The 50,978-nt window shown below is 62.3% G+C and carries 47 protein-coding genes and 1 pseudogene; 34 read left to right on the forward strand and 14 right to left on the reverse strand.

The genetic code is table 11. The features are described from left to right. The 10 genes from H7225_RS02900 to H7225_RS02945 all read left to right on the forward strand — a co-directional run. On the forward strand, positions 1 to 753 hold a 753-nt coding region (locus H7225_RS02900), incomplete at its 5' end, for a (2Fe-2S)-binding protein (protein WP_290659287.1). A 58-nt stretch (positions 754 to 811) separates the two neighbouring features. Then, positions 812 to 1,630 (forward strand): type IV pili methyl-accepting chemotaxis transducer N-terminal domain-containing protein, encoded by an 819-nt coding sequence (locus H7225_RS02905; protein ID WP_290659288.1) that lies wholly within the window; start codon positions 812 to 814, stop codon positions 1,628 to 1,630. A gap of 73 nt (positions 1,631 to 1,703) precedes the next feature. Continuing rightward, positions 1,704 to 1,937: a hypothetical protein gene (locus H7225_RS02910; RefSeq protein ID WP_290659289.1), complete on the forward strand. Its 234-nt coding sequence runs from the start codon at positions 1,704 to 1,706 to the stop codon at positions 1,935 to 1,937. Beyond that, on the forward strand, positions 1,934 to 4,771 hold the full coding sequence (locus H7225_RS02915; protein ID WP_290659290.1) for a nitrate reductase: 2,838 nt from the start codon (positions 1,934 to 1,936) through the stop codon (positions 4,769 to 4,771). Before H7225_RS02910 ends, H7225_RS02915 begins: the two co-directional genes overlap by 4 nt. Continuing rightward, the gene (gene ybiB / locus H7225_RS02920) at positions 4,768 to 5,703 is read left to right on the forward strand and encodes a DNA-binding protein YbiB (RefSeq protein ID WP_290659291.1); all 936 of its coding nucleotides are present in this window, start codon (positions 4,768 to 4,770) and stop codon (positions 5,701 to 5,703) included. Before H7225_RS02915 ends, ybiB begins: the two co-directional genes overlap by 4 nt. Before the next feature lie 171 nt (positions 5,704 to 5,874). Next, the gene (locus H7225_RS02925; protein WP_290659292.1) at positions 5,875 to 7,926 is read left to right on the forward strand and encodes a TonB-dependent receptor; all 2,052 of its coding nucleotides are present in this window, start codon (positions 5,875 to 5,877) and stop codon (positions 7,924 to 7,926) included. Between the two features lie 2 nt (positions 7,927 to 7,928). Continuing rightward, complete coding sequence (locus tag H7225_RS02930; RefSeq protein WP_290659293.1) at positions 7,929 to 8,546, forward strand: YfiR family protein; 618 nt, start codon at positions 7,929 to 7,931, stop codon at positions 8,544 to 8,546. Further along, positions 8,543 to 10,963: an ATP-binding protein gene (locus H7225_RS02935; RefSeq protein ID WP_290659294.1), complete on the forward strand. Its 2,421-nt coding sequence runs from the start codon at positions 8,543 to 8,545 to the stop codon at positions 10,961 to 10,963. The genes H7225_RS02930 and H7225_RS02935 overlap by 4 nt, the downstream gene beginning before the upstream one ends. A 121-nt stretch (positions 10,964 to 11,084) precedes the next feature. Next, positions 11,085 to 11,240, forward strand: coding sequence for a hypothetical protein (locus H7225_RS02940; RefSeq protein ID WP_290659295.1), 156 nt, complete (start codon positions 11,085 to 11,087; stop codon positions 11,238 to 11,240). A 10-nt stretch (positions 11,241 to 11,250) separates the two neighbouring features. Beyond that, a complete protein-coding gene (locus tag H7225_RS02945) occupies positions 11,251 to 11,379 on the forward strand; it encodes a hypothetical protein (RefSeq protein ID WP_290659296.1) in 129 nt (42 codons plus the stop codon). On the opposite strand, the gene ybaL is transcribed toward H7225_RS02945, so the two are convergent. From ybaL to H7225_RS02965, 4 genes are all read right to left on the reverse strand, one after another. Further along, entirely contained in the window at positions 11,348 to 13,057 is a 1,710-nt protein-coding gene (ybaL, locus tag H7225_RS02950) for a YbaL family putative K(+) efflux transporter (RefSeq protein ID WP_290659297.1), read from the reverse strand. The two genes, H7225_RS02945 and ybaL, sit on opposite strands and share 32 nt — an antisense overlap. An 81-nt stretch (positions 13,058 to 13,138) precedes the next feature. Beyond that, positions 13,139 to 14,203 (reverse strand): catalase family protein, encoded by a 1,065-nt coding sequence (locus H7225_RS02955; protein ID WP_290659298.1) that lies wholly within the window; start codon positions 14,201 to 14,203, stop codon positions 13,139 to 13,141. Between the two features lie 72 nt (positions 14,204 to 14,275). Continuing rightward, positions 14,276 to 15,163, reverse strand: coding sequence for an MBL fold metallo-hydrolase (locus H7225_RS02960; RefSeq protein ID WP_290659299.1), 888 nt, complete (start codon positions 15,161 to 15,163; stop codon positions 14,276 to 14,278). Then, positions 15,163 to 15,735, reverse strand: coding sequence for a TetR/AcrR family transcriptional regulator (locus H7225_RS02965; protein ID WP_290659300.1), 573 nt, complete (start codon positions 15,733 to 15,735; stop codon positions 15,163 to 15,165). Before H7225_RS02965 ends, H7225_RS02960 begins: the two co-directional genes overlap by 1 nt. A 110-nt stretch (positions 15,736 to 15,845) precedes the next feature. On the opposite strand from H7225_RS02965, the gene H7225_RS02970 reads away from it, so the two are divergent. Together H7225_RS02970 and H7225_RS02975 are read left to right on the forward strand one after the other, a co-directional pair. Continuing rightward, positions 15,846 to 16,895, forward strand: a complete 1,050-nt coding sequence (locus H7225_RS02970; RefSeq protein ID WP_290659301.1) for an NADP(H)-dependent aldo-keto reductase — start codon at positions 15,846 to 15,848, stop codon at positions 16,893 to 16,895. Between the two features lie 118 nt (positions 16,896 to 17,013). Then, positions 17,014 to 17,376 carry an HU family DNA-binding protein gene (locus H7225_RS02975; protein ID WP_290659302.1) on the forward strand — a complete coding sequence of 121 codons (363 nt, stop codon included), beginning with the start codon at positions 17,014 to 17,016 and terminating at the stop codon, positions 17,374 to 17,376. 77 nt (positions 17,377 to 17,453) lie between these two features. Here H7225_RS02975 and H7225_RS02980 read toward each other — a convergent pair whose 3' ends face one another. After that, on the reverse strand, positions 17,454 to 17,723 hold the full coding sequence (locus H7225_RS02980; protein WP_290659303.1) for a cysteine-rich CWC family protein: 270 nt from the start codon (positions 17,721 to 17,723) through the stop codon (positions 17,454 to 17,456). A gap of 159 nt (positions 17,724 to 17,882) precedes the next feature. On the opposite strand from H7225_RS02980, the gene H7225_RS02985 reads away from it, so the two are divergent. Then, positions 17,883 to 18,140, forward strand: coding sequence for a DUF1488 family protein (locus H7225_RS02985; protein ID WP_290659304.1), 258 nt, complete (start codon positions 17,883 to 17,885; stop codon positions 18,138 to 18,140). A 29-nt stretch (positions 18,141 to 18,169) separates the two neighbouring features. Here the strand turns inward: H7225_RS02985 and H7225_RS02990 are convergent, their stop codons facing one another. Then, the gene (locus H7225_RS02990) at positions 18,170 to 19,435 is read right to left on the reverse strand and encodes a glycerophosphodiester phosphodiesterase family protein (RefSeq protein WP_290659305.1); all 1,266 of its coding nucleotides are present in this window, start codon (positions 19,433 to 19,435) and stop codon (positions 18,170 to 18,172) included. A 162-nt stretch (positions 19,436 to 19,597) separates the two neighbouring features. On the opposite strand from H7225_RS02990, the gene H7225_RS02995 reads away from it, so the two are divergent. The 3 genes from H7225_RS02995 (at position 19,598) to H7225_RS03005 (ending at position 21,947) form a co-directional block, all read left to right on the forward strand. Next, the gene (locus H7225_RS02995) at positions 19,598 to 20,050 is read left to right on the forward strand and encodes a hypothetical protein (RefSeq protein WP_290659306.1); all 453 of its coding nucleotides are present in this window, start codon (positions 19,598 to 19,600) and stop codon (positions 20,048 to 20,050) included. Between the two features lie 113 nt (positions 20,051 to 20,163). Then, complete coding sequence (locus H7225_RS03000; protein ID WP_290659329.1) at positions 20,164 to 21,174, forward strand: M14 family zinc carboxypeptidase; 1,011 nt, start codon at positions 20,164 to 20,166, stop codon at positions 21,172 to 21,174. After that, positions 21,171 to 21,947, forward strand: a complete 777-nt coding sequence (locus H7225_RS03005; protein WP_290659307.1) for an alpha/beta hydrolase — start codon at positions 21,171 to 21,173, stop codon at positions 21,945 to 21,947. Before H7225_RS03000 ends, H7225_RS03005 begins: the two co-directional genes overlap by 4 nt. Here the strand turns inward: H7225_RS03005 and H7225_RS03010 are convergent. Then, on the reverse strand, positions 21,933 to 22,217 hold the full coding sequence (locus tag H7225_RS03010) for a 2Fe-2S iron-sulfur cluster-binding protein (RefSeq protein ID WP_290659330.1): 285 nt from the start codon (positions 22,215 to 22,217) through the stop codon (positions 21,933 to 21,935). The two genes, H7225_RS03005 and H7225_RS03010, sit on opposite strands and share 15 nt — an antisense overlap. Before the next feature lie 115 nt (positions 22,218 to 22,332). On the opposite strand from H7225_RS03010, the gene H7225_RS03015 reads away from it, so the two are divergent. The 3 genes from H7225_RS03015 (at position 22,333) to H7225_RS03025 (ending at position 26,663) form a co-directional block, all read left to right on the forward strand. Next, on the forward strand, positions 22,333 to 23,496 hold the full coding sequence (locus H7225_RS03015; RefSeq protein WP_290659308.1) for a putative zinc-binding metallopeptidase: 1,164 nt from the start codon (positions 22,333 to 22,335) through the stop codon (positions 23,494 to 23,496). A gap of 310 nt (positions 23,497 to 23,806) precedes the next feature. Beyond that, the gene (locus tag H7225_RS03020) at positions 23,807 to 25,846 is read left to right on the forward strand and encodes an ATP-binding protein (RefSeq protein WP_290659331.1); all 2,040 of its coding nucleotides are present in this window, start codon (positions 23,807 to 23,809) and stop codon (positions 25,844 to 25,846) included. A gap of 490 nt (positions 25,847 to 26,336) precedes the next feature. Continuing rightward, positions 26,337 to 26,663 carry a hypothetical protein gene (locus tag H7225_RS03025; RefSeq protein ID WP_290659309.1) on the forward strand — a complete coding sequence of 109 codons (327 nt, stop codon included), beginning with the start codon at positions 26,337 to 26,339 and terminating at the stop codon, positions 26,661 to 26,663. 21 nt (positions 26,664 to 26,684) lie between these two features. On the opposite strand, the gene H7225_RS03030 is transcribed toward H7225_RS03025, so the two are convergent. The 5 genes from H7225_RS03030 to mnmH form a co-directional block, all read right to left on the reverse strand. Next, on the reverse strand, positions 26,685 to 27,887 hold the full coding sequence (locus H7225_RS03030) for a DUF3322 domain-containing protein (protein WP_290659310.1): 1,203 nt from the start codon (positions 27,885 to 27,887) through the stop codon (positions 26,685 to 26,687). Further along, positions 27,884 to 31,258 carry an SbcC/MukB-like Walker B domain-containing protein gene (locus H7225_RS03035; protein ID WP_290659311.1) on the reverse strand — a complete coding sequence of 1,125 codons (3,375 nt, stop codon included), beginning with the start codon at positions 31,256 to 31,258 and terminating at the stop codon, positions 27,884 to 27,886. Before H7225_RS03035 ends, H7225_RS03030 begins: the two co-directional genes overlap by 4 nt. Next, complete coding sequence (locus H7225_RS03040) at positions 31,248 to 31,871, reverse strand: DUF4194 domain-containing protein (RefSeq protein ID WP_290659312.1); 624 nt, start codon at positions 31,869 to 31,871, stop codon at positions 31,248 to 31,250. The genes H7225_RS03035 and H7225_RS03040 overlap by 11 nt, the downstream gene beginning before the upstream one ends. Next, a complete protein-coding gene (locus H7225_RS03045; protein ID WP_290659332.1) occupies positions 31,868 to 33,310 on the reverse strand; it encodes a DUF3375 domain-containing protein in 1,443 nt (480 codons plus the stop codon). Before H7225_RS03045 ends, H7225_RS03040 begins: the two co-directional genes overlap by 4 nt. Before the next feature lie 160 nt (positions 33,311 to 33,470). After that, the gene (mnmH, locus tag H7225_RS03050) at positions 33,471 to 34,514 is read right to left on the reverse strand and encodes a tRNA 2-selenouridine(34) synthase MnmH (RefSeq protein WP_290659313.1); all 1,044 of its coding nucleotides are present in this window, start codon (positions 34,512 to 34,514) and stop codon (positions 33,471 to 33,473) included. A 45-nt stretch (positions 34,515 to 34,559) separates the two neighbouring features. Here mnmH and selD point away from each other — a divergent pair, with 45 nt between their 5' ends. Genes selD through H7225_RS03070 form a run of 4 tightly spaced genes read left to right on the forward strand, consistent with a single transcriptional unit; the run spans position 34,560 to position 38,935 of the window. Further along, positions 34,560 to 35,612, forward strand: coding sequence for a selenide, water dikinase SelD (gene selD, locus H7225_RS03055; protein WP_290659314.1), 1,053 nt, complete (start codon positions 34,560 to 34,562; stop codon positions 35,610 to 35,612). A 38-nt stretch (positions 35,613 to 35,650) separates the two neighbouring features. Continuing rightward, positions 35,651 to 36,406: an ATP-binding cassette domain-containing protein gene (locus H7225_RS03060; protein WP_290659315.1), complete on the forward strand. Its 756-nt coding sequence runs from the start codon at positions 35,651 to 35,653 to the stop codon at positions 36,404 to 36,406. Beyond that, entirely contained in the window at positions 36,381 to 38,030 is a 1,650-nt protein-coding gene (locus H7225_RS03065) for an ABC transporter permease subunit (protein ID WP_290659316.1), read from the forward strand. Before H7225_RS03060 ends, H7225_RS03065 begins: the two co-directional genes overlap by 26 nt. Positions 38,031 to 38,077: 47 nt before the next feature. Beyond that, entirely contained in the window at positions 38,078 to 38,935 is an 858-nt protein-coding gene (locus H7225_RS03070) for a putative selenate ABC transporter substrate-binding protein (RefSeq protein WP_290659317.1), read from the forward strand. A 232-nt stretch (positions 38,936 to 39,167) separates the two neighbouring features. On the opposite strand, the gene icd is transcribed toward H7225_RS03070, so the two are convergent. Further along, positions 39,168 to 40,421: an NADP-dependent isocitrate dehydrogenase gene (gene icd, locus H7225_RS03075; RefSeq protein ID WP_290659318.1), complete on the reverse strand. Its 1,254-nt coding sequence runs from the start codon at positions 40,419 to 40,421 to the stop codon at positions 39,168 to 39,170. Between the two features lie 167 nt (positions 40,422 to 40,588). Between icd and H7225_RS03080 the strand changes: the two genes are divergently transcribed. Then, a complete protein-coding gene (locus tag H7225_RS03080; protein WP_290659319.1) occupies positions 40,589 to 41,062 on the forward strand; it encodes a DUF192 domain-containing protein in 474 nt (157 codons plus the stop codon). 3 nt (positions 41,063 to 41,065) lie between these two features. On the opposite strand, the gene H7225_RS03085 is transcribed toward H7225_RS03080, so the two are convergent. After that, entirely contained in the window at positions 41,066 to 42,007 is a 942-nt protein-coding gene (locus H7225_RS03085; RefSeq protein WP_290659320.1) for a patatin-like phospholipase family protein, read from the reverse strand. A gap of 32 nt (positions 42,008 to 42,039) precedes the next feature. Between H7225_RS03085 and H7225_RS03090 the strand changes: the two genes are divergently transcribed. From H7225_RS03090 to H7225_RS03135, 10 genes and pseudogenes are all read left to right on the forward strand, one after another. Continuing rightward, complete coding sequence (locus H7225_RS03090; RefSeq protein ID WP_290659321.1) at positions 42,040 to 43,083, forward strand: sulfite exporter TauE/SafE family protein; 1,044 nt, start codon at positions 42,040 to 42,042, stop codon at positions 43,081 to 43,083. 48 nt (positions 43,084 to 43,131) lie between these two features. After that, positions 43,132 to 44,832, forward strand: a complete 1,701-nt coding sequence (locus H7225_RS03095) for a nitrite/sulfite reductase (protein WP_290659322.1) — start codon at positions 43,132 to 43,134, stop codon at positions 44,830 to 44,832. 2 nt (positions 44,833 to 44,834) lie between these two features. After that, positions 44,835 to 45,320: a DUF934 domain-containing protein gene (locus H7225_RS03100; RefSeq protein ID WP_290659323.1), complete on the forward strand. Its 486-nt coding sequence runs from the start codon at positions 44,835 to 44,837 to the stop codon at positions 45,318 to 45,320. Beyond that, positions 45,317 to 46,087 carry a phosphoadenylyl-sulfate reductase gene (locus H7225_RS03105; RefSeq protein WP_290659324.1) on the forward strand — a complete coding sequence of 257 codons (771 nt, stop codon included), beginning with the start codon at positions 45,317 to 45,319 and terminating at the stop codon, positions 46,085 to 46,087. Before H7225_RS03100 ends, H7225_RS03105 begins: the two co-directional genes overlap by 4 nt. Before the next feature lie 29 nt (positions 46,088 to 46,116). Beyond that, the gene (cysD, locus tag H7225_RS03110) at positions 46,117 to 47,088 is read left to right on the forward strand and encodes a sulfate adenylyltransferase subunit CysD (RefSeq protein WP_290659325.1); all 972 of its coding nucleotides are present in this window, start codon (positions 46,117 to 46,119) and stop codon (positions 47,086 to 47,088) included. Then, positions 47,088 to 48,374 carry a GTP-binding protein gene (locus H7225_RS03115; RefSeq protein ID WP_290659326.1) on the forward strand — a complete coding sequence of 429 codons (1,287 nt, stop codon included), beginning with the start codon at positions 47,088 to 47,090 and terminating at the stop codon, positions 48,372 to 48,374. The genes cysD and H7225_RS03115 overlap by 1 nt, the downstream gene beginning before the upstream one ends. Positions 48,375 to 48,381: 7 nt before the next feature. Continuing rightward, positions 48,382 to 49,203 carry a uroporphyrinogen-III C-methyltransferase gene (gene cobA / locus H7225_RS03120; protein ID WP_290659327.1) on the forward strand — a complete coding sequence of 274 codons (822 nt, stop codon included), beginning with the start codon at positions 48,382 to 48,384 and terminating at the stop codon, positions 49,201 to 49,203. 43 nt (positions 49,204 to 49,246) lie between these two features. Then, complete coding sequence (gene fdxA / locus H7225_RS03125) at positions 49,247 to 49,570, forward strand: ferredoxin FdxA (protein WP_290659328.1); 324 nt, start codon at positions 49,247 to 49,249, stop codon at positions 49,568 to 49,570. 2 nt (positions 49,571 to 49,572) lie between these two features. Continuing rightward, positions 49,573 to 50,643 (forward strand): NAD(P)/FAD-dependent oxidoreductase, encoded by a 1,071-nt coding sequence (locus tag H7225_RS03130; RefSeq protein ID WP_366481281.1) that lies wholly within the window; start codon positions 49,573 to 49,575, stop codon positions 50,641 to 50,643. Between the two features lie 21 nt (positions 50,644 to 50,664). Next, positions 50,665 to 50,978: pseudogene (locus H7225_RS03135) on the forward strand (hypothetical protein); the annotation flags it as partial.

Consider the following 50,978-nt stretch of genomic DNA (forward strand, 5'->3'; position numbering starts at 1 on the left):
AAGTTGGTGATGGTGGGCAACGGCATGGCCGGGGTTCGCACACTGGAAGAGCTGCCGAAAGTGGTCCCCGATCTGTACGAGATCACGGTGTTCGGCGCAGAACCACATCCCCACTACAACCGCATTTTGTTGTCGCCCGTGCTGGCGCTGCGCGACAACAAGCTGATGTTCGGCGAATCCAGCATTGGCGACACCGGCCACCAGGGCAACAGCAAGGCCTCTGCCATGCTGGACACCGACGAGGGCTGCGGCGGCACTGACCAAAGCCATCAGGATCTGCGCGCAGCCATCGTCGAGCAAAAGCTGCTGACCATCAACGGCGTGTACCAAGCCCTGGCCTGGCGCACGCCCAATGGCTGTGCTACCTGTCGCCCGGCCGTCAACTACTGCCTGATCAGCCGTTGGCCCAAGCAGGCCCAAGCCGACCCGCAAAGCCGGTTCATCAACGAGCGCAGCCACGCCTACAGCAAGGCGCTGCGCACGGTCAAGATCGCCGTGTCAGGCTGCCCGCGCCATTGCGCCGAATCGGGCATCGAAGACGTGGGGATCATCGGGGTCGATTCGGGTGGGGAAATTCATTGGATCCACCGCGTGGGCCTGAACTACGTCAAGAAAAAGATCCTGGATGACCACGAAGGGCGCCAGGCGCTTTGGGCCAGGTTGCAGTTCTCATTGGAAGGCGAGCCCGACCCCTGGTTCGACTTCAAGGAGGCCAAGGTTGATACCCGCCAGTTCGAGCCGCTGGTCATTTAAGTTTGAGTTTGATCGCAGATTTTGTTGTTGTTAACGTTGTTATCAGAAAGTTCGAAGTATGTTGTGGCAGTCCCCGGTGTCTCGTCGTGTCTGGATGAAGAGTGGCCTGAAAGGCGGCTTGGCATTGGCCGTGTTGGCCAATGTGCCCGCACGGGCCGAGATCAACACCCTGAATGAGGCCATCAACAAGGCCGGTCGCCAGCGCATGTTGTCTCAGCGCATGGCCAAGGCCTGGTTGGCGATGGGGCAAGGGATCGATGCCGAGCATGCCGAGAGAATCATGCTGGAGTCGATGTCTTTGTTCGACCGGCAGTTTGTGGAACTCAAGGCCTATGCACCTTCGCCCGAGATACGACGCACCTACCTTGCCATGGAGCCTTTGTGGAGCGACTACAAAAGTGCCTTGATCGGCAGCACGCCCGAACGCGGCTTGGCGCTCAATTTATTGACGCTGGATGCCCAAGTCTTGAAGCTGGCCCACCAAGGCACCGAACAGCTGGAGCAGTACTCGGGCCGCGCTGTGGGAAAATTGGTCAACCTGGCGGGGCGGCAACGCATGTTGTCTCAACGCACGGCCAAGTTTTACCTGAGCCAGAACTGGGGCGCCCCTGTGCCCAATGCCCTGAGGGAACTGAACAAGGCACGCACCGAATTCGTCACCGCATTGCAAACCCTGATGAACGCACCGCAAGCCACCGAAGCCATCCTGCAGCAGTTGGGCTTGGCCGAACAGCAATGGGTGTTCTTCGACCAGGCCTTGTCGCGCTTGGGCGAAGGCAGTGGTGGCGCACGCCGCGCTCGCGATGTGTTTTCAACCAGTGAGCAGATTTTGCAGATCATGGACAAGGTCACCGGGCTCTACAGCCGCCTGGCCTGATCCCCTAAAAAAAGCCGCCCTTGCACGCAAGAGGTGGCCTCCCGCTGAGAATTTTTTTGAGAGCTGAACGACCATGAGCCAATGGAAACCCATTTGCAGCGTTGACGACATCCCCGTGCTGGGCGCACGCCGGGTAACGCGTGCCCAAGTCACCGACTGGACCGTTGGCCTGGAAGGCGGTTGCGCCCAGGCGCCCGATGAAGGCTGCACGCCCCGGTTCAACGTCAAGGTCGATGCCGGTCAGATCTACCTGGACCTGGACGAGCTGAGCACGCTGGCCCTGGACAATTCCAAGGCGCTTGCATGATCCCTATCAGCGCCACCCAGACGCGCGCCACCTGCCCCTACTGCGGAACGGGCTGTGGCGTCTTGATCGAATCGGTCAAAGGCAAGATCACCAATGTGCAGGGCGACCCCGATCATCCGGCCAACTTCGGGCGGCTGTGCACCAAGGGCAGCACCCTGCACCTGACCGCCGCCACGTCAGTGCAGCAGCAAACGCGCTTGCTGAAACCGATGCGCCGCAACGCCCGTGGCACCGCGCCCACCGCCGTGGCCTGGGATGATGCGATGAACGACGCGGCCGACCGCTTCGCGGCCATCATCCGCGAACATGGCCCGGAGGCCGTCGGCTTCTACGGCTCAGGCCAGTTGCTCACCGAAGACTATTACGTCATGAACAAGCTGGTCAAAGGCTTGATCGGGACCAACAACGTCGACACCAACTCACGCCTGTGCATGAGCAGCGCGGTGGCCGGCTACAAGGCCACTTTGGGCTCAGACGCGCCCCCATCCTGCTACGACGATTTCCAGCACGCGCAGACGATCTTCATCGTGGGCGCCAACACGGCCTACGCTCACCCAATCCTGTTCCGACGCATTGAAGATGCCAAGCGCGCCAACCCCGCGATGCGGATGATCGTGGCCGACCCGCGCAAGACCGAGACGGCCGAGATGGCCGACCTGTTCCTGCCCATCCTGCCCGGCACCGACGTGGCCTTGTTCCACGGCATGCTGCACATCATGCTGAACGAAGGCCTGGTGGACATGGGCTATGTGGCGCGCCACACCCAGGGCTTTGAAGCGCTGCAAGCCATCGTGCGCGACTTCACGCCCGAAGCCGTGGCCAGCGCCTGTGGCATCAGCCAGGACGACTTGCTCAAAGCCGCACGCTGGTTTGGCGATTCCACCGCCACCTTGTCGCTGTACTGCCAGGGCTTGAACCAAAGCAGCAGCGGCACCGACAAGAACGCCGCCCTCATCAACCTGCACCTGGCCACCGGCCAGATCGGCAAGGCGGGTGCCGGGCCGTTCTCACTGACGGGCCAGCCCAATGCCATGGGCGGCCGCGAAGTCGGCGGCATGGCCAACCTGCTCAGCGCCCACCGTGATCTGGGCAATGCGGACCACCGCGCCGAAGTGGCCCATCTTTGGGGCGTGGGTGACGTGCCATCCAAACCCGGCAAAACCGCGGTCGAGATGTTTGAAGCCGCGGCCAGGGGCGAGATCAAGGCCTTGTGGATCGCCTGCACCAACCCCGCCCAATCGATGCCCGACCAGGCCACGGTGCGCAAAGCTTTGGAGAAAGCCGAGTTCGTGGTCGTGCAGGAGGCTTTTGCCACCACGGCCACCTGCGCCTATGCCGACCTGCTTTTGCCCGCCACCACCTGGGGCGAAAAAGACGGCACGGTCACCAACAGCGAACGCCGCATCAGCCGCATCCGTGCGGCCATTCCAGCGGCTGGCGAATCTCGTCACGACTGGGCCATCTTCGCGGACTTCGGGCGTCGCCTGGAAGAGCGGCTGCCCGAACTCACTGGGGGCTATCGCCGCGATGTGACCACCCTCTTCCCCTACGACACGCCCGAATCGATCTGGAACGAGCACCGCGAATCAACGCGCGGACGAGACCTGGACATCACCGGCTTGAGTTACCAGATCCTGGAGACCACCGGCCCGCAACAATGGCCCATGCCCGATGGACAGACCACCGGCAAGGCGCGCCTGTACGAAGACGGCCTGTACCCCACGCCCAGTGGACGGGCCAGCTTCTCGGCCATCCGCTACGAGCCCGTCGCCGAAGCCCGCGACGCGCGCTTCCAATACTCGCTGAACACCGGCCGCCTGCGCGACCAGTGGCACGGCATGAGCCGCACCGGCACGCTGGGGCGCCTGTTCGGCCACGTCAGCGAACCGCTCATCGACATGAACCCGCAGGACATGACACGCCTGAGCCTGACCGATGGCGACCTGGTGCAAGTGACCTCTCGCCGAGGCACCGTCATCATCCCTGCGCAAGGCAGCGAAGCCATTGCCCCCATGCAAGCCTTCATCGCCATGCACTGGGGCGAGGAATACCTCAGTGGCATCGATGCCGAAGGCCGCCCCATGACGGGCGTCAACGCGCTGACCGTGTCCACCTTCTGCCCCAAGTCCAAGCAGCCCGAGCTCAAGCACGCGGCGGTCAAGATCAGCAAGGCCCAGTACCCCTGGCGCTTGTTGGCCGTGGCCTGGATGCCGCAAGACCAGGCCCTGGCAGTGCGAGAAGCGCTCAAACCTTTGATGTCGGCATTCGCCTTCACCAGCTGCGTGCCTTTTGGCCGCGAAGGGCCAGCAGACGGCGGCCCAGGCAAGGTGGGCGTGCTGTTCCGCGCTGCCGCGCTAGAGCCGGCCAGCGATGCCTTGGTGGAACGCATCGAGTTGCTGCTGAACATCGGGGGCGACGACGTGCTGCGTTACCAGGACCGCCAACGCGGTCAACGCCGCGCCATGCGCATGGCACGCACGGATGGTGGCCTGAAGCTGGACGCCTTTGTGCTGGCCGGTGACATCAGCGCCGAGGCCTGGATACGCCCCCTGCTGCAAGATGAGTTGGCGGCCGATGCCTATGGCCGTGCCTTGCTGTCACCGGGCAGCACACCCCCGGTCGCCGTGCAAAGCAAGGGCCGCCAGGTCTGCACCTGCTTCAACGTGACCGAACCCGCCATCGTGGAGGCCCTGGGCAGTTGCCCGGGCAACACGGATGAACGCCTGGCCAGTCTGCAAGGGCAGCTCAAATGCGGCACCAACTGCGGCTCCTGCATCCCCGAGCTGCGCAAGCTGATCAAGCTGCATCCCCTGCCAGTGACCACAACATCATGAGCATCAGCGCATACATCAAAGTCATCGGTCGGGGCAAAGACGGCGCCCGCCCCTTGACGGCCGAGCAGGCTCATGACTTGATGAGTCAAGTGCTGGCTGACCAGGTGACGGACCTGGAGGTGGGCGCCTTTTGCCTGGCCATGCGCATCAAAGGCGAAGAAGTCAACGAGCTTGACGGCTTTGTGCGCGCCACGCTGGCCCATTGCCTGCCCATCCCCTCAGCGCCGTCCGGCGTGGTGGTGCTGCCTTCCTACAACGGCGCCCGAAAACTGCCCAACCTGACCCCCCTGCTGGCCTTGCAACTGGCACAGCATGGGGTGGCGGTGCTGGTGCATGGCCCCCGGCACGACCCCACGCGCGTGACCACCGCCCAGGTGTTTGACGCGCTTGGCCTGCCCACCGCCACCAGCGCGCAAGACGTGCAAGATGCCTGGCAGGCTGGCCGCCCGGCCTTCATGGACATTGCCACGCTTTGCCCGCCATTGGCCAAGTTACTGGATGTGCGCTGGACCATCGGCCTGCGCAATCCCGGCCACACCGTGGCCAAACTGTTGGACCCCATCCTGGCGACCGAGGGATCGCGCACCATGCGCGTGGTCAACCACACCCACCCCGAATACGCCATTTCCCTGAATGCCTACCTCAAGCACGCACAAGCCAACGCTCTGCTGATGCGTGGCACCGAAGGCGAACCCGTGGCCGACCCACGCCGCCAGCCTCGATTTGAGGTCTTCATCAACGGCTTGCGAGACGAAGGCTTGTCGCGCGCGCCGGTTGATGGCGTGCTGACCGAATTACCGGAGCTGCCGAACGGCTTTGATGCCGACACCACCGCCCGCTACATCGAGTCCCTGATGTCGGGCCAACAACCCTTGCCGGCGGCCATCGCCGCCCAGGTCAGCTGCCTGCGCCAGGCCTTGATACAAGCCTGAGCGTGCCCCCCAAGGCAGGGGGCCAAAAGCAATCTTATGTATACCGGACAGCCGAAGGGGTGCTGCCGTCATCAATAATGCTCACTCCTTGAGTTTGCGCGTTAAATCCCTCATGGGCGCCGTGCGCAAACTCGATTCAATCAAAAGCTTCCCAAGTTGTAGCCGCCCCGGATGACGCCCGACACCCCAAAATCCTGGTATCTGAGGCTCATCGCCACCGCCGCACTCCTGGTGGTCTACCCGTCATTGACCGTGGCGCACGCGCAAATCAAAGGCGAAGCCGACGCATTGGCCAACTTGTCTCTGGAAGAGTTGATGCGGGTCGAAGTCGTCTCTGCCAGCCGCCGCACCCAGACCTTGGCGGATGTGCCCGACGCCGTGCACGTCATCACCCGCGACGACATCCTGCGCTCAGGCGTGCGCTCCCTGCCGGAAGCCTTGCGCATGGCCCCAGGTGTGGACGTGGCGCAAATGTCGCCATCCGGCTGGGCGGTGGGCGTTCGGGGTGAAGCCGGTCGCTTCTCCAACAAGTTGCAGGTGCTGATCGATGGCCGCAGCGTGTTCTCCCCCCTGTACAGCGGCGTCCTCTGGGAGGCCGAGCGCGTACCCTTGGAAGACATCGAACGCATCGAGGTCATCCGCGGCCCGGCTGGCGCCATCTGGGGCACCAATGCCGTCAATGGCGTGATCAACATCATCACCCGGGATGCCCAGCACACCCAGGGCAGCCTGGCCGTGGCCAGCGTGGGCAGCGATGGATCCGACCGATTACTGCTGCGCCATGGCACCGCCCTGGGCCAGGATGCCTGGCTGAAGCTCTACGGACAGGCCGATCGCCAGGCCGATTCCGTTGACTCATCGGGTGTCCGCGACAACAACCGGGCGCATGCCGAGACCATCGGGCTGCGCTTTGACCAGGCCCAGAAGAACGGGGCACGGCTATCGGTTCAAGGCCAGGTGCTGCACTCCACCAAAAATGGCAAACTGCCCCTGCCCGACTTCACGACGCTGGCCATGGTGGTACCCACGGTCCAGAGCACTGACAAGGCCACCCTCACCACCTCACTTGACACCCCGCTGAGCGCCGCTTCCGAGCTGCATGTTCAGGCCACCTTGCAAAGCCAACGCAACGAGCAACGTGGCTATGCCATCCACCGGTCGGAATCAGCCGATGTGGATGTTCAACATCGGTGGCACCCTCAGGATTCACGCCATGACGTGCTCTGGGGCATGGGCGTGACCTGGTACCAGGACAAGATCGACAGTGTTCCACTGATCACGGTCGATCCCGCTGCGCAGACCTTGGTCCATGGCCGGGTGTTCGCCCAAGATGAATACGCGCTGGTGCCCGACCAGCTCCTGTTGACCTACGGCGCCCGCGTCGACCACGACCCCTACTCCGGCGCGCAAGCATCCCCCAATGCACGGCTGCTCTGGAAAATGAACCAGCGTTCGTCCAGCTGGATCGCGGCATCGCGTGCTGTGCGTGCGCCAGCGCGTGGCGAGGCAGACGGTGGCATCAACTTCAACATCGAACCTTCAGACGGGGGCACCCCCTTCACGGCCCGCCTCGGGTTCAACCCAGGTGCCCGCATCGTCGAGAAAGTAAGCGCACTGGAGGCCGGCTGGCGCAGCCAGGTGCGCCAGAACCTGTCGGTGGACGTGGCCGCCTTTGTTCAACGCTACGACCCATTGCTGGGGGTATCGCCCAATATTTATAACGACCTGCTGACCAACCCCAACATCGTCAGCGACACCACGGTCAATGGCCGCCGGGTCGTCACCGCTGCACTCACTTCCGGCACACGGGCCACCACGCGCGGCATCGAGTTGGCCGCCGACTGGCGCATCGCCAAGTATTGGCGCCAGCAGCTGGCCTACAGCTACATGGAGACGCGTTTCTCGACACCCGCGATCATCACCACCCTGGGCGGCACCCCGCGCTCCCTCATCTCCTTGCGCGAATCGTTTGACTTGAGCAGCCGCTGGATGCTGGACGTCTGGCTGCGCTACACCTCGGCGCGCAAGGATCCCATGGTGCCCTTCCTGGACGCGCCATCCCGCACGGCGCTGGACATCAACTTGCGCTGGGCGATGAGCCCCGAAGTGACCTTGTCAATGGGCGGGCACAACCTGGGCCGCCAGTACACGCAAGAGATCAACCCTCGCATTTCCTCGTCGGTTGAGCGCGCCGCCTACGCCAAAGTAGAGGCCGCATTCTGACCATGCAGCGCCAGGCCACGACCACCACGCAAGCACTGCTGAAAGCAGCGCTTGGCCGTTGGCGTGAATCGCTGCTGGTCCTGGCTTGCCTGGGCAGCGCCACCTACCCTGACGCCAGCCACGCCGCCGAATCGGAAGCCAGCGAAGCCGCGATCCAGGCCGCCTACCTGTTCAACTTTGCCAGGTTCACCGAATGGCCCGCCAGCGCCTTCGTGGCCAAAACCGCGCCGCTCAACGCCTGTTTGCTGGGCCGCCGAGAAGCCTTGGCCAATGCCATGATCAGCCTCAACGACCGGCCAGTACAAGGCCACCCATTGCGCTTTTTCCAGCCTGAACGAACCGAAGAACTCAAACTGTGCCACCTGGTCTTCATCGCCGAGGCCGATGGCCGGCGCCGCACCCAATACCTGCAAATGCTGGCCACGCAACCCACGCTGACCGTGAGTGACATCGAGGGCTTTGCGCAAGAGGGCGGCATGATCCGGATCATGCGCGTGGGCACGCGGCTGCGGTTTGAAATCAACCGAGCGCAGACGCAAAAGACCGGTTTGAAACTGGCCGCTGACTTGCTCAATCTGGCCACGACCATCGTGGAACCCGACAGCGGGGCCAGCCGATGACGGCCTGGATCCTCCATCCCAGTCAATGGAGTTTCAGACTCAAGCTGGGGCTGGTGCTGGCCGCCTCGACCATGCTGGCGGCGATCGTGTTGTTCGCGGCCACCACCGTGCTGGACCTGCGCTCTGAACGCAACCGGCTGTACACCAACACCTCCAGCGTCACGCAGATTGTGGCGCTGAATGCCCGCGCCGCTTTGGCCTTTGGTGACTCTGACGCAGCCCGAGCCGTGCTCAACAGCCTGAACGCCCTGCCCGAGATCAGCCAGGCCATTCTGCTGGACCCGGCCGGCCGAAAATTTGCGGTGTTCGCCCGCGCCGAGATGTACGTGGAGAGCAACCCCGGCCCGAGCGACGACTTGATCAAACAGGCCATCAGCGTTCAGCAAGAGCAATCCTTGCGCTACGATTGGACCGCCTTGAGCCTGGCCCAACCCGTGGTGCTGGACGGCGCGCGCGTGGGCACCTTGCTGGTCGAGGTCGATCCGCGCCACATGCTGAACGCCATCTACTGGCGGGCGGGCCTCTTGCTGGGCCTGAGCCTGCTGGCTTCTCTGGCGGCCATGACCGTCTTGCTGCCTCTGCAAAAAAGCGTGATCCAGCCCATCGTCAAGCTGGCCGACACCATGCAAAAGGTCTCGCAAGACCACCAGTATGACTTGCGGGTCAAGACCCACCACCACGACGAAATTGGTTCTTTGTACCAAGGCTTCAACGGCATGCTGGAAGAGATCCAGGCGCGCGACTCGGCCTTGGCCGCCTACAACGCCTCGCTCGAAGACACGGTGACCATGCGCACGGTTCAATTGCGCCAGGCCAAAGACGCGGCCGAAGAAGCCAACCGGTCCAAATCGCAGTTCCTGGCCCACATGAGCCACGAAATCCGCACCCCCATGAACGGCGTCTTGGGCGTGCTCGACCTGCTCAACGACAGCCTGCTGAACGAACGCCAGCGCCACTTTGTCGGCCTGGCGCGTTCGTCCGCCGAATCGTTGCTGGCCATCCTCAATGACATCCTCGATCTGTCCAAAATCGAGGCCCAGAGCATGCGCCTGGAGGCCATCCCCTTCAACCTAGGCGAGTTGGCCGAAGATGTGGCCGCCCTGTTCGCCCAGGAAGCGCAGTCCAAGGGGCTGGAGTTGATCTGCGAGGTGGCCCCCGAAGTGCCCTCTTTGTTGATTGGCGACCCGGTCCGCGTTCGCCAGATTCTGGCCAATCTGATGTCCAACGCCATCAAATTCACCACAGTGGGCGAAGTCAGCACGCTGCTCAAGCTGAACCCGGCGGGCGAGGTCGAGCTCACCATTCGCGACACCGGCATCGGCATCCCCGTCCCGGTTCAGCAGAAGATATTTGAAGCCTTCGCGCAAGCGGACGAGTCCACCACGCGCCGTTTTGGCGGGACCGGCCTGGGCCTGAGCATCACGCGTTACTTGTGTGAACTCATGGGCGGCCGCATCAGCCTGAGTAGTATTCCTACGTTGGGTTCCACCTTCGTGGTCAGGCTGCCGCTGCCAACGGTGGAACGCCCCGCCTTGCCCGCCCCCGAGCCCACCGAGCCCTCACCCATGACCGGCCTGCGCGTGCTGGTCGTTGAACCGCACCCCGCCACGGCGGCGCTGCTCGTTCGCTACCTGAGGGCCATGGGCCTGTTGACCACATCGTGCCCTAGCGACCATGAAGCGGCCAGGCTCATTGCCGAAGCGACCGCCGCCTTTGACCTGGCGGTGCGCTGCAACAGCGCCGGGTCTGCCGCGCCCCAGGTGCTGCGGCAAGTGCCCACCGTGCTGTTGACCTCTCTGGAAGGCGACTTCTCATCCGACCCGGAGGCCAACCGCCCCGCCCCCCTGGTCTGGTTGAGCAAGCCCATCCGCCGTCGCAGCTTGCAAGAAGCCTTGCACAACGTGTTACAGCGGCAACTGGCCAAAGACCCGCTGTGGAGCCGCGCACCCTCGCCCGTCAAGCCACCGTCCAGCGTGCGCGTTCTGCTGGCCGAGGACCACCCCGTCAACATCATCGTGGCCGAAGAGCAACTGCGGCAATTGGGTTGCGAAGTGGTCATTGCCAACGATGGTGCCGAAGCCACGCAGTTGTGGTCCGCCGCTCAGCAGTCGCAAACCCCCTTTGACCTGGTGCTGATGGATTGGCACATGCCCGTGTTGGATGGTTTGGGCGCCACCGAGGCCATCCGCCAGTTCGAAGCGCAACGTGACCTCAAGCCCACACCGATCATCGCCCTGACGGCCAATGCCATGAGTGAAGATCGCGAACGTTGCCTGCAGGTCGGCATGGACGACCACTTGGCCAAGCCCTTTGGGCGCGCTCAATTGGCAGCTCTGCTGGCACGCTGGGCCCCAGGCTGGCGCGAACCTCGCCGAGCACGCCGTGGACCCAATGCCCCCTCGGTCGCACTGCCCTGATCGGATCGCGCTACAGTGCAAAGCCGCTTGGACTCTCAACAAGGCTTTGACCACGGCACCTTCGTGCCATTGTTCTCCATCTATCTATCCCGATGCCCAGGTGCCAGTGCTTCAGCTGTCCATGAAAAGCAGCCACGACCCAGCAGAGCACCTGGCCCTGGGCCGTGCGTTGGCCCCGTCGGCAAAGCGCCATGGTCAACTCAAGCCCAGCCGAACGGTCCAGTCGATTGCTGGATTGGGCTTCGGCATCGGCCGCGCGGATGGCGCACCCGCGTGAGGATCACCTCATGCCCCTGATGGTGGCCGTGGGCGCCGCCGAAAGCGAAAGCGCCCAATGCGTTTATCACGAAGATGATTTCTTCGGCAGCATCACCGTGTCCAGCTTCATGTTCGGCGAAGATCATGCCCCATCCTGAACAGGACGTGGCCCAGCATGGCTTGGGCCAGTTCGTGTTCGCCGATGAAAACCTTGCCCACTTCATCTTGCTCCAGCAAGCGGCCTTCCTCCTCGTTGTGGGTTCGGACCACCACCTCGATGGCCGGGTTCAGCGTGCGGGCAATCTCCACCATCTTGCGCACATTGAACGAGTCGGGCGTGGCAATGACCAACATGCCAGCGCGCGCCACGTGGGCCTGGATCAACACCGACGGGTCAGAGGCGTTACCCCAGACCGCCAGGATGTTCTTTGCACGCAGTTGCTCGACCACTTCGCGGTTTTCTTCAGCGACCACGAAAGGCAGATTGCGGTCCATCAAGGCATGGGCGATGCGGCTGCCCACGCGGCCATGCCCCACCAACACCACCTGACCCGTGAGCACCGATTGCGGCACGGACATCGGCAGCTCGGCCAGCGGGTCATCGCGCAACTCAAGGCTGCGCGCCAAGGCCGAGCGTGAACGTATCCAGTTCTGGGCCGGCTCGATGGCCGTGAACAGCAGCGAGTTCAGCGCGATGGAAATCAAGGCGCCTGCCAGAATCAGGCTGTGCGCTTCGGGCGTCAGCAGCTTGAGCGACACGCCCAAGCCCGCCAGGATGAACGAGAACTCGCCGATCTGCGCCAGGCTGGCCCCCACGGTCAAGGCGCTGTTGAGCGGATAGCGAAAAGCCAGCACCAGGCCCATGGCCGCGATGGTTTTGCCGACCATGATGATGGCCACCACGATCAGCACCTTGAGTGGCTCTTGCACCAACACGCTGGGATTGAACAGCATGCCCACCGACACGAAGAACAGCACCGAGAACGCATCGCGCAAAGGCAGGGACTCTTCGGCCGCGCGGTGGCAGAACTCGGACTCGCGCATCATCATGCCGGCGAAAAACGCGCCAAGCGCGAAGGACACGTCGAACAGCTTGGCCGAGCCATAAGCCACGCCCACCGCCGTGGCCACGACGCACAGCGTGAACAACTCCCGCGACCCGGTCTTGGCCACCAGCCACAGCACCTTGGGGAACACGCGCCGCCCCACCACCAGCATCAGCACGATGAAGGTGGCCACCTTGCCCAAGGTCAGGCCCAGGGTCAGCCAGACGTTCTGCCCCGGCGCAACATGCGGATCGGCCGTGCCGCCCAACATGGGCGCCAGCGCGGGCAGCAACACCAGCACCAGCACCATGACCAGGTCTTCCACCACCAGCCAGCCCACCGCGATGCGGCCGTTGACCGACTCGAGCACGTTGCGCGCCTCCAGCGCCTTGAGCAGCACCACCGTGCTGGCCACCGACAAGGCCAGGCCAAACACCAATGCCCCGCCCAGGCTCCAGCCCCACAGCGTGGCCGTGCCCATGCCCAAAGCGGTCGCCACCGTGATCTGAAGAATTGCCCCGGGGATGGCGATGCGCTTGACCGCCAACAGATCGGCCAATGAGAAATGCAGGCCCACACCCAGCATCAGCAACATCACGCCGATTTCGGCCAACTGGCCCGCCAAGTCCATGTCTGCCACGAAGCCAGGGGTGGCTGGGCCGATGGCGATGCCGGCCAGCAAGTACCCCACGAGGGGTGGCACCTTCATGCGCGAGGCGATGAAGCCAAAAATGAGTGCCAGACCAAAGCCGGTAGCGATGGTCGAGATCAAACTGACGTTGTGGGGCATGCACACAGTCTATCGGCAGTGACTGGTTCGCCCCATAAAAAAGCCCGCCAAGCGGGCTTCCAGGTCAGCAAAAGCGGGTGATCAAGGCTCGATGCGCGGCTGGCCATTGAGTTGATGGCGCAGCTTGGAGATCTCAAGGTAGACATCCTTGCGCACCCGCGAGATACCACCCAGAGGGCGGTGCTCAGCCACAGAGTGCCATGGCGTGAAGGAACGGATTTCGCAAGCTTCGCCTTGCTCGGGCACCTGGGCGCCGATCTGGATCTTGGCCACCGGAATGAAGGGCGATTCCTTTTCCTGCCACTCGATGGTGGGGTCCTCGATCGGCATGGTGCTGGGCTTGACCCGCGTCTGAACCATGAAATCAAAGCACGCGCCACCTGTGGCCAGTTGTGCCGTCAAGTTGTCGCCCAGGCGGTCCTTGGTGTCGGAGGTGGTGTTGAACGTGCTGCCCGCGCAGGGCTTGGCCGAGAACTTCATCTGCTGGGTGCCCAGCTTGGAAGGCGTCGTGCTCCAGTACTGCGAGGCCAAAGGGTTGAGCACCTTGCGCCCCTGAATGGCCAACAGGATCGAGGTTTCATGGAAGAGGTGACTCGCCAGCCAACCCGCCGCGGTGAAGGCGTTGGTCGAAATGGCTTTCTGAAACACCACGTAATCGGCCGCATCGCGGATGAAGAACACAGGGCTGTTCATCATCAGGAAGTCCTGCGTGCCGGCGGACTGCTCATCGCTCAGCAATTTTTGGCCGCCCACCCCCATCACCTTGACGGCCATGCCCCGGGCGTCACCGGTGTGGTCGTCCTGGCTTTGGCCGGAGCCGTTGGAGTAGCGAATCACGGCGTTGTACGAACGCGGTGTGGCAAACAAACCCTGCGCCAGGGCTGGCGGCAGTTTGTCGAGCACCGTGAAGGTGGACTGCACACAGCCGTGCGCCTTGCGGTGTGCATCGCGGAAGGCATGGCCGTTGGCATCAAAGCCGCTCTGGACCATGGCACGGATGCCGGTGACCATGGCGGCGGTGGACTCGGCCTCGCCTGCAGGGATCAACTCGCCATCGGATGACGGGGTTGCTGCGGCCCAGACTTGGGGTGCGGTGGCCAGCAAGCAGGCGTACAGCACGGATGACAGAACACGGTGGGTGAACATGGATGAGCCTCCAGTTTGTTTTAGACCGTTAAATGAAAAACGATCAGACCGCCGCAGGATACGCGGTGTCGCTCATTTAACCCATAGGGGAAAGTATGACAATTTGGATTGAACCGCATCGTCATGGGCGGGCACAACCACCAGCCCCGGGTCTTGCTTGATCAGCTCGCGCATCTGCTCGATGGTGTGTTGAGTCTGTTCGCGGTCCTTGTCCACGATCAGGCTGGCTGGCCAGAATTTGGGGCGGCCATCCTTCAAGGCATCGGCCCGCCACACCGCATCGCCGCAAAAGAAGAAGCGCTTGCCCGAGCCCACCGTGACGAACATGCCGATGGAACCGGGGGTGTGGCCAAACAGGGGCACCAGCACCACCGAGCCATCCGCGAACACGTCGATGCTGCGGTCAAAGCCCTTGTAAGGTTGTGGCTTGAAGTCGAGCGCTTGCCAGCGGAGGCTTTTCAAGGACACCTGCGAGGGCCAGCTTCCGCCCAGGCCTGGGGCCGCGTGCTGCACGACGGTCAGCTCTTCGGGTGCGGCCCAAACCACGGCTTGCGGGAAGTCGGCCAGCCCGCTTGCATGGTCCCAATGCGCATGGCTGAGGAAGATGCGCTCGATGGGTGGGATGCCGGCCTGGTCCAACTGCGTGCGGGCGGGCACCACCGGCTCGTCATACTTGAAGAAGGCGCGGGCCCACCAGGGCATGTCTTGCCGATACTGCTGCGCGACCTGCGTGCCCAGGCCGGAATCGAACAAAAAGTGCGTCTGGCCATGCTTGACCAGAATGGCCGAGAAATTGCCATCAACCTTGGTGGTGAAGCCTCCGCTCGACACCATCATGCCCTTGAGCGTGGTGGTCTTGCCGGTTTTGACGATGGCGAACTCCACACTGGCTTTGGCTTGCGCCTGGGCAGACCAACTGGCCAGCGCCAGGACCAGAGGCAAGCAATGCTTGAACATCATCAGAACACTCCCTTGGAGGATTGGATCAGGGTAGGAAGGTGGGTTTTGAGGCGGCGCAAGGGATCGCAGCTGTGCTGGGCGCGGGCCAACAGCAAGGCGCCCTCGATCAGCATCAAGAGGTGCTCGGCCAGAAAGGTGGCCTGATTGGCGCCCATCCCGTGGCCGCTGAAATAAGCCTCCAGGCCGCCTTGCCACAGGCGGTAGGCCCGCGCGCAGGCGTCGCGGATCTCGGGTGTGAGGGCCGCTTGCTCCAGCGTGGTGGTGGCCACCGGGCAGCCCTTGGTGTAATTGGATGATTCGAGCTCCTGGATGAAGAAGTCGATCACCGCTGAGACGGCGGACTCGGCATCCGCGTGCGGCATGCACAACTGCGCCAAGCCCTGCGCCAGTTGGCTGGCGGATTGCTCCAGGGCAGCCACCGCCAGCGCCACCTTGCCACCCGGAAAGTAGTGGTACAGCGAACCCTTGGGCGCGCCACTTTCCGCCACGATTTGGTTCAGGCCGGTGTGGTGGTATCCGGCGGTTTGCAGCAGGCGCGCCGTGGTGTCGATCAACTTTTGTCTTGCATTCATGTCTTAATTATAACGACTGGTCTACATATTAAGCAAGACCAGTTGGCGGCAAGGTTGATGGCGGCATGACACCATGCCCCCTCGCAAAACTGGGCCAGCTTGGAGAATCCATGAAATACCGTGAACTGGGCCGAACTGGCCTGAAAGTCAGCCTGATCGCGCTGGGCACCATGACCTGGGGCGAGCAAAACACCGAGGCGCAGGCCCATGAGCAGTTGGACGTGGCGCTGGACGCGGGCATCAACCTGATCGACACCGCCGAGATGTACCCGGTACCGCCCAAGCCCCAAACCCAAGGCCTGACCGAGCAGTACATCGGCACCTGGCTGAAAAAAACCGGCCGCCGCCAGGACATCGTGCTGGCCAGCAAAGCCGCAGGCCCGTCGCACCAGGCCGCACGGCCATCACACATCCGTGGCGGGCGCCTGAACTTCAACCGCGAGAACCTGTTCGAAGCGGTGAACGACAGCCTCCAGCGCCTGCAAACCGACCACATCGACCTGTACCAACTGCACTGGCCCGCCCGCCCCACCAACATCTTTGGCCAGCGCAACTACGAGCACATCAAAGATGCGGTGACCGTGCCGATTCTGGAGACGCTGTCCGCGCTGCAAGACCTGGTCAAGGCCGGCAAGATCCGCCACTTTGGCGTGTCCAATGAATCGCCGTGGGGCCTGGGCAAATTTGTGCATCACGCCGAAACCCTTGACCTGCCTCGCGTGGCCAGCATCCAGAACGCCTACAACCTGGTCAACCGCAGCTTCGAGACCGGCCTGTCGGAGATGTCATTGCGCGAAGACGTGGGCCTGCTGGCCTACTCGCCACTGGCCTTTGGCGTGCTGAGCGGCAAGTACCTGAATGGCCAGCGCCCGGCCGGTGCACGCCTGACCTTGTTTGACCGCTTCACGCGCTATCACGGTGAGAGCACCGGGCTGGCCACGCAGGCCTATGTAGACCTGTTCAAGCAGCACGGCATCGATCCCGCGCAAGGCGCCCTCGCCTTCGTGAACAGCCGCGACTTCGTCACCAGCAACATCATTGGCGCGACCACCTTGGCGCAATTGCGCAGCAACATTGCCAGCGTTGAATTGGACTTGCCGGCATCGGTGCTGGATGGCATCAACGCCATTCATGAGCGTTATCCCAGCCCGGCGCCTTGACTCAAGATCGATGTTTGCACGCCATGGGCGACCTCTTCGCCACCTATACGTAGAAATGGCCCAGAGCTTTGGCACAATCACGCTGCCCGCTTTCGGGTGTAACGGATAGAAGCGTCACATGAACAAAACCGAACTGATCCAGCATTTGGCCACCAAACATGAGTTGACCAAGGCCGAGGCTGGTCGCGTCCTGGAAACCTTGCTGGACGTGATTGTGTCCACCGTCAAGAAAGGCGACTCCTTGACGATCCCTGGATTCGGCTCCTTCAAGCAACACGCCCGCGCTGCACGCAGCGGGGTCAACCCCAGCACCGGCGCCAAGATCAAGATCGCCGCGGCCAAGCTGCCCAAGTTCACGGCTGGCGCCACCTTCAAGGCCGCAGTTGACCCCAAGGCCGCCGCCCGCAAGGCCGCCAAGGCACCCGCGCCCAAGGCCGCTGCCAAAAAAGTCGCTCCGGCCAAGAAAGCCAAGAAGGCTTGATTGACCTGAGGTGCGGGGCTCATCGCGAGCCCTGCACCCATGCACGCTTCTAAAACATGCACATGCCTGGTGACCCCTTAGTTATCCACCGAAGTTGTGGACAACCCTGTGGGGAAACCCTGAGCATCTTTGGATCCCCCAGGCAAAGCGACTTGTGTGCCCGCAAATGAGGCACATCGCCCGCAGATGCACACTTGGCCGCGCTGAGCTTCAGGCAGCTGCGCCAAAACGTCTGCGCTGAACACCGCCGAGCGGCACCAACATGGCGAGTCAGCAGCCCCACCAGCGGCCATCGCGCAGGCGTTGGGGCCGCCGCACAGGGGGCAATCGGTTTGGGGCGCACTCATGACTGCACTTTAGCCGATGCCGACCCCGCGTATCTTTGAGCAACAGGTGTGTGCGGGCGGGCGCGCTTGTCTGGGCAAGGCCGTCGATTCGACGCATCGACTTACAGCTTGGCCGCCAGCCAAGCTAAGGTCGCCACCTTGCTTTAATGGAGTTTGGACATGGCACCGATGATGCAAGCTTATGCAGGCCGCGATGCGGTGATCGTGCGGGTACCGGTGGGCGGCCGTGGCGTGCGCGTGCTGGTATCCAGAGAAGCCCTGGAAGAACGCTTTGCCGCTGGCCCCACACCGCAAGACTGGGTGTATGCCTACCAGTCGCACGCCGAGGTGATCGACGCGGTGGTGCGCGCCAAGGTGGCCAGGGCCAGCCCCGAACCGGTGGTCATCTCCAAGCACGACTTCCCGCGGGTGCAGTGACGATCCATCAAGCGACGCGAGAGGGCCTTTCAAAGACCCATGCAATTGGCGTAGTAAGTGACCGTGCCAGGCCAGTCGGAAAACACACCTTCAACACCCACTTTGCGGGCCAGCACATCCAGCGCCTTGAGCATGTCGCTGTCTTTCTTGATGGCCTTGCCTTCGGGGTCGAACTGGTAGTAACTGCCTCGCCCGGCGGCCCCCTGGGTCAGGTTCACACGCTCAAACGACCAGGTAATGATTCTGAAACCTGCGGCCTTGATGTCAAGCGCATAGCTTGAGGGCACGACCTCGTTGGCATCGTTCACGGCCAGCAGGGCCCACATGGGTGGCGCGATGATCTGGACGCCCGCTTTTTTCAGCTCGCGCAAACGCTCCTTGCTCATGCGCTCGATCTTGAGCGAGGGCTCGATCGGGTCCAGGTAAACCGCTTGCTTGCCAAACGCAGGCTCCTGTTTGATCCAGTACAGCACGTCGTTGATGTTGAAGGACTGCGCATACACCTTGCGGGGATCCACGCCCGCCTCCTTGTAGGTGTCGATCAGCTTTTGCGCGTACTGCGCCTGGCCGCCAAAGGTCAACTGGATGCGCGCGGCATCGCCCTCCTTCAACTCAGGCGTTTGTGACACCCCCCATTGCTTGATCAAGGCGATGTGCTCTTTCAAAGTCACGACGTTGCCAGCGGGGCGGCCGGTGTACAAATCAGTGCGCCAATTGGCTGTGCCGCCCAAGTAGCCAGCGGCCGTGGTGGCGGCCGGATTGCTGGCATCCATCTTGGCCCTCAGCGACTTGAACTCGCTCAAGCTGAGGTCGCTGGTGCAGCACTTGGGTGCCTGACCACCGGGCGCCCAAGGCACCGTGCATGCGGCATTCAAGGGCGTGTTGACAATGTTGGTGGTGGTGTGCAGATCACATTCCGAATGGCGGCAAACCAGTTCGCCATCCTTGGTGAAACTCACATCGCATTCGATGATGCCCGCGCCCATCCGGTTCGCGGCCTCATAAGACTCGCGCGAATGCTCGGGGAACTCCAGCGGCGCCCCACGGTGGCTGATCGAGAACTGGCTGCGGTAGAACGGCCCCGCCTCGCATTGCTGCAATCGGCTCTTGAGCTTGCCATCGTCCAGGCCATCCACCAGGTAGAAAGGCCGCACGCCCACTTGCACATTGGTTTTTTCAACATGGCGATGCGCTTTGTCATCGTCGGACAGGTCGCCCGCCCAGGCTGCGCCGCTGGCCAATGCCGAGGCGGCCAGGATGGTTGAGCAGATCAAACGGTGGAGCTTGGCGTTCATGTGGGCGGGTCCTGATTTGATGGTTTCTGATGCCTGTGCATTCTTGACGTGGCTGCCCGACAGCGATGTGACAGTGCCTGATCATTTCGGCGTCAAATTCACGGTTGACACGGTCTTGATTTATTGTATAAATCGTTTATATCAATTCATCAAATCGTCATCATGAGCAATACCGATACCGAGATCGTCAAAACCAAGCCTGAAGCCAAGGCCGTCTCCAAAGCCGCCAAGCCTGAAGCAGCGCCCGCCAAAAAAGTGGCTGTCAAAAAGTCACCAAAGGCCAAGGCCGCAGCCCCGGCACCCTCCGCCAAGAAAGCTTCGCCGAGCACCACAGCCGCCAAGCCCACCGCGGTGGCCACCAGCCCCACCAAGATCACCAGCCCCGCCAAGCCCAAGCAAAAGCTGGTGCGCGACAGCTTCACCATGCCGCGCGCCGATTTCAGCTTGATCAACTCGCTCAAGGAACGTGCCCTGACCTTCCGCCGCCCCACCAAGAAAAGCGAGTTGTTGCGCGCCGGGCTCCATGCCCTGTCGGCCCTGCCCGATGCCAAGCTGAAGCTGGTGCTGGAAGGCCTGGTCCCTTTGAAAACCGGCCGCCCCAAGAAAGGCGAATGAGCCGTTCGGCTCATGCCTGAGCTAAATCGCACAACACCATGGCCAAGCTCTTTCGCCTTGATCGCCGCAGCTTCGTTCCCTCTCAAACGCCGCATCGTTTGACGGGCGATGAGGTGCCCGAGGCCCTCATCGAGCTGGCCGATCTTCAGCGCATCCTCGACGAAGCCGGCTCGCAGGTTGAGGTCAGTCAGGTCTGCGAAGTGCAAGCAGGCCCGCACCGTTTCCCGGTGCAGGCCATCACCTTGGGCAACCCCAGCAAAGATGTCCCGGCCGTGGGCTTCTTCGGCGGCGTGCATGGTCTGGAACGCATTGGCTCTCGCGTGGTCATGGCCTACCTGCGCAGCCTCGTCATGCGCTTGAAATGGGACGGGCAACTGCACCGTCAACTGGAATCCATTCGCCTGGTGTTCATGCCCATCGTCAACCCCGGCGGCTTGTGGGCGGGCACGCGCGCCAACCCCCAGGGCGTGGACCTGATGCGCAACGCCCCGGTGAACGCGAGCGAGCCCGTGCCTTTCATGCTGGGCGGACAACGCCTCAGCCCCTCACTGCCCTGGTACCGAGGCGCGGCAGGCGCCGCGATGGAGATGGAAAGCCAGGCCCTGTGCCAGGTTGTCGAGCAAGAACTCCTCAGCCGCCAGTTCAGCATCGCCATTGACTGCCATTCGGGCTTTGGCATGGCCGACCGAATCTGGTTTCCGCATGCCCACACCACCAAGCCCATCAAGCACCTGCCCGAGATGCTGGCGCTCAATCAGATCTTCGACCAGGCCTACCCCCACCACCGCTACGTCATCGAGCCGCAAAGTCGGCAGTACCTGACCCATGGCGACCTGTGGGACCACCTTTACCTGCGCGCCTGCACCCAGGAAGACCGAACCCTGCTGCCACTGACCCTGGAGATGGGTTCCTGGCTGTGGATCAAGAAAAACCCAAGGCAAATTTTCTCCAAGCAAGGCATCTTCAACCCCCTGGCCGAGCACCGGCAACAACGCGTGCTGCGCCGGCACATGGCCTGGCTGGACTTCATCACCCACGCCGCCAGCAGCCACGCCAGTTGGGTGCCCCAAGGCACGGCGCGTGATGAGCATCGCCAAGCCGCCCACGACCGCTGGTACGGATGACTAGCCATACCCAAACGCCAGACACCTGGGTCTTGCTGCGTGGGCTCACGCGTGAACAAAGGCACTGGGGCGGCTTCCCCAAGCGGTTGGGCGAGCACTTGCCAGGCGCACGCATCGTGCCGCTGGACTTGCCTGGCAATGGCCGCCTGTGCACCCAAACCAGCCCCGCCACCGTGGCCGAGATGGCAGAGCAATGCCGGGCTGAACTCTTGCGCCAGGGCATCACGCCGCCCTACCACGTGCTGGCCATGTCCCTGGGCGCCATGGTGGCCACCGCCTGGGCGCTCAACCATCCGGATGAGATCCAGGGCTGCGTGCTGATCAACACCAGCATGCGCCCCTTCAGCCCGTTCTACCGGCGCCTGCGGCCACGCAACTACCCCTTGATGCTCAAGCTGGCCTTGCTGGGCGGCACCGCCCGGCAATGGGAAGAAGCCATCCTCAAGATCACCACCCGGCACCCACCCCAACCCGAACAGCAAGTGCAGGACTGGATCGCTTACCGCGACGAGTGCCCCGTCTCGCGCGACAACGCCCTGCGCCAATTGCTGGCCGCCGCCCGCTACACCGCCCCGAGGGAAGGCCCCTCAACCCGCACCTTGATTTTGACCAGTGCACGAGATGGCTTGGTCGACCCAAGATGCTCAATGCAACTGGCCGCCAGCTGGAACACCGATTTCGCGGAGCACCCCAGCGCCGGCCACGACCTGCCACTGGATGACGGCCCCTGGGTGGCCAGGCAAATCCAGAAGTGGCGCTCAGCCAGCCGCTGAAGGCGCTGAAGCGTTCAGACGTTTGGCCTCAGGCGCATCCATCACCAGGTCAGACGCGGGATAGGCCACGCACGGCAGAATGAATCCATTGCGCTTTTCTTCAAAGCTCAAACCAGGCCATTCAATGCGGTAACTCACCTGCCCCTGGATCAGGCGGCACAGGCAGGTTCGGCAGGTGCCATTGCGGCAAGAACTGGGCAATTCAATGCCTGCCGCGCGGGCGCTGGCCAGCAAGGGTTGTTCGGTCGACACGCGCAGTCGCACGCCCATCGGCTGAATGACCAACTCAAGCCCCCCTGCTTCACCGACCTCGTCCATCCATCGCTCCAAAACACGGGCACGCCATTTGCCGGGCGAAGCAATGTAACGCGCCTGGAAACACAACGTGAACGATAACCTCCAAGCCCACCCAAGCCAAAGTCCCAATGCCCATGAGCCCGTGTCGTCCCGGGCCTACCGGTGCCGCTGTGGACGCCCCGTGTTCTTCCGCAACTCGGTGTGCCTGGCCTGCCAGACGCCATTGGGCTATGAGCCCACCCAGGCACGCGTCATCCCGCTGGATCCCGGCCAGGAACCCAAACTATTCGTGCCGGCGAACGCACCACAAGGGCAGGCCGAACGGTACGTGCGTTGCGCCAATTTCGCCAGCGCGGCCGAGTGCAACTGGCTGATCCCCCAATCCCAGGCCGCCAAAGGCGTCACGCTGTGCCAGGCCTGCCGCCTCAACCGCACCATCCCTGACTTGTCCAACCTCGAGAACCAGGAGCTCTGGCGCCGCATCGAAACCGCCAAAAGGCGGCTGGTGTCTCAGTTGATCGCTTTGAAACTGCCCGTGGCCTCCAAGGTGGGCGAAGACCCCGAGCGCGGGCTGGCCTACGACTTCCTGCGCTCACAACCCAGCGAACCCCGGGTGTTGACTGGCCACGACTGCGGCCTGATCACCATCAATCTGGAGGAAGCCGACGACCCCACGCGCGAGCGAACGCGCAAAAGCATGGGCGAACCTTACCGCACGCTGCTCGGTCATTTCCGCCACGAGGTCGGTCACTATTACTGGGACCGCCTGGTGGACCACACCAGCTGGCTCGAACCCTACCGAGCCCTTTTTGGCGACGAGCGCCAGGACTACGACGCCGCCGTGAAAGCGCACTACCAAAACGGCGCACCGCTGGACTGGGGCGTGCATTTCGTCAGCGCCTATGCGTCCACCCACCCATGGGAAGATTGGGCCGAAACCTGGGCCCACTACCTGCACATGGTCGACACCGCCGACACGGCGGCCAGCTTTGGCATCGACCTCACGCAGATCGGTCTGGAAACCGAACCGTTTGACGCTGATGTCCTCTGGAAAGCTGACATCGGAGAAGAAGGGCCGCCTTTCCTGGCCCTGGTGAACGACTGGGTTGGCCTGACGGCCGTGATGAACGAGATGTCGCGCAGCATGGGTCAGCCAGACTTCTACCCCTTCGTGCTGTCACGCGAGGTGGTCACCAAGCTGCACTTCATCCACTGCGTGATTCACGGCGCAACCCGAAATACAAGCCCATGACGCCGGTTCATTTTTTCAGGACGAGCTTGAGTTCTTTGGACTAACATTCATTTGGCCATCCAATCTCGGGCAGTGCGTCCGACCAACGGCCCATGTCCAAATGACTCTATTGAACCGGCCCAGGCTGTCGCATTGGCGCATGCGCAGCATCTTCAGCAGTGATGTACCCAACCTCATCCCAACATTGACCGTGCTGGTACTGGTCTTGATTTGGGTCGGCGCCCTCAACTGGACATAACGCGAACGCGCCACTGCCGAGCGCCATGCTCAGGTCGCGGCCCAGAATCTGTCAGGCGTCTACCGTGTGCAGATGCTGCGGGCCTTGCGCGAGCTTGACCTTACCCTCAACGTCGTCAGGTATGCCAGTGAGCAAAAAGGCCTGGCGCGGGCTTTGGTCAACCTTGAAAGCGATTTGCTGGTCCCCACGGCGCTGCTGTTCGCCATCGACGTGGCCAACCACCAAGGCGACATCGTGGCCACCAACAGCGACAACCCTGACAAAGCATTGCGCGCGGTGGATCAACCTTACTTTCGGCACTTCAGTGAGCACACACGACTTGGGGACACGCTTTACGTGGGCCCCGCGGTGCGAGACCCCAAAACCGGCAAGAGCCGGATGATGTTTGCACGTCGGCTCACCGACGCCAACAACGCCTTCGCCGGCGTGGTGAGTGTGTCGATCGACCCCGAATATTTCACCAGCGCCTATGAGCCCTCGCGCATGGGACTGAATGGCACCATGGGAGTCGTGGGATCAAGCGGTGACCTGATCGTGGCGCGCAGTGGCGATCAGGTCATCAGGGGCAATGACGCCCCGACCTTGAAGCATGTGATCCCCACGCCTGAAGACGAAGGGAAGGTCAAGCTCCTGCTCAACCCTTGGGACGGGGTCATGCGTTATACCGTCTCAGAACGCTTGAACATGTTCAACATCACCACCGTGGTCGGGCTCTCCGAAGAAGAACAACTCGCCTCCTTTCGGCAACGCGAGCAGGCCTACCGATGGCTGGGCATGTTCGTCAGCGTGCTGGTGATTGTTCTGGGCCTGCTGTGGCGGCAACTGGCCCGCAGCCGGTCACGCGTGCTCAAGGCACAAGCCACCTACCTGGCAGCCTCAGAGGCCAGCAGGGATGCCACCTTCGTCATGCACAGCCTGTGTGATGCAAAAGGCGTGATCAGTGACTTCGTTCTGACCGACGCCAACAGCCGCGGCGTGGCCCTGTTGAACCTGAACAAGTCGGCCATGCTGGGAAAACCCATCGGCACCTTGCTGCCAAATATCCGCGGCACCCGTACATTCACGGTGCTGTGCCAAGTCGTCAACACCGGCGTGGCGCATGACCAGGAATGGCAGAACCATGAACCCGCCATACGCGCCCAGTGGCTGCATGCCCAGGTGGTGCGCGCTGGCAGCGGCGTGGTCGCCATCGTCCGAGACATCAGCGAGCGCAAACGCATTGAAGCCGAGCTGGTGCGCCGCAACAATGAGTTGACCACGGTGAACCACAAGCTCACGGCCACCCATCAACAGTTGGTGCAGTCGGAAAAACTCGCCTCGATCGGGCTGCTGGCCGCTGGCGTCGCCCACGAAATCAACAACCCCATCGGCTTCGTGCTGTCCAACATTGGCGCGCTGGACGGGTACTTCAACAGCCTGCTGCAGATGCTGGACACTTACCAGGAAACCGAGAGCCAACTGTCCGACCCGGCCTTGCGAGCTCGGATCCTCGAATTGAAGGATCGGGTTGAGTTTGACTACCTCAAGGACGACATCCCGGCCTTAATGCGCGAAACCAAGGATGGCATTGAACGTGTTCGCAAGATCGTGCAAGACCTCAAGAACTTCTCACACGTTGACAACGCCCAGGACTGGCAGATGGCCAACCTGAACGACGGGATCAATTCGACGCTGAACTTGGTGAACAGCGAGATCAAGTACAAAGCCGAAATCATCAAAGAGTACGGCGACATCCCCCTGGTGGAATGCCTCCCCTCCGAGATCAACCAGGTCGTGATGAACCTGCTGGTGAACGCGGCACATGCCATCGGCGAAACAAGGGGCAAGATCACCGTGCGCACAAGCTCGGCTGACAACGCCGTGTCGATCGAAGTGGAAGACACCGGTTGCGGCATCGTCCCCGAGAACCTGGTCAAGATTTTTGACCCCTTCTTCACGACCAAAGCGGTGGGCAAAGGCGCCGGGCTGGGCCTGTCGCTGTCGTATGGGATTGTTCAGAAACACGCGGGGCAAATGTCCGTGCACAGCGTGCAAGGCACGGGCACCATTTTTCGAGTCACCCTGCCCCAGAAGCAAAGCACCCAGAAAATCGACATCATGCCGTCGCTGTAGCGATGTGCCTGATGGCCACCAAGATGCCCAACTACCCCCAAAACGAGGCCGTGACCATTGCGGCCAGTTTGAACGAGAAGTGAGCTGGGTTATCGAACCCACATCACGATCAACGTCCCCGCCAAGGCCACAGCCGCACTGAGGTCGACCAACCAGTCGCCCAGCAGACGCACAAAAAATGACTTAGGGGGCTCGGGCTTCATGCTGGGCTCCTTTGTGGTGGTCGGTCAATACCAAGGGGTTCCAGAGTGGCCTTGTCGTGTGACACAGGGAAGACAGTGTGCCTACCAGGGGTACACCAGGGTTCCCAGCATGGCCATGGTCAATGCAAGGTCCAGGCCCCACTCAATCCAGTTGTTTTCAAGCAGCGTTTTCATACTGTTGTTTTATACAGTAATTCCAAACCTCTGTGAAGACTCAGGCACAACCCTCCCCAAATTGACGGCGGCTTGCCTCTACCATGGCCTTATCCACGAGGAAAACTTCCGCCATGACCACCCAAGAACGCATAGACAAGCTGGAAGAGGACATTGCGCAGTTGACCGTCCAGAACAGCGAGCTCGTTGCCCTGCTGCAAAACCTGGGCGGCCACCAGCGCATGTACCATGCGGCCATTGAATCCATCATCATTTCGCACCCCTACCCCCAGGCGCTCAGGCCGGTGCTTGAAACGCTGCTGGCAGGGGTCGATGCGGCCATCGTGGCCAGGGCTGAATCCGATGACCACCTGGAAGGTGCGCAGGCCAGCCAGGAATGCTTGATGGCGGCGTTGGATGAGGCGGAGCGGTTGGGTGGCCTTGAAGAAGATGATGCGTAAAACGGCCCCCGCACCGAGCCATCATGATGCTGGGGCCACTCTGCAAGCCTCTGCGGCCAGTGCAACCGATCCAAAGTCGATGCGCTCTTGCTCCAGCCTCACGGCCTGATCGCTCAATCGCTTCCAACGTAAATCGTCGTACAGCGCACCTTCTTCGGGGCTCAACCGAGGCAGGTCGCGAAGGGTTGCTTGAGGCTCGACTGTCCACTGCGGCTGATGCGCCAGCAGCGTCTCGCGGTCCATCAGAAACGAGGTGACATGGGGGTGGTGAGACCGCAGTTGATCCAGGATGGCAAAGCCGTGGGTATCAATGTCGCCCCAGTAGTGCAGCGTGCAGGCGGCCATCCAGTCGGCATTGGCCCATGCCTCAAAGCCATAGCCAGCGCCAAAAACAACCAGGCTGTTGGCCACAGGGGGGAAGGACAAAAAATTGATCTCGTTCTCGGTGATGAACACATGCTCGACGGCTGGCATCAAACAAGCAAATGCCACTTGCGACACCGTGTAGTCGCCGTCCCCCCCACTGATCCAATTTGACGCCTTCGGGTCCAACCATCGAAAGCGCACGCGCAACGGCTTGTCGCGAAAGCCATGGCGCCTGGCGAACTGCGCGCCACCACTGGCTTCAAAGTTGATGGCATCAAAGGGCAGCACCAGATCCAGCAAGTCGGCCAGCACGCTGCGGTGCGTCTCAATGAACTTGCTGTGGATGCCCGGCAAATCCACCTGGCGCAGGTAAATGCCCGGTTTTGGATGCGCTTGCATCCAGGCAACAAAAGCCAGCAAGTGCGGCCACTGATCAGCCAGTGCCAGTGCCCGCAATGGCTGGCGCTGCAACCATGTCAGCAGCGATGGTTGCTGGTGGCGCGTCATGGCCAACAAGGCATCAAAGGCTTTGACCTCGCTGGTTTTGCCGAGCCAGCGCACCGCCTCTTCCCAGGTGTCCACCCAGGCCTCGGCAGGCAGGCTGTTCTGGCCAATGATGCGGTGGCGCACGTCGCGCATCACCAGCCGGTAGCCGTGGCGTGTGCCTTGCTGAAGCTCTAGCGCCCACTCGCGGACAGCGTCGAATCGATCAGACAGCTCACCCGACGAAGGCCCACGCAAAGTCAGCCTCATCGGGAACAGCTGCTCAGGCGCGACCCGCTCGGCCAGCAAGTCGCCTTTGTCCCAGCGTTTGCGCACCTGCTCGCGCAAGGCCGATGCCGACGTCCACTCGCTCATGCCATGCCCGCATCGCGTTGGGCGCGGTATTCGTCAATGCTGAGGTTGCGCAGGCGCGAAGCGCTGCCCTCCTCGTTGTGCACAAAGCCAACGCTGGACACAAAGGGTTCGATGATGTGGATTTTCTGCAGGGGCGTGACGATCAGCAATTGGAGGTTGAGCTGCTGGAACAACCTCAGTCCGTATTCGGCCGATTCGTCGGAGCCACGGCCAAACGCTTCGTCGATGACCACGAAGCGGAACGAGCGCGATCGCACCGCGCCCCACTCCAGGCCAAATTGATAGGCCAGGCTGGCGGCCAGGATGGTGTATGCCAGCTTCTCTTTTTGCCCACCGGATTTGCCGCCAGAGTCGGAGTAGTGCTCGTGCTCACGGCCATCCTCGCGCCAACGTTCGCTGGCGGCAAAGCTGAACCAATTGCGCACATCGGTCACCTTGGCGGTCCAGCGGCGGTCGGGTTCGGCCGTGCCTTCTCGCCCCCTGAAGCGCTCGATGATGCGCTTGACCTGAAGGAACTTGGCCTCTGAGTATTGCGAATCGTCTGACCCGGTAAGTGCGCCTTCGGTGCAGGCCCGCAACTCGGTCTGGAAATCACGCACGTCGGCGTCGGTCGAGGGCTGAGCCTCCAGCGCGATGAAGCGGCCCGGGTTGTAGTCAATTTGGGTCAGCGATTCGTTGATGCGCTCAATGCGCTCCTTGATGGTTTCTCGCTCGCGGTGCAGTTGAGATTGGAAGTTGGCCACTTCCCGGATGGTGTTTTCATTCAGCAGCTCTTTGAAGCGCGCGACGAAACGAGGCAGGTCATCGGCATTCAGCTTGTCCAGCATCGTGCGGTATTCGTGGCCCGCAGCCACGCTGGCATCCACCTCCTGCGTATCGAGCTTGAAGGCCTCGTTGTATTCCGCCATGGCGCGCACGATCCGCTCGCCCAGGCGCGCAAGCTTTTTGTCTTCGGCGTCAATCTGATCCTGAAGCCAACGGCGCATGTCTTGCTCGCGGGGATCGCACGACTCGACGCTGAGCTGATGCTCGCCAAGAGCTTGCCCGCGCAGGCCGTCAATGTGGTCAAAATGGCCGCCGTGCGCGGCATGCAGTGGGCTGCTCAAAATCTGCTGCACCTGCGTGCGCAAGGCTTCTGCCAGCTCTTGCTTGAGCAGCGTGCGGGCTTGGTCGGCCTCACGCAGCTTGAGTTTGTCAGCGGTGGCGGCCAAGATGGGCTCCAAGGCGGCCAGTTGGGCGGTGAGCGCCTGCAGCAGGTTCGATGAGCTCTCCAACCTGCTCTTTTCAGCCAGCAAGGTGGCGACCTCGACCGCGCAGCCCTTCCAGTCAAGCTCCGCAAAGTCTCGGTACTCTTCCAGTTTGTTCAAGGCTTGCAAGCGCTCGCGGGCCGTGTGCTGCGCTGTCTGCAGTATGCCGATGCGTTGCCCGATCTCCGCCAAACTCGCTTGCAGCACCCGAGACTTCGATTCGAGTGTCGCGATTTTGGCCTGGTTGCTCCAACCCAAAACGTAGCGGCTGCGATCATCAATGCGGTGGCGATCATCTTTTTCATGCCGCTCGCCTGCGGCCTTGATCTGCCCTGTGCGCGTGATGGCGCGGGTTTCACGGCGAAACTGCTCCTGGCCAGTGCAGCAAGCCACGTCAAACCGGTGCGCCAACTCTCGCTCCAGCCAGCCGTAAAAGGGTGACTCAGGCTTGACGACCAGCTTGCGCGCCAACGAATCAGGGTGGAGCGCGGGCAGGTCGTTGCGGGTGTCTTTGCGGCTGGGGCGCACACGGAAGTAAACCAGGCGGCCTTTGAGGTGCGTGCGGTCCACCCATTCGCTGACCTGCTCGTAATGCGCGTCAGGCACCAACAGGCTCAAGGCAAAGCCCCGCATCAAGCGCTCGGTGGCGCCTTCCCAATCACGCTCTTCATCGCGGACCTGGATCAACTCGCCCGCAAAAGGCATGTCCGCCTCGCGCAAATGCAGGGCCTCGCACAGCGCAGCGCGCATCGCCACTTGCTGCGTGTCGATGTTGCTGCGGCGCGCTTTCAGGCTGGTGATTTCGCTGCTCAGCTCCTGGTCTTCCTTGCGGCCTTGGGCGAAGCTCACGCCGAGCTCGTTCATCTCGTTCTGCACCTCGGCTTCGCGTTCAGCCGCCGACTCGCGCAAGGGCACGCACAACTGGCGTTGCGACAAGAAATCTTCAGCGCTGTGCATGGCCAGCAGGCCGAGCGCTTGGCGCAGATCGTCGTAGCGGCGCGCCTTCTCGGCGCGGCGCTGTTGGTCTTGCTCTTTCTGCGCGATCTCCAGTGCCAGCCGCTCGATGCGATCGCCCCCGTTGTCGGCCACGGCCCGTTGCAACTCGCGCATCTGCGTTTGCTGCTCACGCTGTTGAATGCTCAAACGCTCGATGTGGCTGGCGTGGCGCTCCAATTCTTCCGACAGATGTGCCAGCCGTGTCGTCAGAAGATTAGCTTTGAGCTGGGCGAAGTAGCCCTGCAAGGCATCTCGGGCACCACGCAGTTGCTCGACCTGTGCCGCGAGTTCTTCACGGCGCTCGCAGTCGGCCACCAATGGCTTCAACAGCCTCACCTGCGCCTCGGCCTTCAGCACCGCTTCATGCGCCCGGTTCAGGTCATCAAAGTGGGCGATCAGGTCTTTCAAGCGCGGCGCCACATCGAAGGGCTCCAGCATGTGGCTGCGCACGAAGTCGGTCAGGTTGCCGACCGATTTGAGCGACACCGTTTGATGGAACAACTCCAGCGCCTGATCATTCTTGATGCCAAAGTGCCGGCGGAACAAGGCACCGTAGGGTGGAAAGGTGTCCTCAGGTGTCACGCCACTGGCCCGCAGGCGCTTGCGCAACTGGGCGATGTCAGAGCCAAAATCGGCAAAGTCTTTGGCAATGCTCATCAACCGATCGGCCACCACATACATGCGTTGCGGCTGCCCATGCGGATCCTTGAGCCAAAACACCTGGGCCAGTGTCACCGTCTGCTCATAAGCGGCGTTGTGAAACACCCCCAGGATGACCGAGTAGCTGTTGGGCCCTCGCAGCGCCACCGGGCGGCCTGAGCCCCCTTGTTCACTGCGCTCGGCCTTGTAGTGGCCCAACACGTAGCTGCGCAGCGAGCGCTCGCGCGCATCAGCGCCAGCGGCTTTGTTGTAAGCCACGCGGTGAGACGGCACCAGCAAGGTGGTCACGGCATCGACCAAGGTTGATTTGCCGGAGCCGATGTCGCCCGTGAGCAAGGCGTTGCGGCCTTCCGGGCGCATGGACCAGACGCGGCCGTCAAAGGTGCCCCAGTTGAAGACTTCCAGCCGCATCAGCCTGAAGCCGGCGAGCGTTTCGCCCTCGGCCAGCGCCATGGTCTCATCCTTCATCAGCGGCCCCTTGCTCACGCTCGATTTGCGCCCGATAGGCCGCCAGGCGGGCATCGAACTCGGCCAACCATTGCGCATCCACAAAGGCCTTGAGGATGCGTTGAACCTCGAACATGTGCTCTTGACCGCGCAGGCGGCGCACGAAGCCGAGATCGACCACGCGATTGAGTTGGGCATCGATCTGATCAATGAGCCGGGTTTGATTGCTGCCCTCGGGCACGAAGACGCGCAACATGTCTACCATCTGCTCGCGAGACATGATCAGCCGCGTGTCGCCACCGCCCGCGTCAAACTCGGCCAATTTCTTGCGCAACAGGGCCAGCAGCAAGCTGACCTGGAACGTCAATGGCCGCCGCGCCACCAAGCGTGGCAACTTGGGGGCCGCCGGGTCGTCAGATTCGGCACGTGAGCGAAGAAACGCGTAGCCTTCGGCCTCGTCGAGCGTCAGCTCCAAACCGAGCACGGCCACGTGGTCCCGCACACGGCCTTGAAGCTCAAGCAATGCGTGCCAATGCCCGGCATCGTCGGCTCGGTAGGTCACGCCCTTGAGCAAGGGCACCAGCACTGCTGACAAGTCGAAAGTGAGGGTGATGTCGTCTTCAGCCATGGTCATCGGGAAAAAATCACTCTTGGTAGTTGCGCCGTCTTGCGCTGGCCGCCGGGTGCCACCCAGTCCACGCTGTCTTGCACCGTGTCGTCGATCACGGTGCCGCCCTGCTCGGCCGCCAAGCTGAGGTAGGCCACCAGCTCGGCCAAACCGTGCTCCAGTGGCCGGGTGTGCAGCAGTTCGGACAAGGTGATCTGGGTGCGCTGCTGCAGGCTCTGGCGCACATGCTGAGACAGCGCCGCCTTGTCGATGACGAACTGCGAAAACAAAGCGCCAGCGTCCACATCTTCGTCACCGGCAGCCATCGCCACGATGTCCAGCTTCAGCTTGCGCAGCGGGGTGTGCAAGGGGCGCTCCATGGGCAACTCGATGCTGGTTGCCGTGTCAGCCATGGTCATGAAATCGCCCGTTGGCGGCTGCGCACGCACGGCCAGCGCACCCGCCTCGATGCCGCGCAAAATGTCCATGATGCGGCGGTTCTCCAGGTAGGCCTGGTCATCCAGAAAGCGCCGCAACTGCTGGGACAGCAAGGCCACGGTGCGCTGCGCGTGCTCACCCGCTTCCAACCAGTCGTAGTGCACCCGCTTGAACCTGGGATCAGGTGCCATCTCCGCGACAGACTCCAGCTGAAACACGCGCTCCAGCAAATCGGTCAACTCCTCTTGCCTTGACCGCGACATCAAAAAATCCCAGAAGGCGCGGAAGCTGCGGCCCTGGTCAGAGTCGGCGATCAGGTCACGCTCGCCCAAGATGTCTTGCAACAAAGCCCCTTTGCTGCCATCCCACAGCGTGATGCGCTCGCGCACCCGGCGATCCAGCGTGCGGAAGTTTTGCTCCACCTCGCGAAAGTCAGCCAGCAGTTCGCGGGCCAGGTTGGCAAATTGAGTGAAGCGCTCTTTCACGGCGGTATCGCCCAGCAGCGGCATGTCGCCAGCCTGCACGCGCTCAATCTCCGCATCAATCTCGGCGCGCTTGCGCAGCAACTCTCGCACGCGGGCTTGGGGATCGGTCTCGCTGCCATCACTCATCTGGCGCAGCAACTCAAACAAGGTGAGCAGCCGCGATTCGGTGCCCACGAATTGGCGCTCGCTCAAGGTCACCAACCAGGCCAGCGCTTTCTCGGTGGCCGGGGTGATGTCAAAGTGCGGCTCATCAGAGCCCGGCGGGTAAAACTTGCGAAGCCAGGCTTTGTCGTTGGCCGCCCAATCGTTCAGGTACTCCAACGCCGCCCGGGGATAGACGTTGGCGCCTCGCTGTTCGCGCAGTGTGTAAAGGGTGTCATCCAGCGCCTCGACCAAATCAGCCTGCGCGACCACACGCTGGTTGGGCACCACAAAGACGCGGTGCAGAAAGCTGGCCACCAATGCCGAAGACTCGGCCGCGAGCAAACGCCAGGCGGGATGCTGGCGGCGCAGGGATTCAAGCGTGTCGATGTCGAGTTGCATGGTGGCGGACATCTTATTCGCAGATGGCAAGCGGGGCGGCAGCCCACTCACTGGTGGTCAGCGCCCGGCCATCCCACCTTGAATCTGTGTTTGGCGCATCGGCGCCCACCTGCGAACTTGAGTGCACAAAGCCACCAGATATTTTGGCCCCGTGCACCCATCATCTCAGCAAGGTCTCCGCCAAACGGTCGATCCCATCTTGGCCCAAAGACGGGCTGCCCAGTTCCGCCCGGCCACCCCACTGGTGGAAATGCGCAGCCTGAGAGCGCGCATACAAGGGGTCATAGTGCAGATGGGTCAGCTCTGAAAACAGTGGGGACAATTCGCTTTGTCGAGCCCAGTCTTGCCAACGGTTCACAGCCTCATGGCCATGCAGCGTTCGAAAAGCCTCCAGGCGCTGAGACAACGCTGCCCCGTCGTGCCCCAAATACGCGTAGTCACGCAACAGGAAATCCAGTCTGGCCTCAAAAGGCGCCACGATCTCAAAACAAGGGCTGGCTCGCATTCGTTCAATCAAGGCGGTTGGCAAAGACAAACGCCCAATCTTGCGACTCTCTGCTTCAACAAACACCCGCTTGGACAGATCGAACCCTTCCAGCACCGCGGCCATGCGGGTTTCAAATGCCTTTTGGGAAGGCTGGGCCTGTCCAGGCAAGGCCCCCAACAAAGACCCCTTGTGACATGCCAGCTCTTCCAGATCCAGCACCTGGGCACCACGACTGGCCAGGGCATGCAACACCCTTGTCTTGGCACTGCCCGTGGCACCGCAGATCACTTGCAATTGCAGTTGAGGGCACTGCTGATCGAGCATGGCAATCACATGGTGCCGCCAACGTTTGTAGCCGCCGGCCAGTTGCTGGGCATCCCAGCCCACCAACCGCAGCCAAGCAACCATGGAGCCGCTGCGCAGCCCGCCTCGCCAGCAATAAACCAGCGGCTTCCAGTGGTGGGGCTTGTCAGCGAACTGCTCGCGCAGGTGGCGCGCCAAATTTGCCGCCACCATGGCGCCGCCGACCCGCCGGGCTTCGAACGCGCCTTGTTGTTTGTAGATGGTGCCCACGATGCGCCGCTCTTCGTCGTCCAGCACGGGGCAGTTAATGGCCCCGGGAATCTGATCCAGCGCGAACTCTGCGGGCGAACGCGCATCGATGACACAGTCGAACAGGTGCCGCTCGGTCACCTGGACCGGTCCGCGCGCGCTCATCGGTTAACCTCGGCTGGCCTGATCGCCCTGAACTTTTGTTGACCCATGACTTCCATTGCCCTTACTCAGTTTTCGCACGGCGGCGGCTGCGGCTGCAAAATCGCCCCGGGCCTCTTGGCCGAGATTTTGTCACGCGCCCCTCAAGGCATCGTGCCACCCGAGTTGATGGTGGGGCTGGAGACCAGCGACGACGCTGCGGTCTACCGCCTCAATGACAGCCAGGCCCTGGTGGCCACCACCGATTTCTTCACGCCCATCGTGGACGACCCACGTGACTTCGGGCGCATCGCCGCCACCAATGCGCTGTCCGACATTTACGCCATGGGCGCCACGCCCATCATGGCTTTGGCCTTGGTGGGCATGCCGATCGCCAAGTTGTCGCCCGACGTGATCGCCCAGGTCCTGGCAGGCGGCGCCGAGGTTTGCCGCGATGCGGGCATCCCGATCGCGGGGGGCCATTCGATTGACTTGCTGGAACCCATCTATGGCTTGGTGGCGCTCGGCATCGTCCACCCCGACCGGGTACGCCGCAATGCGGGCGGACAGGTCGGCGATGTGCTGGTGCTGGGCAAACCGCTGGGCGTGGGCATCCTCTCGGCGGCCCTGAAGAAAGGGCTGCTCAGCGAATCAGGTTATGCGCAGATGCTGCGGCACACCACCCAGCTCAACCGCGTCGGCATCACCTTGGGCGGCTTGCATGGCGTGCACGCCATGACCGACGTGACGGGCTTCGGCCTGGCAGGCCACCTGCTGGAGGTCTGCCGAGGCTCAAAGCTGAGCGCACGCGTGGCCCTGGCCCAGGTGCCCTTGATCGACGAGGCGGTGGCCTTCGCCCGCAACGGCATCATCACCGGCGCCTCGGGCCGCAACTGGGAAGCCCATGGCAACCTCGTGGATTGGCCAGCCGATGCGCCCACATGGATGCAAGCCTTGGTCTCCGATCCTCAAACCAGCGGCGGATTGCTGGTCAGCTGCGCGCCGGCCGCCGTGCCGGACGTGCTGGCGGCTTTCCGCGATGAAGGCTTCGCCCTGGCGGCCATCGTGGGTGAGCTGACCATGGCGGATCCAATCGCAGGGTCCCGCATCGTTTTTGAATAGGAACTGGCCGCCACTCGAATTCACAAGAAGAAGCGCCCATGGCACCCGAAATACACCTGAAAGGGGTCAGCCGACACTGGGCCGGTCGGCCGACGGTCAAAAACGTCTCCATTCGCCTGAGCTCCGGGGAGCGTGTCGCACTGATTGGCCCCAGCGGTGGGGGCAAGTCCACCCTCATCCACCTGATCGCTGGCGCACTGCGCCCCACCGAAGGTGTCATCGACGTGGATGGGCGGTCCATGGCGGATTTCAGTTGGCGTGACCTTCAACGCTACCGCTCACGATGTCGCATCATCGAGCAGCAAAGCCTGCTGGTACCGCAATCAACGGTCCACGGCAATGTGCTGTCTGGTTTGGTCGCGACATGGCCTTGGCACAAAACGCTCCTGGCTTCATTGGTGCCCATTGAAAGTGCCAGGGTGGGTTTGGTGCTTGAACAACTGGGCATCGCCAACTGCCAATGGGCCCGCGTGGGCGAACTCAGTGGTGGCCAGATGCAGCGGGTGGCCATCGCCCGAGCGCTGATTGCCGACCCCGCCATTTTGCTGGCCGATGAGCCCACCGCATCCTTGGATCCCAACACGGCCAAGTCGGTCACCCAAAAAATCGTCGAGCTGGCCAAGGCTCGCAGCATGTCCCTGGTTTTCTGCACGCACTGGTTCGACATCGTCAAACGCGATTGCACCAGGGTGATCGGCTTGAGCGGCGGCGCGGTGGTCTTTGATTGCGATCCCGACGAAGTCTCCCACCACCGACTGGAGAGTCTGTATGCAGGCAGCGGCGAGCGCATCTGAACGCACCAGGCACCTGCGCCAGTACTGGCTCTGGCTGGCGCTCGCCCTGTCGGTCGCGGTTTGCCTTGAGCTGACACACGCTCAACCCGGCAAATTGCTGGACCGCGACGGCCTGAGCAACGCTGGGGACATCCTCTCTGGCTTTCTTCGCCCCGACGTGTCGGCCGATTTCCTCACCCGCGTGTGGACGTTGTCCGTTGAAAGCCTGCTGATCGGCATCCTCGGTACGGTTTTTGCCGTGCTTCTGGGCGGCGCTCTGGCGTTTTTTGCCATCCGTGTACCTGATCTTCCAAAGCCGCCACGTCGGCAGCCGGCATTCATCCGCTTTGGGCTGGCCGTCGCCCGGGCGGCGTCCCGGTTCCTGTTGGGCTTCTTCCGCTCGGTGCCCGAGATTGTCTGGGCCTACATCTTTGTTCGCATCCTGGGCTTGGGACCTGGCGCGGCCGTCCTGGCCATTGCGCTGACGGTGGGCGGCAGCATTGGCAAGCTGTACGCCGAGTTGGCCGAAGCGGTAGATCCGCGCGCCATCCACACCCTGCGTGCCACCGGCGCATCGCGCTGGGCCATCCTCTTGTTTGCCGTCTTGCCACAGGTGAGGCGCCAGTGGATCGGCTACGCGCTCTTTCGCCTGGAATGCAATGTCCGCAGCGGGACGATCCTGGGCGTCGTCGGCGCAGGCGGGCTGGGCAGCGAGATCGCCCTGAGCATCCGCTACTTCCAGTACGACAAGCTGGCCACCACCTTGCTGGCCGTGCTGGCCTTCGTGATGGCCCTGGAGGTGGTCAGCGCACAACTGCGCCAACGCAGCTTACGCTGGTCTCTCGCATTGGCAGGGCTGGGCGGCGCCCTCGCCTTTGACAAGCTCGACATCCCTTGGGGCGACCTGTTCACCAGCACCGCGCCCTCAATGTTCACCTTCGACAACCTGACGTTCGATCAAACCTTCATCACCACCGCCGTCGGGCAGATTGGCGAGACCTTGATGATGGCCTGGGTGGCCACAGCAAGCTCTGCCGTACTGGCTTTTGTGCTTGCACCGATGGCGGCCACCCACCTGATGACAGGCAGCTACCTGCCCGATCCGCCACGCCCCACAGGATGGGCCCAGGCCATGAGGCATGCCCTGAAGTGGTTCAGCCGTGGCTTGCTGCAAATCACCCGTGCCATGCCCGAATTGACGCTGGCCCTCGTGTTTGTGGTTTGGGTGGGTGGCGGCCCACTGGCGGGCATGCTGGCCATCGCTGTCCACAACATCGGTGTGCTGGGGCGCTTGTACTCCGACGTGCTGGAAGAAGTCGAGCCCGGTCCTGCGGCTGCCCTTCAAGCACAAGGCGCCAGTGGCATGGCGACATTTCTCCATGGCGTTCTACCCCAAGTCAAGGCACGTCTGGCCGCCTTCACCCTGTACAGCTTTGAAGTCAATGTGCGTACCACGGCCATGGTCGGTTTTGTTGGCGCCGGAGGCATCGGTGACGCGCTGGACACCGCCATCAGCCTGTTCCACATGCAGGATCTGACGCTGCTGCTGCTCACCATGCTGCTGGTAATCTCGGTGGTGGACGCCATCGGCGACCGGATCCGCACCCAGATCCTCAAAGTCAAAACAACGGTGCTAGCCCACTGACGGCATTCACCATGCAAATCAAAGCAGCATCACCAAGGAATCCCAACATGTTCAAACGAGCGACTCGCCTGTGTACCATTGTCCTGGCCTCACTGTTCACCCTGGCCGCCCACGCTGAAGACGTGATCCGCGTCTCCGGCATCCCTGACGAGAACCCCACCGAGCTGTCGCGCAAGTACCAGCCGCTGGTTGACCACCTTCAAAAGCACCTGGGCGTGAAAGTGGTCTACGTGCCGGTGATCGACTACGGCGCAGCCGTGTCGGCACTGGCCGCAGGCAAGATCGATTTTGCATGGCTCGGCGGCTTCACCTTCGTTCAGGCCAAGGTGATGGCCGGCGCCAAGCCCGTCGTGATGCGCGACATCGACCGCGAGTTCCAAAGCGTGTTCATCGCCAACACGGCGGCCGGGATCAACAAGCCCGAAGAGATGCGCGGCAAGAGCTTCTCGTTTGGCTCCAAAAGCTCCACATCGGGTCACCTCTTCCCCAGGTACTTCCTGAGCACCAATTTCAACATCAATGCGGACAAGGACTTTGCAGGCGCGCCGATCTACAGCGGCGCCCATGACGCCACCGTGAAGATGGTCGAATCTGGCAAGGTTCAGGTCGGTGCGCTGAACATCGAGGTATGGAAGCGCATGTTGACCAACGACAAGTTCGACAAAGCCAAGGTAAAGGTGATCTGGACAACGCCACCCTTTGTTGACTACGTCTGGGCTGTGCGCAAAGACCTGCCAGCCGCCATGGTTCAGAAATTCGCCGATGCCTTCTTGACGCTGGATGCCACCAAGCCGGAAGAAAAGGCCATTCTGGATCTGCAAGGCGCCAAGAAATTCGTGCCTGCCAAGGTTGAAGACTTCGCCGTGATTGAACAAGTCGGTCGCTCAACCGGACTGCTCAAATAAAGGCTTTGTCGAAGCCTGATCCGGCATCAAGGCCGCAGTGGCAAGGTTTCATGGCACTCTAGGGATAACTGCAATTCCTTATGGAGTAAATGGGGGAAGGGCTGTCATCTTCTCGCGCCAGATCCACCTCCAATTCCCTCTAAATCGACGTTTGCAAGGCGTGTCCGAAAAAACAAAAGGCCCACGAATTTTGAAGAGTTCGTGGGCCTGCATGAGACGCGGTGGAACTAGATCACATGTGGTCGATCATCACCTGACCAAACCCTGAACACGACACCTGCGTCGCGCCTTCCAGCAAGCGCGCAAAGTCATACGTCACCTTCTTGCTCAGGATGGATTTCTCCATCGACGAGATGATCAGGTCAGCCGCCTCGAACCAGCCCATGTGGCGCAGCATCATTTCGGCCGACAGGATTTCGGAACCGGGGTTCACGTAGTCCTTGCCGGCGTACTTGGGTGCCGTGCCGTGGGTGGCTTCGAACATGGCCACCGAGTCCGACAGGTTGGCGCCGGGCGCGATGCCGATGCCACCCACCTGCGCAGCCAGCGCGTCAGAGATGTAGTCGCCGTTCAGGTTCAACGTGGCGATCACGCTGTACTCGGAAGGACGCAACAGGATCTGCTGCAAGAAGGCGTCGGCGATGGCATCCTTGACGATGATGTCTTTGCCCGTCTTCGGGTTTTTGAGCTTCATCCACGGGCCGCCGTCGATCAACTCAGCGCCGAATTCGCGCTGGGCCAATGCATAGCTCCAATCGCGGAAGCCACCTTCGGTGTACTTCATGATGTTGCCCTTGTGCACGATGGTCACGCTGGGCTTGTCATTGTCGATGGCGTACTGCAAGGCCTTGCGCATCAGGCGCTCGGTGCCCTCGGTGGTCACGGGCTTGATGCCGATGCCGGAAGTTTCCGGGAAACGGATCTTCTTGACGCCAAACTCGGTCTGCAGGAAAGCGATCAGCTTCTTGGCCTTGTCGCTCTTGGCTTCGAATTCGATGCCGGCGTAGATGTCTTCCGAGTTCTCGCGGAAGATCACCATGTCGATCTTGTGCGGCTCTTTCACGGGCGAAGGCACGCCCTTGAAATAGGTGACCGGGCGCAGACAGACGTACAGGTCGAGTTCTTGGCGCAGCGCCACGTTCAAGGAACGGATGCCACCGCCCACGGGCGTGGTCAGCGGGCCCTTGATCGACACCACGTAGTCCTTGAGGACCTTCAGTGTTTCTTCGGGCAACCACACGTCGGGGCCATAAACCCGGGTTGATTTCTCGCCAGCGTAGATCTCCATCCAATGGATCTTGCGCTGACCGCCATACGATTTCTCAACGGCCGCATCCACGACCTTGATCATCACCGGCGTGATGTCCAAGCCCGTGCCGTCGCCCTCGATGTAGGGAATGATGGGGTTGTGGGGAACATTGAGCGAAAAGTCCGGGTTGACCGAAATTTTTTGCCCACCTTCGGGCACCTTGATGTGCTGGAACATGATTTGTCGTCTCCGCGTTTGGCGTTTCCGTTAAAACGCTGCCATGGATGTCGGCAACGTGTCCTGAGAATTCTACGCGAGCCCCCTGGCTGGCAAGTTAAAAAGAAGCAACTCGCAAGCCAGTGTTTTTTCAGTGCATGCTGCGCGCCAACAAGGACACCATTTTGATGACCGATCTCTTGAAGACCACGGCCCGACGGGCTGCCGCAGCCCTTTGGGTCACCGCCCTGACATGCGTGCCAGTGCAAGCCCAGGATGGGCCGCAACAATTGCCCACCGTGATGCTGGGCATCACTTTCCACAACATCAAGGCCGAGGTGGCCTTGACCCCGCAGCAGCACGAAATTGGTTTGATGCACCGCACCAGCATGGGGCCCAATGACGGCATGATCTTCGTTTTCGAGCGGGCTGGTCAGCAGTGCTTCTGGATGAAGCACACGCTGATCCCATTGGCAGTGGCCTTCATTGCCGACGACGGCACCATCGTCAACCTAGACGAGATGAAGCCCGAAACACTCGACCCGCATTGCTCGACCAAGCCCGTGCGCTACGTGCTGGAAATGAACACGGGCTGGTTCAGCAAGCGCGGTCTGAAACCGGGCATCAAGGTGACGGGCCAGCCCTTCGGCACCCCCAAGTAGTCATCAGCGCGTCTTGGCCGCGATCTTTTCCTTGAGTTGCTGAAGCACGCTCAAGGCGGCCTCTCGCCCAGCCAGGATGGAAAGGCGGCGATTGCCAAAATCGCCACTGCCGATGCCCGACAGCCTGGGCCGCATCACCACGTCAGCATCCTGCAGTTCGTACTGGCTGATGCTGTGGCCCATGATATTGAAGGTTTGCAACAGGATGTCCACCGCGCCTTTGGTCGGCTGGCCTTCCGGAACGGCGGAAATGTCTACCGCGATCACCAGGTCGGCGCCCATCTGGCGGGCGTATTTCACCGGGATGGGCGAGACCAGGCCACCGTCCACGTACTCACGTCCGGCAATGCGCACGGGCGTGAAGACCGCCGGCACCGAGCTGGAGGCCCTCACCGCCGTCCCCGGGTCGCCACGCCTGAAAAGTATAGGCTGCCCGGAGTTCAGGTCGGTGGCGACGATGCCCAAAGGAATCGCCATCTGCTCAATCTGCCGCCCGCCGGTGAAGCCGCGCACGAACTTGGCCAGCGCCTCGCCTTTCATCACTGAACGGCCCGGAAACACCCAATCGGTCATGGTGGATTCGTCCAGCGTCATGGCCATGGATTCGAGTTCGGCCGGGGTTTTGCCGGCGGCGTAGAGGGCTGCCACCACGCTACCGGCCGAGGTGCCCACCACCAGATCTGGCTTGATGCCCTGCTCTTCCAGCACCTGCAGCACGCCGATGTGGGCAAAACCACGCGCCGCGCCGCCGCCCAGGGCCAAACCGATTTTGGGCAGCCTGGGCGCAGGCTTGGCCACCGGCGCATGGAGAACGACCGCAGGCTGCGGTGGCTCAACATGGCGCGTAGCGCAGCCTGCCAGCACCGCCGTCAAGACGATGGAGAGGAGCGCCTTTGTTCGATAGATCGAATCGAAATAAGCAATGTCGTAAAATGTTCTTCTCATTTATATAGGATCTTTTTAGACTTTGGCCATTCTTGGAGTGGGCCCTGGTTGTACAGGCTGCGTGGTCAACCAAGCAGCTTAGTCGTTCCTCACGTCCCCCCATGAAAATCAGAAACCTTGACCTGACCGACAACGCGATCAATGCCGAGCACGAAGCGCTTGGCCTGCCGCCTGTCGAGGACGATGTATCACACCCCTCCAATCATCCGGTTCTCAGAATCGCCGTGTGGGCGGTTGTTTTCCTGCTGGTGGCCATCTTGTGCTACCTGGCTTCACGTCTTTTCAACCCGGCCAACGGGCGCTCTGGCACTGAGCTGATTCTGGAAACGCTCCGTGGCGACACTTTCTGGAAGGCTGCGGCGGTTGGCCTGCTGGCCCAAACTGTGGATGGCGCGCTCGGCATGGCCTACGGCATCACGTCAACCTCGTTCTTGCTGGCATCGGGCGCATCACCCGCCGTGGCCAGTGCCAGCGTGCACATCGCCGAAGTATTCACCACGGGTATCTCGGGCATATCACATGTTAAATTGGGGAACGTCAACAAGAATCTGTTTCTTAGATTGCTGATTCCCGGCATGATTGGCGCCATTTTAGGCGCATGGACGGTTTCATCGATAGACGGAAACATTATAAAGCCTTATGTCGCGGCTTATTTGTTTTGCATGGGCCTGTATATCATCAGCAAGGTATTCAAAACCATCAAGGCCAACAAAAAAGCACCCAAACACGTGGCCAAGTTGGGCTTGTTTGGCGGGTTTGTGGATGCCGTGGGCGGCGGCGGCTGGGGCCCCGTCGTGACGACCACCCTCGTGGGCACCGGGCAAGATCCCCGCACCACCATTGGGTCGGTCAACCTGGCGGAGTTCTTTTTGACCTTCGTGAGTGCGATAGTTTTCGCCATCCTGGTGGGAGAAGGCCCTTGGCCCATCGTTGCAGGCCTGGTAGTAGGTGGCCTGTTTGCCGCACCCTTTGCCGCCTTGCTGACCAGGCGCTTGAACGCCCGTGTTTTGTTGGCGATGGTGGGCACGGTGATCTCGGTGATCAGCGTTTATAATATATACAAGGCATTCAATTAAATCGACAAATTGAATCCGCGTCAGCATTTTGCTCACAGGCGATGAACCATGTATCAGTACACCGAATTTGACAAACAATTTGTCCGCCAACGCGCGGCGCAGTTCCGCGACCAGCTGGACCGCAACCTGGCCGGCAAGCTCAGCGACGAAGAGTTCCGTCCGCTGCGCCTGCAAAACGGCTGGTACGTGCAACGCCATGCGCCCATGCTGCGCGTGGCCGTGCCTTACGGCGAGGTGTCGAGCGTGCAATTGCGCCAGTTGGCCAAAATCTCGCGCGAATACGACCGCAGCTATGCGCACTTCACCACGCGCCAGAACCTGCAATACAACTGGATCCCGCTGACCAAAAGCGCCGACGTGATGGACCTGCTGGCCCAGGTCAACATGCACGGCATCCAAACGTCGGGCAACTGCATCCGCAACATCACCAGCGACGCCTTCGTGGGTGTGGCCTTTGACGAAATCATCGATGCTCGCCCGTACTGCGAAGTCATCCGCCAGTGGTCCACCCTGCACCCGGAATTCGCCTTCCTGCCGCGCAAGTTCAAGATCGCCGTCAATGGCGCCAAGGAAGACCGCGCGGCCACATACTGGCACGACATCGGCCTGCACCTGCGCCACAACGACGCCGGTGAAATCGGCTTCAAGGTGCTGGTCGGCGGTGGCATGGGCCGCACGCCCATCATCGCCAGCGTCATCAGCGAATTCATCCCCTGGCAGCAGATCCTGATCTACATCGAAGCCATCGTGCGGGTCTACAACCGCTATGGCCGCCGCGACAACATGTACAAGGCGCGCATCAAGATCCTGGTCAAGGCCGAAGGCCAGAAGTTCTTCGACCAGGTGGAAGAAGAGTTCAAGCAGATCCTGACGCGCGACGTCGATGGCGCCTCGCACCTGATCCCCCAGGCTGAACTGGACCGCGTGTCGGCCAGCTTCGTGCAGCCCGCAGGCGTGGTGGCGCACGATGCCGCCGGCCATGGCGGCCCCGCCGATGCGCCCGTGGCCTTCACCAAATGGCTGGAGCGCAACACGCATGCCCACAAGGTCAAGGGCTACAAGGCCGTGACCTTGTCGCTCAAGCGCGTGGGCCAGGCCCCAGGCGACGCCACCGACGACCAGATGGACAAGGCCGCCGGCCTGGCCGACCAATTCAGCCAAGGCGAGTTGCGCGTCACGCACGACCAAAACCTGGTGCTGCCCTGGGTGCGCGAAGAAGACCTTTACACGCTGTGGCAAGCCGCCCGCGACGCCAGCTTTGCCGCACCCAACATCGGCCTGCTCAGTGACATGATCGCCTGCCCCGGCGGCGACTTCTGCGCCCTGGCCAATGCGCGCTCCATCCCCATCGCCAACGAACTGATCGAACGCTACCAAGACCTGGACGAGCTCTACGACATCGGCGAGATCGACCTGCACATCAGCGGCTGCATCAACTCCTGCGGCCACCACCACAGCGGCCACATCGGCATCCTGGGCGTGGACAAGGATGGCAGCGAGTGGTACCAAATCACCCTGGGCGGCTCGGATGGCTCCAGCCACGCGCCCGTGAGCACCGTCGGCAAGGTCATCGGCCCCTCGTTCGCCGCCGATGAAGTGGCCGACGTGATCGAGGCCGTGGTCGAGACTTACCGAGGCCAGCGCGCGGCCAACGAAAAGTTCATCGACACGGTCACCCGCGTGGGCCTGGACCCCTTCAAAAATGCCGCCAACGCCGTGCGCCGTTCGACCGCGAAGAAAGCAGCCTGACCATGAAATTCATTGACACCCACCACGACCAGTGGCGCACGGCCGGCGGCGAAGACGGCCCGATCTCTCACCCACCCAAGGTAGACCACAGCCTGCTGACGCTGGGCCAATGGCACGCCGTGCGCGAGCAATGGCCGGCCGACAAGGCCGTGGGCGTGATCTTGCCCAACGATGCCGACATCGAAGTGCTTGAGTGCGACGTGACCAAGCTGTCGCTGGTGGTGCTGCAGTTCCCAAAATGGGTGGACGGCCGCGCCTACAGCCAAGCCCACATCCTGCGCTCGCGCTACCGATTCACGGGCCAGATCCGTGCGACTGGCGAAGTGCTGGTCGACATGATGCCCTTGCTGGCCCGCTCAGGCGTGGACGCCGTGGTGTTGCGCCATGACCAGGAACGTGCCGCCGCCGAGCGTGCGCTCGGCTTCTTCGCCGCGCGTGGCCACTACCAAGGCGACGTGCAACAGACCAAACCGGTGTTCGCAAGATGACCGCCATCGACCTGTATGCCAAGGCCAGCCCCGACTTCGAAGCCAAGCTGGCCGCGACGGTGGTGCTGCTCAAGGAAGCGGCGATCGAGCACCCCGGCAAGGTCGTGCAGGCCACCAGCCTGGGGGTCGAGGACATGATCCTCACCGACCTGATCGCCCGGCACCACATCGACATCGCCATCGGCACGCTTGAAACCGGCATGCTGCACCCACAGACCGTGGCCATGATCGGCACCATCGAGTCGACCTACGACTTGAAGGTTGAGGTCTACCAGCCTGTGCTTGAGGTGGCCATCGAGTTCGTTCGAAAGAACGGCGAGAAGGCCATGTACGAGAGCATCGAGCTGCGCAAAGGCTGCTGTGGCATCCGCAAGCTGGAGCCCCTTAACCGCATGCTGGCCAGCCGCACTGCCTGGGTCACCGGCCTGCGCCGCGAACAGTCCAACAATCGTGCCGATGCCACCATCCGCGAACTGGACGACAAGGGCCGTGTCAAGTTCAACCCGCTGACCGAGTGGACCTGGGGCGATGTGTGGCACTACGTGTCGCTTAACAAGGTTCCCTACAACCCACTGCACGACGAGTTCATGCCCAGCATCGGCTGCGCACCCTGCACGCGCGCCATCGCCGTGGGCGAAGACTTCCGCGCCGGCCGCTGGTGGTGGGAAGACGAGAAAGCCAAGGAGTGCGGCCTGCACGTCCACGCCGAAGAAGGCGCGGCCGAAGAACTGCCCCCGCTCGTGTCCAGCATCCGCCCGACAAATTGAGCCCCTGCCAAAGAACCCAAGACCACGATATGAATGCCCCCGTGAATGTGAACCAACTGCTGGCGGATGTTGACCACCGCCACCTGGACGCGCTGGAAGAAGAAGCCATCTTCATCCTGCGCGAAGTCGCCGCTGCGTTTGAGCGCCCTGCTTTGCTGTTCTCCAGCGGCAAGGACTCGTGCGTGGTGCTGCACCTGGCTGAAAAAGCCTTCAAGATGAAGAAGGAAGGCGGCGGCTCTCCTTCCCAATTTGAAGGCAAGCTTCCCTTCCCACTGCTGCACGTGGACACCGGCCACAACTTCCCCGAAGTGATCGAGTTCCGCGACCGCCGCATTGCCGAGATGGGCGAGCGCCTGATCGTGGCGCACATGGACGAGTCCATCAAGAAGGGCACCGTGCGCCTGGCCTACCCACTGGAATCACGCAACGGCCACCAAACGGTGACCTTGTTAGAGGCCATCGAAGAAGGCCGCTTTGACTGTCTGATGGGCGGGGCCCGTCGTGACGAAGAAAAGGCCCGTGCCAAAGAGCGCATCTTCAGCCACCGCGACAGCTTCGGCCAATGGCAGCCCAAAGAGCAGCGCCCTGAGCTGTGGAACCTGTTCAACACCCGCATCAAACCGGGCGAGCATTTCCGCGCCTTCCCGATCAGCAACTGGACCGAGCTGGACGTGTGGCTCTACATCGAGCGCGAAAAAATCCCACTGCCCAACATCTACTTCAAGCACGCCCGCCAGGTGATGCGCCGCAAGGGCCTGCTGGTGCCGCTGACCGATGTGACGCCCCCGTTGGAAGGCGAAACCGTTGAGACGGTGGACGTGCGCTTTCGCACCGTGGGTGACATGACCTGCACCTGCCCCGTTGAAAGCATTGCTGCCAACCCGGCCGACATCGTGGCCGAAACCCTGCACGTGACCGTGAGCGAGCGCGGAGCCACGCGCATGGACGATCGCACGTCCGAAGCGTCGATGGAACGCCGCAAGAAAGAAGGTTATTTCTGATGAGTACCCCTGAACACAAAGCCCTGCGCTTCCTGACCGCAGGCAGCGTGGACGATGGCAAGAGCACCCTGATCGGCCGCCTGCTGTTCGACAGCCGCGCCATCCTGGCCGACCAGCTCGATGCGCTGGAAAAGCGCGCCGCTGGTGCCCCCATCGACCTGTCGCTGCTGACCGATGGCCTGGAAGCCGAGCGCGAGCAAGGCATCACCATCGACGTGGCCTACCGCTACTTCGCCACCAAAGCGCGCAAGTTCATCATCGCCGACGCCCCGGGCCATGAGCAGTACACGCGCAACATGGTGACGGCCGCCGCAGGCAGTGATGCCGCCGTGGTGTTGGTGGACATCACCAAGATCGACTGGAAGGCCTCGCCCGTGCCCCTGCTGGCACAAACGCGCCGCCACAGCCTGCTGGCCCACCTGCTGCGCGTGCCGAACATCGTGTTCGCCATCAACAAGCTGGACGCCATCGAGCAAGACACGCAAACGGCTTTCGAAAACGTTGCAGCCTCGCTGCGCGCTTTTGCTGAGCAAGCTGGCATCCAGGTCAAGGGCGTGATCCCCGTGTCGGCCCTGCGCGGCGACAACGTGACCACCCCCAGCGCCAACTGGCCCTGGTACAGCGGCCAAACGTTGCTGCAGCTGCTGGAATGCCTGCCCGCCACCGACGAACGCCACGATGGCGCCATGCTGCAACCCGTGCAGTACGTGACCCGTGACAGTGGCAATGAGGGCGAAGGCACCGGCCACCAGCCGCGCACCTTCTGGGGCCGCATCGCCCACGGCTCGGTCAAGGCAGGCGACGCCGTTCAAGCCTTCCCCAGCGGTGAAACTGCCGTGGTGGCCGAGGTGCGCTACAACGCGGAAGTGGTCGCCCGTGGCGAAGCGGGCCAATCGGCCGGCATTGTGCTCGACCGCCAAGTCGATATTTCGCGCGGTGACTGGCTCGCCACCCCCGGCGCCATCAAGCCCGCCGACCAGTTCACCGCCACGCTGGCCTGGCTGGACACCGAGCCCGCTGTGGTCGGCCGCAAGTACTGGGTGCGCCACGGCAACCGCTGGGTGCAGGCGCGCATCACCGCCATCGACAGCCGCATGGACATCCACACCCTGGAAGACCACGACGCGGATCAACTGGCCGTGAACGAGATCGGCCGCGTGCAGATCCACACGCAGCAGCCCCTGCCGGTTGAGCCCTACCTGGACAACCGCATTGGCGGCGCCCTGATCGTGGTCGATCCCACCACCAACCGCACCAGCGGCGCGCTGCTGGTCAAGGCGGCCTGACCGCCTCATGCTGCAACAGGCCCCCAAGCCCATCGCCGCCCGCGTCGTCTTCATTGGCGCGGGGCCGGGTGAGGCCGACCTGATCACGGTGAAGGGCTCGCGTTTGCTGGCCCAGGCCCAGGTGGTGCTGTTCGATGCGCTGGCCGATGCGGCCCTGCAAGACCTGGCCCCCCAGGCGATGTGGGTGGACGTGGGCAAGCGCGGCTTCTCCGGCAAGCCGGGCAGCGATTTCAATGGCCAGACGCGCATCAACCAGTTGCTGGTTGATCATTCCCTGGCCGTGGGTGCGGCCCATGGTGATCAAGGCCTGGTGGTGCGGCTAAAAGGCGGTGACCCCAGCCTGTTCGGCCGCCTGGAAGAAGAGCTCCATGCCCTGCGCGCCGTTGGCATCGCCAGCGAGGTGGTGCCTGGCGTGACCTCAGCCCTGGCCGCCGCAGCCGCCACCCAGCGCCCTCTGACCCGGCGTGGCACTGGCCGCAGCGTCAGCTTCACCACGGCCATGACGCGCACTGGCGAGCTGCAATGCGGCATGGGCCCCGGCCAGCGCGCCGACACCGAAGTTTTCTACATGGCTGGCCGCCAGCTCGACCCGCTGCAAAAGGGCCTGCTGGAGGCCGGCTGGCCTGCGGATACTGCCGTCAGCGTGGTCTCTCGCGCTGGCTGGCCCGACATGCGGCACACCGTTCACACTGTGGGCTCGCTGGACCAAGCCAACGGCACGCACGCAGGCCGCCCGACCCTGGTGATCGTGGGCGCCGGGGCCACTGCCCTGCCCGACGAACCCCTGACCCATCTGCCGATTTGCGGGGACGCTGGCGCGCACCCGTAAAATCCGACCTTCATTTCCGAAATTCAACTTACAAGAGATCGTCATGACTCACGTCGTCACCGAAGCCTGCATCAAGTGCAAATACACCGACTGCGTGGACGTGTGCCCGGTGGACTGCTTCCGCGAAGGTCCCAACTTCCTCGTCATCGATCCCGATGAATGCATCGATTGCGCCGTCTGCATCCCCGAATGCCCGGTCAACGCCATCGTTCCCGAAGAAGACGTGCCCGGCAACCAGCAGCAGTTCATCAAGATCAACGCGGACCTGGCCAAAGGCTGGCCCAGCATCACCAAGCGCAAGCAACCCTTGCCCGACGCCGATGACTGGAAAGACAAGGCCGACAAGCTGGATCAACTGATCCGCTGATCGTGGCGGTGATCGACACCGACACCATCGTCATTGGCGCAGGCCCGGTGGGCCTGTTCCAGGTGTTCCAGCTGGGCCTGCTGGGCCTGAACACCCACGTGATCGACGCGCTGCCTGAAGCGGGTGGCCAATGCGTGGCGCTGTACCCCGACAAGCCCATCTATGACGTGCCCGGCGTGCCCGTGTGCACTGGCCGTGAACTGGCGCAACTGCTGCTGGTCCAGGCCAAGCCATTTCTGACGCGCAACCTGGCATCCGGTCACATCGCCAACCTGCATTTGAACGACCAGGTCGCCAGCGTCCAGCCATTGGCCGACGGCGGTTTCGAGATCGCCACCAGGCAAGGTTTGCAATTTCGTTGCCGCGCCGTGTTCGTGGCCGCAGGTGCTGGCGCCTTCGTGCCACGCAGCTTGAACGTGGCAACGCTGGAGGGCGCGGCCAATGTGCATTTCTACCTGCCTGAAGCGCCCGCTCCTGCACCTTGGGCGGCTCAACACCTGGTCATCGCTGGTGGTGGCGAAGAGGCCCTGTCCACCGTGGCGGCCCTGATTGACTCACCCCTTGAAGTCCGCCCCGCCAGCCTGACTTTGCTGCACCGCCGCGACCAGTTCCAGGCCGATCCCGCGCTGGAGGCCAGCGTTCGCGCCTGGATCGCACAAGGCCGGGTCAAGCTGGCCCTGGGCCTGCCCTCGGGCGCCGACCTGCAAGACGGCCGAGTGACTGCACTGCAAGTGCTGGGCGCTGATGGCGCCACCCACGCCCTGCCCCTGGATCACCTTCTGATCAGGCTGGGCCTGAGCCCCAAGCTCGGCCCGCTGGTCGATTGGGGCTTACAGCTTGACCGCAAGCAGGTCAGCGTGTCGCCCGACAGTTTTCAAAGCTCGGTCAGCGGCATCTACGCCGTGGGCGACATCAACACCTACCCCGGCAAGAAACGCCTGCTGTTGTGCGGCTTTCACGAAGCCACGCTGGCGGCACACCACGCGGTGGCGCAACTCAGGCCCGACCAGCCCCAACACCTTCAATACACCACCACCAGCACCCTGCTGCACCAGCGGTTGGGCCTGGCCTAGTTTCCCCCTTCCTGTTCTCCCATGCTGCAAAAAACAAATCAAGCGTGCCGCCCCAGTGGCACGGTAATCACCCTGTTCGCTTCACTGGTCTGCGCGATTGGCACAGCTGCCAACGCCCAAACCGACAAGCCATCCGAGGCCTTGCCCACGGTCACCGTCAACGCCACCAGCCCGCGTGTCAACCAGGCCAGCATCACCGGCTTTGGTGACACACCCGACTGGCAATTGCCCATGCAGGCGCAAACCTTTTCCAGCACGGCGCTCAAGAACAGCGGCGCGCAACGCCTGTCCGACCTGACCAGCCTGGACGCCAGCATCAGCGACTCGTACAACGC

The organism is Aquabacterium sp. (assembly GCF_014378415.1).
Classification (GTDB): Bacteria; Pseudomonadota; Gammaproteobacteria; order Burkholderiales; family Burkholderiaceae_C; genus Aquabacterium.

Coding starts and splice junctions, on each gene's coding strand:
- H7225_RS03105 (WP_290659324.1), top strand. CDS start 45,317: ATGACCGCCATCGACCTGTATGCCAAGGCCAGCCCCGACTTCGAAGCC.
- H7225_RS02940 (WP_290659295.1), top strand. CDS start 11,085: ATGAAAAGCAGCCACGACCCAGCAGAGCACCTGGCCCTGGGCCGTGCG.
- cobA (WP_290659327.1), top strand. CDS start 48,382: ATGCTGCAACAGGCCCCCAAGCCCATCGCCGCCCGCGTCGTCTTCATT.
- H7225_RS02985 (WP_290659304.1), top strand. CDS start 17,883: ATGGCACCGATGATGCAAGCTTATGCAGGCCGCGATGCGGTGATCGTG.
- H7225_RS02960 (WP_290659299.1), bottom strand. CDS start 15,163: ATGATGTTCAAGCATTGCTTGCCTCTGGTCCTGGCGCTGGCCAGTTGG.
- H7225_RS02935 (WP_290659294.1), top strand. CDS start 8,543: ATGACGGCCTGGATCCTCCATCCCAGTCAATGGAGTTTCAGACTCAAG.
- H7225_RS02905 (WP_290659288.1), top strand. CDS start 812: ATGTTGTGGCAGTCCCCGGTGTCTCGTCGTGTCTGGATGAAGAGTGGC.
- H7225_RS02975 (WP_290659302.1), top strand. CDS start 17,014: ATGAACAAAACCGAACTGATCCAGCATTTGGCCACCAAACATGAGTTG.
- H7225_RS03010 (WP_290659330.1), bottom strand. CDS start 22,217: ATGGGCGTGCGACTGCGCGTGTCGACCGAACAACCCTTGCTGGCCAGC.
- H7225_RS03085 (WP_290659320.1), bottom strand. CDS start 42,007: ATGAGAAGAACATTTTACGACATTGCTTATTTCGATTCGATCTATCGA.
- H7225_RS03035 (WP_290659311.1), bottom strand. CDS start 31,258: ATGAAGGATGAGACCATGGCGCTGGCCGAGGGCGAAACGCTCGCCGGC.
- ybiB (WP_290659291.1), top strand. CDS start 4,768: ATGAGCATCAGCGCATACATCAAAGTCATCGGTCGGGGCAAAGACGGC.
- H7225_RS03065 (WP_290659316.1), top strand. CDS start 36,381: ATGCAGGCAGCGGCGAGCGCATCTGAACGCACCAGGCACCTGCGCCAG.
- H7225_RS03115 (WP_290659326.1), top strand. CDS start 47,088: ATGAGTACCCCTGAACACAAAGCCCTGCGCTTCCTGACCGCAGGCAGC.
- cysD (WP_290659325.1), top strand. CDS start 46,117: ATGAATGCCCCCGTGAATGTGAACCAACTGCTGGCGGATGTTGACCAC.
- H7225_RS03020 (WP_290659331.1), top strand. CDS start 23,807: ATGCTGCGGGCCTTGCGCGAGCTTGACCTTACCCTCAACGTCGTCAGG.
- H7225_RS03045 (WP_290659332.1), bottom strand. CDS start 33,310: ATGCAACTCGACATCGACACGCTTGAATCCCTGCGCCGCCAGCATCCC.
- H7225_RS02945 (WP_290659296.1), top strand. CDS start 11,251: ATGCCCCTGATGGTGGCCGTGGGCGCCGCCGAAAGCGAAAGCGCCCAA.
- H7225_RS03070 (WP_290659317.1), top strand. CDS start 38,078: ATGTTCAAACGAGCGACTCGCCTGTGTACCATTGTCCTGGCCTCACTG.
- mnmH (WP_290659313.1), bottom strand. CDS start 34,514: ATGAGCGCGCGCGGACCGGTCCAGGTGACCGAGCGGCACCTGTTCGAC.
- H7225_RS02910 (WP_290659289.1), top strand. CDS start 1,704: ATGAGCCAATGGAAACCCATTTGCAGCGTTGACGACATCCCCGTGCTG.
- fdxA (WP_290659328.1), top strand. CDS start 49,247: ATGACTCACGTCGTCACCGAAGCCTGCATCAAGTGCAAATACACCGAC.
- H7225_RS02965 (WP_290659300.1), bottom strand. CDS start 15,735: ATGAATGCAAGACAAAAGTTGATCGACACCACGGCGCGCCTGCTGCAA.
- H7225_RS03095 (WP_290659322.1), top strand. CDS start 43,132: ATGTATCAGTACACCGAATTTGACAAACAATTTGTCCGCCAACGCGCG.
- H7225_RS02970 (WP_290659301.1), top strand. CDS start 15,846: ATGAAATACCGTGAACTGGGCCGAACTGGCCTGAAAGTCAGCCTGATC.
- H7225_RS03100 (WP_290659323.1), top strand. CDS start 44,835: ATGAAATTCATTGACACCCACCACGACCAGTGGCGCACGGCCGGCGGC.
- H7225_RS02955 (WP_290659298.1), bottom strand. CDS start 14,203: ATGTTCACCCACCGTGTTCTGTCATCCGTGCTGTACGCCTGCTTGCTG.
- H7225_RS03005 (WP_290659307.1), top strand. CDS start 21,171: ATGACTAGCCATACCCAAACGCCAGACACCTGGGTCTTGCTGCGTGGG.
- H7225_RS03025 (WP_290659309.1), top strand. CDS start 26,337: ATGACCACCCAAGAACGCATAGACAAGCTGGAAGAGGACATTGCGCAG.
- icd (WP_290659318.1), bottom strand. CDS start 40,421: ATGTTCCAGCACATCAAGGTGCCCGAAGGTGGGCAAAAAATTTCGGTC.
- H7225_RS03060 (WP_290659315.1), top strand. CDS start 35,651: ATGGCACCCGAAATACACCTGAAAGGGGTCAGCCGACACTGGGCCGGT.
- H7225_RS03080 (WP_290659319.1), top strand. CDS start 40,589: ATGACCGATCTCTTGAAGACCACGGCCCGACGGGCTGCCGCAGCCCTT.
- H7225_RS02915 (WP_290659290.1), top strand. CDS start 1,934: ATGATCCCTATCAGCGCCACCCAGACGCGCGCCACCTGCCCCTACTGC.
- H7225_RS03030 (WP_290659310.1), bottom strand. CDS start 27,887: ATGAGCGAGTGGACGTCGGCATCGGCCTTGCGCGAGCAGGTGCGCAAA.
- H7225_RS02995 (WP_290659306.1), top strand. CDS start 19,598: ATGAGCAATACCGATACCGAGATCGTCAAAACCAAGCCTGAAGCCAAG.
- H7225_RS02990 (WP_290659305.1), bottom strand. CDS start 19,435: ATGAACGCCAAGCTCCACCGTTTGATCTGCTCAACCATCCTGGCCGCC.
- ybaL (WP_290659297.1), bottom strand. CDS start 13,057: ATGCCCCACAACGTCAGTTTGATCTCGACCATCGCTACCGGCTTTGGT.
- H7225_RS02925 (WP_290659292.1), top strand. CDS start 5,875: ATGACGCCCGACACCCCAAAATCCTGGTATCTGAGGCTCATCGCCACC.
- H7225_RS02930 (WP_290659293.1), top strand. CDS start 7,929: ATGCAGCGCCAGGCCACGACCACCACGCAAGCACTGCTGAAAGCAGCG.
- selD (WP_290659314.1), top strand. CDS start 34,560: ATGACTTCCATTGCCCTTACTCAGTTTTCGCACGGCGGCGGCTGCGGC.
- H7225_RS03040 (WP_290659312.1), bottom strand. CDS start 31,871: ATGACCATGGCTGAAGACGACATCACCCTCACTTTCGACTTGTCAGCA.
- H7225_RS02980 (WP_290659303.1), bottom strand. CDS start 17,723: ATGAGTGCGCCCCAAACCGATTGCCCCCTGTGCGGCGGCCCCAACGCC.